Source organism: Aequorivita viscosa, assembly GCF_900106795.1.
Lineage (GTDB): Bacteria > Bacteroidota > Bacteroidia > Flavobacteriales > Flavobacteriaceae > Aequorivita > Aequorivita viscosa.
In genome coordinates this window covers 1-57,671 of the sequence record NZ_FNNS01000022.1, presented here as the reverse complement: position 1 = coordinate 57,671, position 57,671 = coordinate 1, and the positions used below count along the sequence as shown (strand labels likewise).

Genomic DNA, 57,671 nt, shown 5'->3' with positions numbered 1-57,671 from the left:
GAAAATGCCTGAGATATTTCATCAAAATCATATACCGACTTGTCATTCAAATTTTGTTTGTTATCGTAATGATATTTTAAATCCAAGAATAGTTTTTTGGATAATAATGGCAATCGATATGTAGCACTCGCTCCATATTTAGTTTCCTTATTATCAGAATCGGTGTGTTGATTTCTTATCTCTTCGGAAGGCATTTCCCCAAAAATATTTGTTTCACTGTATAGATAATTGTCTCCGGTAATCGTATTCCATTCATTGGTGAAGCTAACTTTCAAAAAACCTCCTGCATCACCGTATTTTTTTGTAACATCTAGTTGATTTTTAAATTTTCGGCTATTTGTTTCATTAAAACTTTCAGAAAGGGCAGTATTTGTCAAGGTTCTATCTTCGTCTAATGAAGAGGATTCATTATATCGCGTGCCTTTTAGCTGCGTGTACGAAATATTAGGTTTGATGTTTATTAAAAAAGTAGAGTCTACTTTTATATCAAAACCCATATTAACAGCGTGGCTATCTGTTTCGCTATTACTAGTATTGTTACTTTCGGTGAAGTAGCGACGGTCGGGCAAAATATTTTCTCTTTGGGTTTTAGAATCGCTGTTGGAATTACTTCCGGAATAAAAATAATCGGCTGAAATATCGGTTTTCTCTTTTATTGCATCTGCGTAATTGGCACCCGCAATTCGGCTGTTTACGATGCCTTCGCCATATCCAAAACTACGGCCATCTATCATAAATGCCCCGGAACTGCTCATGGACATGCTATTCGCATTCCCGAACATTTTTTGGATTTCACCAAAGCTAAAACCAGGGGAATTTATGTTGTTTCCGCCACCTAGCACGCTCAATCTCGTGTCGTTATTAAAATAATTAAAAAGCCCAGCGTATTCAAAGCGTTCGTCGGTTCCTCCTCCTGCTGCTACCCTTCCGAAGATTCCTTTGTTATTTTCCTCTTTAATGGTAAGGTTGATGGTTTTAGATTCTTTATCACCTTCTTCGCCAGTAAAAGCTTCTGACTTTGTTTTGGTATCGACCACCTGCACTTTTTCGATGATTTCCTTGGTCAAATTACGAGTAGCGATGGTTGGATCATTTCCGAAGAAAGGTTTTCCATTTACCAGAATATTGCTTACATCCTTTCCGTTCACTTTTATTTTTCCGTCGGCATCTACTTCGACTCCGGGAAGTTCCTTTAACAGATCTTCTATGGTAGCATCTTTTTTTGTTTTAAAAGAAGCTACATTAAATTCCAAGGTATCTTTTTTTACAGTTACAGGAGCACGAGACCTCACAACTACCTCATCCAGACTTGCAATCGAAAAAGCCAGTGGAATTTTTTCCATATCTTTAACAGCCGTATTTAAATCTACTTCTCTCTGAAAAGATTCATAACCCACAAAACTGATATTCACTCTTGCTTTCTTAACCGAGGTATTGCCTTCCAGTACAAATTTTCCGTTTCTATCGGTAATAGTATAGGTTATTAGTGTACTGTCCCGCAGCGTTTCCATAAACACCGTTGCTGCTTCAAGTGGATTCTGAGTTTCCGCATCTATTAATGTTCCGCTAACTTTAAAGTTTTGTGAGAAAGAATGGGCTGAAATAAAAATAATCAGAAAAAAGGAGAGTAAATGCTTCATTGAATACGGCTGGTATTATTGATTTTCAAAGTAACGAAAAATTCTAGGGATATATTACTGAACACTTTTAAAAAGAAATATTGTATGAATGGGAAAAGAACAGGAATTACAACGCCTAAAGAAAGCATATTTAAAAATTTATTTCATCTTCCAGTCCTGCTATTTTTCGTAGTTTGCGCCTTTAATTTTTCAAAGCTATCAAATGGAAGCTACCACTAAAAAAGGCTGGCGACATAACACAATTCGTTACACTTTTTACTTTACCGGACTGGTTTTTTTCGGACTGGGCGTGGCTGTTTCTGTAAAGGTCAAGTATCTGGGATTGCATCCGTGGGATGTTTTAAACGTAGCGTTATTTGACCATTTTGGATTTAGTATTGGCACGTGGAGTATTGTTGTAGGGCTGCTTTTAATAGGCGTTTCGTTACTAGTAAGCAAGAAATATGTCAATATCGGCACGTTTCTAAACGCCTTGCTTATTGGCCCAATAATGGATTTCTTTCTTTGGATAGATGTTTTACCAGATGCAAGCAACACTTGGACCGACTACCTCCTGCTTCTTTTAGGCATTATAATAATTGGAATGGGCGGCGGATTGTATGTTTCTGGCGGTGTAGGCGCAGGACCGCGAGATGGATTCATGCTCTCTATGTCTGAACGAACGGGATTGTCTGTGAGCAAAGCGCGAATCTTGGTCGAAAGCATCGTGCTGGTTATCGGATACCTTTTAGGAGGCCCCGTTTTTTGGGTGACTTTTATCTATACATTTTTATTGAGTCCCGTGTTTCAGTTTTCGTTGAAATTTTTCCAAAGAGTGCGTTTAAAGATTAGTTAATAATCCAAAAATTAATTACAGTTTTAGGCTTTAGGAGTATGCGACTAGCGCAAATGCATTCTATCCTCTTTATGGATTAAGGTTTTAATTATTTTTCATCTGCTTCCCCATACTTTCGTTGCACTAGCTGTCCGACCCAATACGCTATAAGCGCAGGAAGATATGAAAAGGCAATAAAATCATTGGATGGTAACACTGTAAACATTCCAAGCATAAGGGCTGCCAAACCGAAAAGGAATAGACTATCAACAACTATCTTTTTCATTTTTTTTGATTGAATTTACGAGCAAACCTAATGATTTTTATTAAAAAAAAATTCTACGTTACGTAATCATGCGTTAGGGATTGAAGTGGAAATCCTTTTTGTGAGGCACGAGCAAAAAGATTGTAGCGGAAAGCCCGCCCGTTTGCGAGACACGAAGCAATCGGGAACGCCCAAAACGCTATAACCAATATTTTAATTACTTCTTCCTAAAGTATATCGTAACAGGAACTCCTGAAAAATCAAAATTCTCCCGAACCTTGTTTTCGATAAAACGTTTATAAGGATCCTTTACATACTGTGGTAGATTGCAGAAAAATGCAAAACTCGGATACGGCGTTGGAAGCTGTGTACAGAACTTAATTTTCACGTATTTTCCTTTGTAAGCTGGTGGCGGATAGCTTTCAATAATAGGAAGCATAACATCGTTAAGCTCACTGGTTTTTATTTTTTTGCTTCGGCTTTTATACACCTCAACAGCTGTTTCTATGGCTTTGTAAAGTCGTTGTTTTGTAACGGTAGAGATGAAAACAATGGGGACATCTACAAAAGGTTCGCATTGTTGACGAATATATTTTTCGTAATCCTTTACTGTGCTAGTTTCTTTGTCTTCAACTAAATCCCATTTATTGGCAACAATTACAATTCCTTTATTATTTCGTTGTGCCAACCAAAAGATGTTTTCAACCTGCCCATCGAAGCCCCGTGTAGCGTCAAAAACAAGAATAATAACATCGCAATGTTCTATGGCACGAACACTTCGCATAACGGAATAGAATTCAAGATTTTCCTTCACCTTACTTTTTTTGCGAATACCAGCGGTATCTACAAGGTTGAATTCAAAGCCGAAACGGTTATACTTTGTATCAATACTATCGCGAGTGGTTCCTGCAATGTCGGTAACTATATATCTATCTTCGCCAATTAAGGCATTTATGAAAGAAGATTTTCCCGCATTTGGGCGACCTACCACTGCAAAACGTGGCAATTCGCTATTGTCTTCAGGTTCTTTGTCTGGAAGCGCTTTTACTAAGTCGTCTAGTAAATCGCCAGTTCCACTTCCGCTAATACTTGAAAGTGGATATTGATTTTCAAAACCAAGCGAATAAAACTCTAAAGCGTCGTTCATTCTAGAAGCGGTATCAACCTTGTTGACGGCTAAAAAGACAGGTTTTTTGGAACGTCGTAAAAGTTTGGCTACTTCTTGATCCATTCCGGTAACGCCGCTTTCTACGTCTACCATGAAAATTATTGCGTCAGCTTCATCTATTGCGAGACTCACTTGTTTATCGATTTCAGCTTCAAAAACGTCATCGCTTCCTAGCACATATCCTCCTGTATCAATTAAGGAGAAATCTTTTCCGTTCCAATCGCTTTTTCCATAATGGCGATCTCGGGTAACTCCGCTTACGGAGTCTACAATGGCTTCTCTACGTTGAATTAATCTATTAAAAAAGGTGGATTTTCCTACATTTGGTCTTCCCACAACAGCAACAATGCTCATAATCTTAAATTTAGAACCTATCCATTTGAGATAGGCAACTGCAAAAATAGCTTTTAGTTGTCATAAAAAATAGTATTTTCACGGCTTTTAAAATTCGAACTTATGCAATTATCCAACGAAATAGTCCTTCGTCCAAGATTTCAAATGGAACTTGAAATGCCTTGCCACCAATTGATTGCGCGATTTAAAGAAGAAAAAAAGAAGAATAGCAAATACGGAATTTCCTGCCTAGACGATCACGTGTTTCTGAAACTGCCGAAAAACGAACAGCTTTTTTGGTCGCCTCAGTTACATTTAGAAATCACCGAGGTTTCGGAAAACAAATGCACGCTCCACGGTTTTTTTGGGCCGAATCCTACCGTATGGACGATGTTTATCTTTTTTCACGTAGTAGTTGGAATTCTTTTTATGGCCGATATGATTTGGTTGTACTCCAATTCAAGTTTAGGGAATCCAATTGCGCTACAAATTGGAATTGCAATAGGGCTCGTTGTAGTTTGGATATTGCTTTACATTGCAGGTAGAATTGGCAAGAAAAAAGGTAAGCCTGGAATGCGCGGACTCTACGATTTTATGATGAAAACGATTAGTTGAAACCTTCTTTCTTTCTAGAAAGTGATTTTGGGCTAAAATCCGTTTAAACGAAGAGCGATTCCACAACCCCTGGCTAAACCCACGAGGTTATTCATCCACTCCACACCAAACTTTTAATAAATAACCTCCAGCTTTAGTTGGGGGATAAATGAGCCTGAACAAAAAACGGGCTTTAGCCCAATGCTATACTTCTTTTAACCATCCGTAACTCCATCTCAGTTGGAGAATTGCCCAAAATTTGAAAGGACTAAAATTGGCGTTTTATTTCTAATTGTACCCAAACCTGCGCAATTGCCTTTCGTTGCTACGCCAGTCTTTATTGACTTTTACGTAAAGTTCTAAGTGAATTTGTTTTCCAAAGAATTTCTCCAAATCTTTTCGCGATTCTACTCCTACTCGCTTTAAAGCAGATCCTTTATGGCCAATTATAATTCCTTTTTGTGTTTCGCGTTCCACCATAATAATACTGCGAATGCGGATAATGTTTTCATCTTCAATAAACTCCTCCGTATCGATTTCAACAGAATAGGGGATTTCCTTTTTATAATGTATTAGGATTTTCTCGCGAATGGTTTCATTTACAAAAAAGCGTTCAGGTTTATCGGTTAACTGATCTTTCGGATAAAATGCTGGAGATTCGGGAAGAAGTTCGATTATTCTACTGAAAACTTCAGGTACTCCGAAGTTTTTTAGCGCTGAAATAGCAAAAATTTCCGCATTCGGAACTTTTTCTTGCCATAGTTTGAGTGCTTCGGCGAGCAAGGCTTCATTTCCTTGGTCTATTTTGTTTATCAACAGTAAGACTGGAATTTTTGCATTTTTAATTTTATCAAAAAACTTTTCATCCTTCAGCTCCTTTTCACCCAATTCAACCAAATAAAGAAGAATATCGGCATCTTCAAAAGCAGATTTCACAAAATCCATCATACTTTCTTGCAGTTGATATGCTGGCTTGATAATACCTGGCGTATCACTAAAAAGTACTTGAAAATCATCTCCGTTTACAATTCCGAGAATTCTGTGTCGGGTGGTTTGTGCCTTCGAAGTAATTATGGAAAGTCGCTCCCCTACAAAAGCGTTCATAAGTGTGCTCTTACCCACATTCGGGTTTCCTATAATATTTACGTATCCGGCTTTATGATTTGACATAGCAATTGATTTGTTACAAAATTACGGTTATTTTCAGCGAATTGGTCGTAAATAAATCGCAATCCGCCGAGAATTTGATTTGTTACAATTTACGCACTTTCAATGTTGAAATTCCTATTTTTGTAAAATGCTGTTTCCGAAGAAAAAAATAGAGATAGAAGAAGGAGATTATTACCTCACACCCGAAGGTTATAAATGCTTCACCGAACAATACCACTTAAAACGTGGTTATTGCTGCCAAAGTGGTTGCAGGCATTGTCCGTATGGGTTTGACAGGAAGAAGGGTTAGAGGTTAGAGGTTAGAGATTAGAGATTAGAGATTAGAGATTAGAGATTAGAGATTAGAGATTAGAGATTAGAGAAAATTAAAAAAATAATTTGACAACGCAATAAAGCTTGGCGACTTTGCGGCTTTGCGAGAAAAAACATAAACATGAATTTCAAAGAACAAATACAACAAGGCATTCCTTCAACGCTTCCAGAGAAGAAGGCTTATGATACAACCGTGAATCACGCGCCAAAGCGAAAAGAGATTCTTTCAGAAGATGAGAAAGAACTCGCACTTCGAAATGCACTTCGGTATTTTGAACCAAAGCATCACGCCACACTTCTTCCAGAATTTAAAGAAGAATTAGAAAAATACGGACGCATTTACATGTACCGTTTTCGTCCAGATTATAAAATGTATGCCCGACCCGTAAACGAATATCCAGGCAAAAGCGAGCAGGCAAAAGCAATTATGCTGATGATTCAAAACAATTTGGATTACGCCGTCGCCCAACATCCTCACGAACTCATTACCTATGGTGGAAATGGCGCTGTTTTCCAAAACTGGGCACAGTATCTCCTAACGATGAAATACCTTTCCGAAATGAACGACGAGCAAACCTTGGCAATGTATTCTGGTCATCCAATGGGGTTGTTTCCTTCGCATAAAGACGCCCCACGAGTGGTTGTAACCAATGGTATGATGATTCCGAATTATTCGAGTCAGGATGATTGGGAGAAATTCAATGCGCTAGGCGTTACTCAATACGGCCAAATGACAGCTGGAAGCTATATGTATATTGGCCCACAAGGTATTGTTCACGGAACTACAATTACAGTTTTAAACGGTTTCCGGAAAATTAAAAAGGAACCAAAAGGCGGACTATTTGTAACCTCTGGCCTTGGCGGAATGAGTGGCGCACAACCCAAAGCAGGAAATATTGCTGGATGTGTAACAGTGTGTGCTGAAGTAAATAAAAAAGCTACAAAAACCAGACATTCTCAAGGATGGGTAGATGAAGTAATCTCAGATGTAGACGCCTTGTGTACGCGAGTTAGAGCAGCGGTTTTAAATAGTGAAACAGTTTCAATAGCGTATGACGGAAACATTGTAGATGTATGGGAAAAATTTGCTGACGAAAATATTCAGATTGACCTTGGAAGCGATCAAACTTCGCTCCATAACCCTTGGGCAGGAGGATATTATCCAGCTGGAATGACTTATGAAGAATCTAACAAAATGATGGGTAGCAACCCCGAACTTTTTAAAGAGAAAGTTCAAGAAAGTCTACGCCGACAAGTAAAAGCTATAAACAGACATACTGAAAGAGGCACTTACTTTTTCGACTATGGAAATGCGTTCCTTTTAGAAGCTTCTCGTGCAGGTGCAGATATTCTTTCAGAAGAAAAAAACAAAGAGTTTAAATACCCTTCTTATGTGCAAGACATTATGGGACCAATGTGCTTTGATTTTGGTTTTGGACCATTCCGTTGGGTGTGTGCTTCAGGAAAACCAGAAGATCTTGAAAAAACGGATGAAATTGCAACTGAAGTCCTGGAAAATTTGATGAAAAATTCGCCTAAAGAAATCCAGCAACAGATGCAAGACAATATAACGTGGATAAAAGGTGCTCAGGAAAATAAATTGGTAGTTGGTTCGCAAGCCCGTATTCTATATGCAGATTCCGATGGACGTGTACAAATTGCTTCGGAATTCAACAAAGCTATTTCTGAAGGAAAAATAGGTCCAGTTATTTTAGGGCGAGACCATCACGATGTTTCAGGAACAGATTCGCCCTATCGCGAAACATCAAACATTTATGATGGAAGCCGATTTACCGCAGACATGGCCATTCAAAACGTAATTGGCGATAGCTTCCGTGGCGCAACTTGGGTGAGCATCCACAACGGTGGCGGTGTTGGCTGGGGCGAAGTGATTAACGGAGGTTTCGGAATGGTTCTTGATGGTAGTAAAGACTCACAACAACGTTTGGAAAACATGCTGTTTTGGGATGTAAATAACGGAATTTCACGCCGCAGTTGGGCACGGAATGAAGGTGCTGTTTTTGCAATAAAAAGAGCGATGGAAAACAATCCCCAATTACAAGTTACGCTTCCTAATTATGTTGACGACACATTGTTCAATTAAAAAATAAAACCATGAAAGCATTCAAGTTTTTACCGCTACTACTTCTCTTTGTTTTCACTTCTTGTTCCACCGTTCGTGTGGCTACAGATTTTGACAAGGAAGTAAATTTTAATCAATATAATTCCTTTGCATTTTACAAACCAGGAATTGATAAGGCGAAGATAAACGACTTAGATAAAAAGCGTATCCTTCGTGCAATTGAAAGTGAATTGACGACGAAGGGACTGATAAAATCTGAAATCCCGGATTTGCTCGTTAGCATTTTTACGAAAGAGAGAGAGCGTGTCGATGTGTACAATAACAACTTCGGGTATGGTTGGGGTTGGAATCCATATTGGTACGGCAGTTATAACACTAGTAATGTATCACGTACTGCAGAAGGAACACTGTTTATTGACCTCATTGATGCCAAAACCAATAATTTAGTATGGCAAGGAATGGGAACTGCCGACTTGGTAACTCAAAATATGGAGAAAAAAGAGGAACGAATTCGGGAAATAGTGATGAAGATTTTAGCTGAATATCCTCCAGGAAGTAAGATAAAGTAAAATATCATTGATGTAAAAACTGCTTTGGCTTTAAAGCTATTTCTTTAGCTATTTCCATTCAACGACTCATTTTTATAATATCTAATTTAGGTACAGATGAAATTGATTAAACTACTTCTACTTGCCTTGATCACAAATTTCGGAATGCAAGCCCAAGAACTTGTTGTTGGTCAAGCTACGCTGACTAAATTACAAAAAGGAGTCTACGAAATAAAGAAGAATGATGGGACTGTAAAGACGATTGACATTAGACCTAATGCTGAAGAACATATTCAAGGAACACTTTCGGTACTATTTAATGATTGTGAAAAAACGCGGCAAAGTGTATTTAATTTAACTGAAATAACTGAACGGGCTTTGGTGAAAACAGTAATAGAATACAACAATTGCGACTACACCCCATTTAAACCCACGGACAAAGAAATTAAAAAAGCTGCTGACTTTAAAGGAGATCAATTCAAGCTTTTTGGAAGTGTAGGGGCTTCTGTAAACCGTATTAGCTTCTTTCAGTTAGATAAATTTGAAAACTTAACACAAGCACAACTTAGTTTTGGTCTGGCTGCGACTCCTGGTTTTTTAGGGAGCTTACAAGGAAAATTACATTTTACTATGGAGGTAAGTGCTGCTTTTTCAGGAGATAAAAATTTTAGCAATTCTACTTCTAAGACAAACTTTAATAAAAACACTTACAGGTGGAATCTAGGAGCGGAATATCACTTTAATGAAAATGGAACTATTCATCCTATAGTTGGGATTGCAGCTGGACTGGCCCGTGACCAATACAAAGGAAATTTTAGCACTTATAAAATAGATCGGACTAAAGGCAGTGCTTTTTGGACTCCTAAAATTGGACTGTTATACGATTTAGACGAAAAAAAATCGCTCGGAGTTATTGTGAGTTATATCCCTGAATACGAAAATGACCTTTCTTTTATCAATAACGATGAAGTAATACCATTTGTGGTTAATACACATTTCGTGAATGCTGGGCTTTACTTTTATTTTTAAAGAAGGAAAGTTGACAGCCTACTAATACATCTAAATGAAGAAGCCTTCCCAATACAGGAAGGTTTCTTCATAGTTTGGGGATAAAATCGCTATAACTTTATCAGCTTTGCTCCCTTTTGGAAACCTTTATCTGTTGAAATATTCATAAAATAAATTCCTGAAGTCCAGTTTTGGGTGTTTATTGAAACCGTATTCTGCTGATTGTATTTAGAATTAAATACTTGTTGTCCTAAAACATTAAATACGGAAACCTCTTCAATAGATGCATTACTATTAATAACCATTTCTTCTGGCACAGGGTTGGCAAAAAATACAGTTGCATTAAAAAACTCTTCAACACCCACAGTGTCATCTACTATATTCTGAGCATAAATTTTTAGTCCAGTTCCTTTGTCTTCAGCAAAAACTGCTACATTTTGCATATTTCCTTCTTTTGTAAAATTGACCCGATTTTTACTAGCTGCAAAAGTGGCAACAGGACGTGTTTCTTGTGGCCACATAAAATCGCCATTTTCATCAAGATACACAGCGTTTAACGTGGTTGGAGACACTCCGTTATTATCTCCTTCCTCCATTAGGAAAAGAGGGCTGTCATCTCTTAAACGAAGTTGCCCCGCATGAGATTTATTGGTGCCTATCGGAAATACTACTTTGGCATTATCTGTCAATTCCCGTGCTCCAGATTCTTTATTAAATTTTTGAACATACTCCCCTCGCTCACTTTGGTTGGAATTCATATAGGTAGAAACAGCCCAAACGTATTGAGATCCTTCTTGAAATGCAATCTCGGTTTCCATTTCATAATCTGTTTCATTAATGTCAAAGTCGGAACCATTAATTCCCCACGGTAAAGTTCCGTCAGGGTTAATTCGCTGTAAGTACGAGTCAAAACGTATTCCTTCGGAAGCAAAATATCCCATATATACATTATCGCCATCTTGTAAACCTGTATAAGATCGATTAAAAGAGGTTGCTCTGTCTGAAATTTGAATTGCATTTGTCCAAATAGCATTCCCATCTAAATCATATCGTTGTGCATAAAGATTTGAGTTGATTCCAAATAGCAAGGAATGGAAAACCACAATATAGTCGCCATCTGAAAGTTCAAACAGGTTTCCTGGAACTGTTGTGCTAGAGCCTTGCTGAATTGGTTTATCACTTGGCCATAAGGCAACTCCATTTTCGTCAAACTTCTGCATTAAGCCTCCCGAGGAACCAAGCCAACTCACAACAGCGCCGCCAGAAGACAATGGCAAAACAGTAACAACATTACCACTGCCCACTTGAATTCCGTTTGTACCCCATAAGTGGTTACCATTTGTGTCCATTTTATATACAAAAGCAGGATCTCCGCCTCCAGTACCTGTTACACCAATATAAAAATGATCATTTGCATCTACCACAGCACTCATTGATACGGTATAGCCGCCCATAGGAAGTTGATCACTCACCAAGATTCCATCCTCTCCCAACATTTGGTAGCCATCGGCATCCATAACTTGCAAGCGAAGCTCTACGTTGGTAGGCGCGTCAACAGTTTTCCAATAAACCACGTAGGTCTGGCCATCTGAAGTGCCATGAGCATGAATATCTAATTCTCCTGATTCAGCAACGAACGTATTTTGGTCTGTATCTGTTGTCCATTGCGCAGAAGCTATAAACACGGTTAAAAAACAGATAATTGTAGAAATTGTTTTCAATGTTGTTTGGTTTTAGGTTGATTTTTGCTAGTATTTTCTTCCTTGCCCAATTCTTGGACAATCTCTTTCAAAGCGTTCTTTTGACAGTATTATTTTCAATAATTTATCCTAATCGGATTTGTATTTCAGGACAAAACATTGATTTTAACACATCTCAAAAGCGGATTGTGATTTCACAAAGTTATGATTTTAAACACTATCAACAATATTCTATACAGAAAAAATACGATTAAATGAATATCAGTTACTTAAATAAGAGATATGCATTTCATAAAATCAGTAGTTCAAAACTTCCAAAATCTTCTTCTTCACCTTTTCTGTTGAAGGAATCATGGTTTCCTCCAAAACAGAATTAAGTGGAATTGCTGGCATGTTTTCTGAACCAATTAACATTACAGGCGCATCCAATTGCTGGAAACACTCTTCTTGGATTCTACCTTGTAGACCCCTACTAAATCCGTTTTCTGAAGGTTCTTCAGTTACAACTAAACATTTTCCACACTTTTTTACCGACTTAAATACTGTTTCATAATCTAACGGATGCAATGTTCTAAGGTCAACTACTTCAATTTTATCTTGCATTCCAAGTTCCTCAGAAGCATTCATGGCCCAGTGTACACCCATACCATAAGTGATTATAGAAAGCGTTTCTTCGTCTTCTTGCTTCCAAATTTCTTGTAATACCCAAGCTTTTCCGAAAGGTAAAATATAATCCTCTGCGGGTAAAACAGATGTCGCTCCCTTAGTACCTTTTACTTTACTCCAATAAAGCCCTTTATGTTCAAAAATCACAACCGGATTCGGGTCGTAATAAGCTGCTTTGAGTAGCCCTTTTAAATCAGCACCATTACTCGGGTAGGCTATTTTTAGACCTCGAATATTTGCAACAACACTTTCTACAGAAGATGAGTGGTATGGCCCACCGCTTCCATAAGCACCAATTGGCACACGTAAAACCATTGAAACTGGCCATTTTCCTTCCGAAAGATAACAGCTACGCGAAACTTCCGTGAAAAGTTGATTTAGTCCTGGCCAAATATAATCAGCAAACTGAACCTCTACGAATGGTTTTAAACCAACGGCACTCATTCCAACCGTACTTCCAACAATAAAAGCTTCTTGAATTGGCGTGTTAAACACCCGATTATCACCAAACTTCTCGGCTAATGTAGCAGCTTCACGGAAAACTCCGCCCAATCTACGTCCTACATCCTGACCGTATAAAAGTGATTCCGGGTGCTTATGCATAATTTCTTCAAGTGCAGAAAGTGCACAATCTACCATTACCACTTTCTCTGCGCCAGCTGGACTTCTATCTCCAACTTCTTCAGTAATGGGTGTGGGCGCAAAATCGTGTGTGAATAAATCTTCTGGCTTTGGATCTTCAGCTTTAAGTGCTTTTTCCAATGCGTTTTTAACTTGGATTTTAACTTCAGTTTCAATTTCGTCAAGTTCGTTTTGGTTAAAATCATTATCGAGTAATAATTTAATGATTTTCGGATATGGATCACGGCTTCGTGCTTCCTCCAAATCATCGCGGTAAAACTCCATCCTAACTCCAGAAGTGTGATGATTCAACAATGGAACTTTGGCGTGGACCAAAAACGGCCTGCGCTCGGTTCTTATCTTTGAAATTACATCTTGAAGTGTGTTATAGCTTTCTTCAAAATCGGTACCGTCTATAGTTACAGCTTCCAATCCTTTAAATCCTTGTACGTATTCAAAAGCGTCTTGAGCTCTTGTTTCTTCAGCGTTTGCCGAAATATCCCAACCATTATCCTGAACTAAATAAAGAATTGGTAACTTCTTTAAAACTGCCATCTGAAAAGCTTCGGCAACTTCACCTTCAGTAACGGAAGCATCGCCTAGACTACAAATAACAATTGGTGCATTCCCGCGCAGACGGGAATCTTTAGAATGAACGTACGAATCGTAATCACTTGAAGAATTCTTTGTTTTAGTATTTGCTGCAACACTTGAATTTTGTGCGTCATCAAAGAGATTACCGCTTTCGCGATAATGAAACCCTAAAGCCACACCTGTTGCTGGTATTGCTTGCATTCCCGTAGCTGAACTTTGATGTGGAATTTTTGGTTTATCGTTATCCCGTAAACTAGCGTGCGAATAATAGGTTCGTCCACCTGAAAATGGATCGTCTTTTTTCGCCAAAACCTGAAGCATCAATTCATATGGTGTCATTCCGATAGAAAGTAGAATTGAGTCGTCTCTGTAATATGGAAATACATAATCTTGTGGCAAGAGTTGCATGCCAGCAGCAATTTGTATCACTTCGTGTCCACGAGAGGTAGCGTGAACATATTTTGAAACTGTTTTGAAGTTCTCTTCATAAATATCTGTCATTGCTTTTGCGGTGACGAGAGTTTTGAAGGCTTTTTTAAGGGTTTCTTTGTTTATTTTCTTAACCACGGATTCACGAATTTAAGTTGTTTGGAGACCTCACAGGTCTTTGAGACCTGTGAGGTCTATTTTGTTTTTTACTGTTGCAATTTTGCGTTTTAAATCAAAATAGTATCGACCAAAGACCTCAAAGGTTTTTGGAAACCTTTGGGTTTAAATAACCTTATATTTTTCTATTGGAATCAAACTTCTCCATATAATCAGCAATCCTTCTTAAAAAAGAACCTGCCAAATATCCATCAACGATTCTATGATCGAAAGAGAGTGAAAGATACATCATTTGTCTTATTTCAATGCTATCCCCTTCTTCTCGTTCCATTACCTCAGCACGTTTTTTGATAACTCCCACGGCCAAAATCGCGGCTTCCGGCTGGTTGATAATGGGTGTACCCATTAAGCTGCCAAAAGTACCTACATTACTGATTGTAAATGTGCTGCCCTTTGTGTCGTCAGCTTTTAGTTTGTTGTCACGCGCTTTTCCAGCAAGTTCATTTGTAGCTGCAGCTAATTCTTTTAAATTCTTTTTATCGGCATTTCTTACAACCGGAACAATTAGGTTTCCTGAAGGTAAGGCCGTTGCCATTCCGATATTAATTTCATCTTTTACAATGACATTTTTTCCATCTAAGGATGAATTTATCATTGGAAAATCCTTGATTGCTTTGGCCACAGCTTCCACAAATAAAGGTGTGAATGTTAAACGTTCGCCATACTTCTCTTGAAACGGAATTTTATTCGTATTTCTCCAATTTACCATTTCAGTTAAATCTGCTTCAACATAAGCAGTAACGTGTGGAGAAGTATGTTTGGAAAAAACCATATGATCGGCAATCATTTGCCGCATACGGTCCATTTCGACAATCTTGCCCTTGCCTTTGTCAAATTTTAAATTGGGAACTTGGAACGTGGGATTTTCGCCTTCGTGGGAATTTTGCGCAAATTTAAAGGGGCGTCCGTTTTCTATATATTCTGAAACATCACTCTTGCGCAATCTTCCATCTTTCCCAGTTCCAGGAATTCTAGCAAGCTCTTCGTAACTGATATGGTTTTTACGGGCAATGCTATCAACTAAAGGCGAAATAAAGATATTTTCGTTTACCTTGAAAGATTTTGAAGTTGTACTTGATCTAGGCTCAGTAACCTGGTTTTTTGAAGATGAATTTGTGTTTCGGCTTTGCTCAGTAATCTTATTTTTCTTAGGTGAAGATGACGACTTTCCTATGGCATGATTCGAACTCTTTACGTCTGAAGCTTCTAAAATTGCAATCACCTTCCCGATTGGTACTACATCTCCATTGCTGAATTTGTGTTCAACCATATTCCCAGAGTAAGGTGCAGGCACCTCATTATCCACTTTATCGGTAGCGACTTCAAGTAGTATATCGCCTTCTTCAAAAGAATCACCTTCATTAACATGCCATTCAATGATGGTGCCTTCGGTTATGCTTTCGCCCATTTTGGGCATTTTGAATTCTTGTTTATTCATTAGTTTATGCTGTATTAGACCTCACAAGTTTCAAAAACCTGGAAGAACTCCGTCATTTACTGTTTTTTATATTCTTCCAAGGTTTTATAAAAATCTTCTTGAATTGGTCTGTTTTTAGGTATTTCACGCAAAGGCTCAACTTCCCTTAAACCCTCGTGGCAGTCTGTTGGCAATTGCTGATACAATCTCGTTCCCGCTGTTTTCCACGCTATCATTTCTTCGGAAATATCTTTAATGGCTTTTGCTGGATTGCCAACAATCAACTTTCTCTTTGGAAACTTCTCTTCGGCTTTCACAAAACTCAGTGCGCCAACGATGCATTCATCACCAATTTCGGCATCGTCCATAATTACACTATTCATACCAATCAAGCAATTTCTGCCCAAATTGGCTCCGTGAATTACTGCGCCGTGGCCCACGTGAGCGCCTTCTTTCAGCACAATACTCTTACCTGGGAACATATGTATAGTACAGTTTTCTTGGACGTTTACACCATCTTCCAGAATAATTTCACCCCAATCGCCACGAATTGCCGCACCAGGGCCAATATAACAGTTTTTTCCGATAATTACATTGCCTGTTACAGCCGCCAAAGGGTGAACAAAACTGGATTCGTGGATTATGGGGATGTGGCCTCTAAAGGAATAAATCATGATTAAGTTTTTAGGGAGTAGAGAATAGTGGGTTAGGGACTATTTTTATTATTTAGGTGTTTCATTAAAGCTGCTAGCATCTTATTTATTTCTACCAACAACCCTCTGTTTTTCTCACATTGTTCGAGTGTTATATAATTTCTTACTAATGCTTTAGTAGTTGCCGTTAGGCCTTCTCGTGAGCTATCTCTTGATATTCTAGGATAATTTAAAAAACTTGCATCTGAACTTCCTGAACCTTCAGCTATGTTAAATGATATAGAATTTGCCGCACGAGCGAACTGAGCAGATAGTCTATAATCTTCGATTTTAGGAAAAGCAGCTATTTGCGAATGTACCAATTCTCCAAACTCAATGGCTTTTTGATACACATGCAACTCTTCAAATTTAAAATGATATTGACTTATCATTGTATGCTGCATTCTACCCTCTACAAACTTCTCTCTAAAAACTACTCCTCAAATCTCTTCAGCGTTTCTTTCGTGAAATCACTAAGTACTAATCTTCCTGAAATAACAGCTCTTTCGGCTAAAAGTTCATCCCAATTTTCGGTGCCGCTCCAGAAAACTTTTTTCATTTCTTTCATTGCTTCTGGATTGTAGTTACAAAGCCCTTTTGCGAACTTTTGAACTGCTTCGTCCAATTCTTCTACAGACTCATAAACCTGATTGTACAATCCTTTTTGTTTTGCCCATTCGGCATCGTAAAAAGTATTGGCATCGATGGCTATTTGACTCATTCCACTTAGACCTAGTTTGCGCTCTACAGCTGGACCGACTACAAATGGACCAATACCCACATTCAGTTCACTCAGTTTAATTGCAGCAAACTTGGTTGCCATACAATAATCTGTCGCAGATGCCACTCCTACTCCACCACCAACTGTTTTTCCTTGAATTCTACCAATGATAAATTTAGGGCATTTGCGCATTGCATTAATCACATTTGCAAACCCACTGAAAAATACTTTTCCAGTTTCGGCATCGTTGATGCTTATCAATTCAGTGAAACTGGCGCCTGCACAGAAGGTTCTGTCGCCACCACTTTTTAAAATTATTACTTTTATTTTATCGTCATTTCCAGCTTCGGTAATCGTATTTGCAAGTTTTGCCAACAAATCTCCTGGCAAACTATTGTGTGCAGGGTGAAAAAATTCGATGGTTGCGATTCCGTTTTCGGTATTTTGTTTTACGTATGGTTCTCCGCTCATATTTTATTGTCTTGTAAATGCGGATTTATTCCGCATTCGTTTTAATGATTCTTCAGCTTAGTATTAAACTTCCGTACCGCATACGGTTTAATGCTAGTTCCTAATATTTTTTTACGGATCCGCTCCGCATTCGTTTTATCCTTTGTTCTTCTCAAACTTGGAAAGATCCCACCCATCACTTAAATCTAACCACTTCGGATTATTTTCTGTAATGATGTTTACCTTCCATTCCCGCTTCCATTTTTTTATGGTTTTCTCTCTTCTGATTGCCTCTTGAATCCACTGATGCTATTCAAATTAAACCAATTTTTTAATATTATAAAAACCAACATGGGTTTTATGGGTTGCGTTTTTATGTTCAAAAATCCTTCTTTCAATATTATTTGTTACGCCTACGTAAAAAATGTAATTCCTTTCGTGTGTTAGGATGTAGGTGTAGTATTTATGTTCACGCGGCATAGTTCAATCGACATTTGAGTTGGGTTCAAGTGACTGCGCAACGGGTGCGCAGAAACAGTTTAATTTGCTACAGCAAATTAAACTGCTCAAAATGGTGATTTAGGTGTTTTCTTTCTAACAAATACGATGCATATTTATTCAATTCACCAAACACCATGTTTTTTAATACTGCGTCAGGGTTTTCTTTGAAGAAGGTTTTATATTCCTCTCTGGCTTCAAAAAACTTTTCCTTTGCCGTTGCCAAGTCTGGATGTTTTAAATCTTCCAATTCTCCTTTTTTCATTGTTGGGAAATGTGAGTTTTGAGGAAACTTCTCGTAATTATATAAACTGTTATGAACTTTATCTAAAATCTTTTCTGGAGTTGCAATGTCAAAATCCTGTTTTTCTCCAGAAAGAATTCTGTATCCTTCTTCCAAGTGTTCCACTAAATGCTGAGGTGTCATAATTCCCCATTTTGGTTTGGAATCTTCGGTTAATTTATTCAATAATTCCTGAATCTTTTCATCAGTCATTTCAACAAAAACTTCTTGTTTTTTCTGAACCATTGTTAAGATTGTAGCAACAGCCACCAACTCATCTTCGGCGTCAAAAACCTCAACGAACCATTTTACAATTCCGCTTGGATGTTCTGCGGATGCAACGTCTCGGTCAATCTTTTGTTTACACGTTAATCGCACATAGATGGTGTCGTTGTGATACAGCGGACGTAAAAATCGGCAATCCTCTAAACCATAATTCGCTGCTACAGGTCCTTTATTTGGATAAACAAATAATCCTGCTGCGGCTGCAATAATGAAATAACCATGAGCAGTTCGCTGTTCAAAAATACTTCCATCTAAAGAAGTAATGTCGGTATGCGCATAAAAATGATCCCAAGTAAGATTCGCAAAGCTTATAATATCTGAATCTGTAAGCGTGCGTTTGTGTGTTTTTAGGGACATTCCAGGTTGGATGTCTTCCCAATGATATTTAAACGGATGGTGTTCCGCTTCTTTATATTTTGCGTTTGCTTGATAGATTCCTGTAATTTCGGTTAATGTTGTTGGCGAACCTTGAATGGCTGTGCGCTGCATATAATGCTTTATTCCGCGCATTCCGCCCATTTCCTCGCCCCCTCCAGCACGTCCTGGACCTCCATGGACTAAACTTGGCAATGGTGAGCCGTGACCTGTACTTTCTTTGGCACTTTCGCGGTTTAATACTAAAATTCGACCGTGATGGGAAGCTGCGTTGATTACGTAATCCTTTGCAATTTTATCATCATTTGTCGCGATAGATGAAACTAATGAACCTTTACCCATTTGGGCCAACAGGATTGCTTCATCTAAATCGTTGTACGGCATTATAGTACTCACAGGACCGAAAGCTTCGGTTTCGTGAACGGAAAGATTTTTGAACGGATTGTCTTCACGAAGTAAAATTGGAGCTAAGAAAGCGCCTTTTTTAGCATCGGCACCAATAACATCTATTTTATCTAAATCGCCATAAACAATACTTGCGGTTTTTGACAATTCTTGAACGCGCTCCCTAACTTCCTGAACTTGGTCCATACTCACCAAAGAACCCATTCGCACTTCTTTTAATCGAGGATCTCCAATAGTTACTTTGGAAAGTGCTTTTCCAAGGGCAATTTGAACATCTTCAACCAAGTCTTGTGGAACAATCACACGACGAATTGCAGTACATTTTTGCCCGCACTTTACTGTCATTTCATTTCTAACTTCTTTGATAAAAAGGTCGAATTCTGGAGTTCCTGGAACGGCGTCTTCACCTAAAATCGAAGCATTTAAGCTATCAGCTTCCATTGTGAAAGGCACTGCTTCCTCAATTATTCTTTTATGTGCCTTCAACATTCTACCCGTACTTGCCGACCCAGTAAAAGTTACAACATCTTGTGATTCCACAGTGTCAAGAATACTTCTTGCTGAACCTGTAATTAATTGTAAAGCACCTTCAGGTAAAATTCCTGAAGTTATAATTTCACGAACTACGGCTTCAGTTAAAAAAGAAGTGTTTGTTGCTGGCTTTACAACCGCAGGAACACCTGCCATCCAGTTTACGGCACATTTTTCCAACATTCCCCATACTGGGAAGTTAAAAGCGTTTATATGTACTGCAACTCCGCGTTTGGGCACCATAATATGATGCGCCATAAAACGGCCACCACGGGAAAGATCTATAGGATCTCCTTCAACGTGATAGGATTGATTTGGAAATAACTTTCGAAGGGAAGCATTTGCAAATAAGTTTCCAAAACCACCTTCAATATCTATCCAGCTATCAACTTTCGTTGCGCCGGTTCTATAGCTGATTTCATAAAAATCGGCTTTCTTTTTTACTAGGTGAAGCGCAAGGGATTTTAGCATATTCCCGCGTTCTTGAAAAGTCATCTTGCGAAGTACCTCGCCTCCTTTTGTTCTTCCGTAATGAAGGATTTCGCCAAAATCCAGTCCTTCTGTATCTGAAAGGGCAACGACTTCACCGGTTATGGCGTCGTGCATAGGCACGCCTTCTCCATTCCCTGTTCTCCATTGTCCTGTAACGTAATTATGTAGTTTTTTCATTGATTATCAATATTTTATGATTTTGTCAAGCCCCTCTTTTACAATTTGAAAATCAGACATTGAAATCGCACCCACTTTTTTCAAAAATCGCTCTTTTGACAAAGAACGAATGTGAACTGTCATAACTTCCGATGTTTTTGATAATCCATTGCTAGCTGATGGCTTTAAAATTAAATTACCGTGATAGTTTTTTAGTTTCGACGTTAAGGGACAAGCTATAATCGTATTCAGGTTATTATTTGCCAAATTTCCTGAAATTATTAGAGCTGGACGGCGCCCACTTTGTTCACTCCCCAAAACTGGGTCAAAATAAACATCCCAAATTTCTGCCTGCTTCATTCTTTGTCTAAATCTTCAAGTTGTTTAAAGTAATCTGCCATACCTTCTTCAGCCATTGCAAGCATATCAGGATCATTAGCCATTTTTTTATAAGATTTTAGAAAAGCAGCACGATCTAACTGCTCAAGATAAATTTCAAGTGCTTTTTCAATTATCTTATTCTTTGGCAGTTGAAGATCTTTCGCTGCCTGGGATAGCTGCTCTAAGAGATGGTCTGGTAATGATGATGTAAATGTTGCCATTTTATATTTATTTTTTGTAAATATAGTTCATATTGGTCATTAAACCTACAAGGAGGTTTTCTTTTTTACTATCGTAAAAAGAAAACGACACCTTGCAGGAAAGAGGTTTATTTTAGCTTTGGCCAAAACAAGAACATTCTTCGGCTGGTTTAATATGGCACTTTCAGAATATCTGAAATCTAAAGTTGCTTTCACTCCAGAGATTTCTGCCTACGCAGGAATTCGTTCGATTATTGAAGCATAACCTTGTCCAACGCCAATACACATAGTAACTAACGCATATCTTTTATTCTGTTCTTTTAATTCCAAAGCTGCTGAATATGCGACTCTTGCACCAGTAACTCCAAGTGGATGCCCAATTGCGATTGCACCGCCGTTGGGGTTAAGTCGTGAATCATCATCTGCTAAGCCCCAAGCTCGGGTACAAGCCAAAGCTTGAGCGGCGAATGCTTCATTAAGCTCAATAACATCCATGTCGTCCATAGTTAGACCTGCTATTTTCAAAGCTTTGTTTGCAGCTTCCACGGGACCGATACCCATGATTTTAGGTTCAACACCCACAACCGCAGAACTAACAATTCTCGCTAGTGGTTTTAGATTATACTTCTTTACAGCATCTTCGGAAGCAATAATTGTTGCTGCCGCTCCATCGTTTAAACCAGAAGAATTTCCAGCTGTAACACTACCGCCATCTCTTTTAAAGGCAGGGCGTAATTTCCCTAAAATCCCTAAAGTGGTGCCGGGCTTTACAAATTCATCTTTTGAAAATTTAATAGGATCCTTTTTACGTTGGGGAATTTGAACCGTAACAATTTCTTTTGCCAATCGACCATTTTCTTGTGCTTTGGCAGCTTTCATTTGGCTCCAGTGAGCAAATTTATCTTGATCTTCTCTCGAAATGTTATACTTTTCGACTAGGTTCTCAGCAGTATTTCCCATTCCATCTGTGCCATACATGTCGTGCATTTTAGGATTAACAAATCGCCAGCCGAAGCTAGAATCATACATTTTTGCATCTGTTCCAAAAGCTTTGGATGGCTTTGCTACCACATATGGTCCGCGAGTCATGTGCTCCACACCGCCTGCTATAAACAAATCGCCATCGCCTGCTTTTATAGCACGATTGGCGTGGATAATTGCTGATAGGCCACTACTACAAAGCCTGTTTACTGTTTCGCCTGGAACTGTTACTGGCAATCCTGCTAAAAGGGATGCCATTCTAGCAACGTTTCTATTATCTTCTCCAGCTTGATTAGCACAGCCCAGGATAACATCGTCATAAGCTTCTGTTGGAATGTTTGGATTTCGTTTTACGACTTCTGCAATTACCAAAGCTGCTAAATCGTCTGTTCTAATTGTGCTTAATGAACCTTGATAACTTCCTATTGGCGTTCTTATTCCGTCAATTATATATGCTTCCATTTTGATTTTTGATTTTAGATTAACGATTGACGATTTTTGATTTTCCCTTTCGAATCAAAAATCGTTAAACAACAATCATTAATCTTTTTGTTAATTTATTATTTCTGAAAAGGTGTCGCCTTGTTTTACATCCCCTGTATTATACCCTTTCATAAACCATTTCATACGTTGGTCAGAGGTTCCGTGGGTAAAGCTGTCTGGAATTACATCTCCTCTTGTTCTTTTTTGAATCGCATCGTCTCCAACGGCATTTGCGGCACTTAGGGCTTCTTCAATATCGCCTTCTTCTAAATATTCCCTGTTATAATGCGCCCAAACTCCCGCGTAAAAGTCTGCTTGAAGTTCCAAAGCTACGGAAAGTTTATTGGCTTCGGTTTTGTTAGTTTGTCGTTGGAGTTTACTTACTTTTTGTGATGTTCCGAGAAGTGTTTGCACGTGATGACCTATTTCGTGCGCAGTTACGTAAGCAATTGCAAAATCTCCACCTTTTGCTCCAAAACGAGTCTTTAATTTGTCAAAAAACGCCAAATCCATATATACGTTTTGGTCGGCAGGGCAATAAAAAGGCCCAGAAGCCGAACTGGCATTTCCGCAACCCGTACTAACTGCATCGGTAAGAAGAACCATCGTAGGTTTTTGGTATTGCCCTAGATTATTCTCATTAAAAATTTGACTCCAAATGTCTTCAGTATCTGCTAAGACGGTTCCCATAAAAGCGCCCATTTCTTTTTCTTGCGCAGTGAGTTCTCTTTGTTCGGTTTGCTGAATGGTTTGACTATTTCCAATTTGTTCAACAATAGGCGCTAGGGTTTTGCCTGTTTCACCACCAAAAAACTGTAACGCAATAATAATTAAGGCTATAACACCTCCTCCTGCGGCAAGTTTACCTTTAGAACTCATTCCACGACGATCGTCGAGGTTATCACTTTGTCTCCTTCCTTTCCACTTCATATTTTATTGATTAGTTATAGCTTTTAAATTATTTATATGGAAGTCGATTTCTATTTTGGTTGTTTCCTTAGAATCAAATAACCTAAAAGACCACCAAGTATAGACGCGACGAAAATTCCAATTTTTGCCTGTGTTTTATATTCTTCGTGAGAGAAAGCTAATTGGGTAATAAAAAGCGACATTGTAAATCCGATTGATGCTAAAAGTGCTAAACCAGCGAGGTTTTTAAGATTCATTTCTTTTGGAAACGATGAGATTTTCAATTTAACAGCTAACCAAGAAAAACCTACGATACCAAAAAGCTTTCCTAAAATAAGCCCTAATCCAACTCCGATGGCAACATTGGTGTTAAATAGTGTATCAACATCTATATTAAACACGGTAACCCCGGCATTTGCCAGCGCAAAAATAGGAAGCACAACAAAGTTCACGAAAGGAGTCATTGCATGCTCAAGTTTTTGCAATGGTGGCATAGCCCTCTTGGTATCTTCATTAACTCTTTCTAAAATTTCTAATTGTTCGTGAGTTAGGGTTGGGATATTATCATTTGGATCGGTATGCGTAAAACGAAGTAAGTGTTTTTTAATACGAGCTACATAAATACCTTCTTTAATTCTTACTTCAGCAGGAATCATGAAGGCAGCTAATACTGCGGCAATTGTAGCGTGGATTCCAGATAGTAAAAATGCTGTCCATACCCCTACAATGCCAATTATAGCATAGTAAAAGAGGTTTCTCACACCCAAACGGTTTCCGATAAACATCAACATCAGAAACGCGAAGCCTAACGCCAGATTTAAAAATGAAATATTTGAAGTATAGAAGAATGCGATAACCAAAACAGCTCCAAGGTCATCGACAATTGCTAAAGCCGTTAAAAAAACCTTTAAAACTAATGGTATTCTATTTCCTAAAAGGTAGAGCACACCAAGAGCCAAAGCAATATCGGTAGCCATTGGGATACCCCATCCGCTGTGAACTTCTCCTGTTGGATTCAATAGAAGATAAATTATTGCTGGAACTATCATTCCACCAATTGCAGCCGAAATTGGCAACATTGCCTTTCGAATATTCGATAGTTCCCCTGCCACGATTTCTCTTTTGAGTTCCAACCCAACGACAAAAAAGAACATAGCCATTAACCCATCGTTAATCCATTCGGAAATAGTGTATTCTAAATAGGGTTTTCCATCGAATTGAAAACCAAGCTTGTGTTCAAAAAAGAGATGATATTGTTCGTGCCACGGAGAGTTAGCGAGTGCAAATGCGACAAGAATACTAAATCCTAAAACAAGGGATCCAGACTTCTCCTCTTTCATCATTTTCACAAAAGGTCTTTTTATTCGATCTATAGGGTATATTTTCATTTGCATTTTTCTTATTTGGTTTATAAACAGCTTGGTAAAACTATAGAAAAGTACATTTCTAAAACGTTAAGCTTTACCAAAAATTCTAATCTATCTAGGTGTTAAAAAATCACCTTACCTTCTGTCTTTTAACACTAAAAAGCGATAACAATTACTATGATTTATTGAAAATAATGAAGATATGAAAAAGCAACTGTAAAGCTATCCACACAAATATTTTCTCTTAAATGAAATTTAAAAAAACTATTCAAATTTACATAGGAAGCAAATGAATAATTATGTTCCAAATTTGAAGTATTAGAAAATTATGGGGCCTGTTTATACACCTACTTTTTTTATTCTTCAGTCCAATCTTTCGAGGTTCTATAAACCACTCCTTTAAAAAGGGCTACCAAATCATCGCCTCGTTTTATTTCCACAATATTAAACCCAAGTTTATTGCCTACTTTTTCAATTACAGATTCTGCTATTAAATAATCGCCTTCATTTAGCGCTTCAATATGATTAATTGAAGTTTCAATAGACACTGCATATTTTCCGTGCGTATTTGCAGCAAACCCGAAAGCAGTATCTGCCAACGAATATGAAATGCCGCCATGGGCTTTATTCATACTATTGAGCATTTCTTTCCGAATGCGCATTCCAAGCTTAACCCTGCCTTTTTCGGCTTCCAGAATTTCAATTCCGAGCCACGAGCTAAATGGGTCTAACGAAAGCATTTTAACTGGAATTTCTTCAGGATTGATTTTTACACTTCCTACTTTTGTATTTCCTTCTTTCATATTTGATTGTAAGGTGAAATAAGCTTCATTTCTATCAAAAATAGAATAATATAAATAGATTTCTTCAAAAACTCCAACTTTATAATACTTCAATATTTCCTATGGGTTTCGCTATTCTTTTTTCTTATTTAAAATAACTATACTTTCACCGCTTCAAAAAACTCATTATGACAAACCCAATTGCATTGGCTGTAAAACTGCGAATAGGAGCAGAAAAGATTGTAAAACAAGGACATCCTTGGATTTTTTCTGATAGTATTGAAAAAATTAACAAGGCCGGTAAAGCTGGCGATCTTGCCGTTTTATTTGATCAGCGGAATAACAAAGTGTTTGGCATTGGTTTGTACGATCCCGATTCGCCCATTCGGATAAAAATGATTCATTTAGGGGGTTCAGCAAAAATTGATGAGATGTTTTTTAAGGAAAAAATTTTTGAAGCATTTCAAATTCGAAAGCCGTTATTAGAAACAGACACCAATGCTTATCGCTTGATTTTTGGTGAAAATGATAGCTTGCCAGGTCTTATTGTTGATGTTTATAATAAAGTTGGCGTTGTAAAACTGTATTCTCCCATTTGGCTACCTTACCTGAAAATGATAGTACCGGCAATTGCCGAAATAAGTAACGCAGAAAGTCTAGTGCTTCGCCTGAGCAGGAACCTTCAGAAAATGAATATCCCTTCTAAGGAAGGCGATGTGCTTTTTGGAGATTTCAAAAACTCTATTGTCTCTTTTAAAGAATATGGAGTACAGTTTCAAGCAGATGTATTACTTGGACATAAAACTGGATTTTTCTTAGACCACCGTGCTAACCGATATAAAGTTGGTCAAATTTCAAAAAACAAAACTGTTTTAGACGTGTTTTCATACGCTGGCGGCTTTTCAGTTCACGCATTATCGGGTGGCGCAAAAGAAGTAACGAGCCTAGATTTTAGCAAACAAGCCTTGGAGCTGGCGAAACAAAATACTCAATTAAACGAACATTCAGGACAACACTTAATCTTAGATGGTGACGCTTTTGTACTATTAAAGGAATTGGTTACTAAGAAAAAGCAATATGACATTGTGATAATCGACCCACCATCTTTCGCAAAAAGTAAAAAGGAAATAGATGTAGCTAAAAAAAAGTATGCAGAATTAACAACTTTAGGAATTCAGCTAACGAGGAAAAAAGGAATATTGATTTTGGCTTCCTGTTCGTCAAGAATTTCGGCCAATGAGTTTTTAGAGGTGCATCAAGAAGAATTTGAGCGATTGGGAGTTCCTTTTGAATTGGAAGAATTTACACAACACGACATCGATCATCCTGTAGCTTTTGATGAAGGCGCTTATTTAAAAACGGGATATTACCGAATTACTTAAAATGAATTTAACGCAAAAATATTAGCGTTATTGACATTCTAAGCATCTTAATTCGGTAAATTTTAAGAAATAATTGTAAGTTAGTCCTTTTTTTAATCTGCAAATGGATTGATATACTAATAATTTGACTGTTCCTACAAAAAAGACATGAATACAACAAAAGACACTACTTCAGAAAAAAAGGGATTCGTTACTCGCATTCTAGATTCGGTTGAACGCATTGGAAACAAACTTCCCGATCCCGCGATTTTATTTTTCGGCTTAATGCTGCTAATTTGGGTGTTATCTGCCCTTTTTTCCTCGGTTCAATTTTCGGAAATCGACCCTTCCACAGGGGAAGCCATTCAAATACATAATTTACTAACTAGCGCAGCTTTAGCGAAGTTTTTGTCAGGAATGGTAACCACTTTTACCAGCTTTGCTCCGTTGGGAATCGTGCTTGTTGCAATGCTTGGAGTGGGAGTCGCGGAACATTCAGGATTTATAAATGCTGGACTAAAATCGATGTTGAAAGTAACTCCTAAAAAACTTTTAACTCCAATGTTAGTATTGGTTGCCATTGTTTCTCACACAGCAACTGATGCGGGTTACGTTTTGGTAATTCCGTTGGGCGGAATAATATTTTATGCCGCAGGACGACACCCAATTGCGGGTATAGCAGCCGCTTTTGCTGGAGTTTCTGGCGGCTTTAGTGCTAATTTCGTGCCTTCAGGAATTGACCCTTTACTACAAGGGTTTACACAATCTGCAGCTAGAATTATTGACCCTGCCATTCAATTAAACCCTTTAAACAACTGGTATTTTACTTCGGCATCGACTATTCTAATTGTTTTAATTGGATGGTACGTTACCGACAGAATTGTGGAACCAAGATTGAAAAAAGTTCCCGTAGTTGTTGAAGAAGGAGAAGAGGTAAATATGGGTGCCTTGGATAAAAAAGAAAAAAAGGCATTTTATACGGCCTGTCTAGCAATGATTTTAGGTTTGATAGGACTTTTCTTTTGGGCTTTCCCTGAAGACTCTGCCTTACGTGATGCCGAGGGCGAAATCACCTCTTTTTCTGCGCCTTTAATGCAGTCTATTGTACCGTTGATTTTTATCATTTTCTTAATTCCTGGAGTGGTTTATGGAATGATGTCGAAAACTTTTAAAACAAGTAAAGACATTATTGAAAGTATGACCAAATCTATGAGCGGCATGAGTTACTATATAGTGATGGCTTTTTTCTGTGCGTTGTTTATCGATGCTTTTGCAAAATCGAATCTTGGAGCACTGTTGGCGTTAAAAGGAGCGTCAGGACTACAGGCTTTAAACCTACCTGCCCAAATTACAATTGTAGGAATTATCGTACTTACTGGCTTTGTGAATATTTTTATTGGATCGGCATCTGCAAAATGGGCGCTTATCGCTCCTATAATGGTTCCAATGTTGATGCAATTGGGGATTTCACCCGATCTTACGCAAGCTTCCTATAGAGTTGGAGATTCGGTGTCGAATATTATCACACCACTGATGCCTTATTTCCCGTTGGTAGTGGTTTACTGTCAGAAGTATGTAAAAGGCACGGGAATAGGAACGTTGGTTTCTACAATGGTACCTTATTCTATCGCGTTCTTCGTTTTATGGACAATTTTCCTTTTGGTTTATTGGGCGTTAGGTATTCCTCTAGGATTGCAGGCGAGTTATGAGTATATCGCTCCATAACACAGAACCTTGACTAAACAAAAAAGCCTTTCTGAATAATTTCCGGGAAGGCTTTTTTTGATGTGATAAGTTGCAAAGATGTTTTAATTAATTGCTCTTTTGCTTTGCAGTTTAGTTGCAACTTCTGCTACTTCATCCATAACACGAAGTAAGTTTTCACCCCAAAGTTTTTTAATATCCTCTTCGCTATAACCGCGTTCAACCAACTCTAAAGTTACATTAAACGTCTCTGAAGCATCTCTCCAACCTTCAACTCCGCCACCTCCGTCAAAATCGGAACTGATTCCCACGTGGTCAATGCCGATTAGTTTTACCATATAATCGATATGTTCAACAAAATCCTTTACATCCACGGGTGGCGCAATAGGGTTCACTTCTTTTTCAATACGAGGTTTAGCTTTGGCCTGTAAGGCTCTGTATTTATCGAGATACGCATCGGCTTCAGTTTCGTCCAACTTGCTATACTCTTGCCAAGTGAGTATCTGCATATCCATATCTTTTGCAATTTCTTCAAGAATATTTCGGGATGCTGCTTTATGAATTGAATCTTTTTTAGAGTTTAAGTAACTAGAAAATGCGACGGCTTGAACCACGCCCCTGTTTTGTTTAATAGCCAATAGTTCGTCGTCCCAAAGGTTTCTACTTACATCATTCACAGCTCGTGCTGAAGAGTGTGACGCAATTACGGGTGCTTTTGAAAGTGCTAATGTCTCTTTATTTGAACCTGTTGAAGGATGCGAAACATCGATCATTATTCCCAAACGGTTGAGTTCGGCAACAGCTTCTTTTCCTAGCTTACTCAAGTTGTTTTCATAAAGCCAAACATTGTCCCCCTCTCCTGTATTGGAATCTGCCAATTGGTTATGTCCGTTGTGAGCTAAGGAGATATAGCGAGCGCCAAGGTCGTAAAACTCTTGAAGTTTAGAAATATCCTTACCCATAGGATACCCATTTTCTATACCAATGAGCGCAACTTTTTTACCTGATTTTACAATACTCCGAACATCATCGGCAGTAGTCGCCAATTCAATCTGATCAGGAGCAATTTCTTCAGTTAAGCGGTGAATTGCTTTGAATTTAGCATCTGCATTTTCATAAGCTTTTTTATAACCTTCATCGGTCAATTCGCCCTGCCCTGTATAAACGATTAAAAACACAGCATCCAAACCGCCCGCATTCATTTTAGGTAAATCTACCTGAATAGGAAGTTCTTGGGTGTAGTTTGTTTCTGAAGTGAAATTGCGCACATCAAAATCCACATGAGTATCGATTGTAATGACGTTATCGTGAATTCTTTTTGCTTTTTCTAACACAGTTTCGGCGGTTTCATTGATTTGGGCCTTCTGCTCTTCTTTCTTGTTTCCGCAGGATCCAAAAACAAGCGTTACAGCTAGAATCAAATATGTATATTTTTTCATAATATAATAATTTAGAGAATCTAAATGTTGTAATTAGCTCCTTCCGTTTCTTCTGAAATGGTGGTCACCAATTCCTTGAAATTCTCGAATAGTGATTTATTTTGTTTGGTGTTTTATTGTGTAAGCCTATTACTTTTGGATTCAAATAAATTGAATTAAACATCGAATTTAGACCCTTGTTTTCTCATTTTGCGCAATAAGGGCGAGCAACGATAACGGTCTTCGTGGTATTCATTATAGAGTTCGTCCATTTTTTCGACGCACCAATCAACACCTTTTTCGTTTGCCCACGCCAATAGTCCTTGTGGATAGTTTACACCTTTGGTCATTGCATTATCTATATCTTCTGCCGAAGCGATACCCCAGAAAAGTGCATCGGCAGCTTCGTTGATGAGCATTACAAGTATTCTTTCGAAAACCAGTACTTCAACATTTAATTCTTCTCGAAAATTAGGTTCCGCTTTTACGGCATTTTTGGAATAATTATAATATCCACGACCAGATTTACGACCTAGATAGCCAGCTTCTGCAAAACGTTTTTGAGTAAAAGACGGCTTGTATCTCGGATCGTAGTAGAAAGCTTTAAAAACGGTTTCGGTAACCGTATAATTTACGTCGTTTCCTATAAAATCCATAAGTTCGAATGGCCCCATTTTAAAACCTCCGAAGTTTTTCATTGTCCAATCTATCGTTGCAAAATCCGCAATTCCTTCTTCATAAATTCGAAGTGCTTCACCATAAAACGGACGCGCAACACGGTTTACGATAAACCCAGGAGTATCTTTTGCGACGGCAACCGTTTTTCCCCAGTCCTTGATAGTTTTAACTGAAGTGTTTAAAACCTCTATGGAAGTCTGAATGGCTGGAATAACCTCAACCAATTTCATCAAAGGTGCCGGGTTGAAAAAATGTATCCCGATGCAACGTTCTGGTTTTTCTAATGAAGAAGCTATAGATGCAATAGACAATGACGAAGTGTTTGAAGCGAGGATACAATCGTCACTCACAAATTTTTCCAGCGTTGAGAACACGTTTTTCTTAACGTCCAAATTTTCAACGATTGCTTCAATAGTCATATCAGAATCTTTCAATTCCTTTAAAGTGTTGACGTATTTTATATTGTTTTGGATTCGCTCCTTTTCTTCGGAATCGATTCGTCCTTTTTCGACTAAGCGATCCATTATTCTTTCTAAATCGGCTTTAGAAGTTTCTAAAGCGTCCGTTTTTGTATCGTAAATTTTCACTGTGCATCCAGCTGTGGCAGCTACTTGTGCAATGCCAGCGCCCATTGTTCCTGCGCCGATAATACCAATGTTTTTTAATATCATATTACTACTTTTTTAATATCGAATAAAGAATTTTGAATACTGAATTTTGAAGTAAAAGCTGTATCTAAGTATATTCTTAATTTTAAAATTTAGGATTTATTTTTATTCTGTGAAGTACGAATACTTGAAACAAAAATCGCAATAAGTTCATTGTTTTTTTTTAAAAAGATAATCAAGCCGCGCAATATCTTTAATCAAATCTGCTCCTTTTTGAATTTTCAAATTCACTAATGACTCTCTCAATTCCTTTAAACAGAGTTTCATTTTATGAAGAAAATCTCTTGCGGATTCTGCACTTTGAGCTTCTCCATAATTTAAGGCAGCGGAAGTGGCTGAACGAATTAGCTGTTTGGATAAGTGCTGTGCAGCAAAACTTCCATCCATTTTTCCACAGCAGATAATTACGTCTACGGCAAATTTAATGAGTCGTTCCTCTAAATCGTATTTGTAAGTTGCCATACTTTTAAATTTCAGAATGTTGAATACTATATTTTAGTATCGAATATTGAATTACGAATACTGAATATCGAAGTTTCGTTACTTCATCATTCTGCGGTTCGATGTTCGTTATTCTTACTTCTTACCTCCCTTTAAACTCAGGTTTTCTTTTATTTACAAATGCATCAACTCCTTCTGCGTAATCTTCACTTTGGGCAGCTTCAATTTGAAGTTTGCTCTCTAAAGCCAATTGTTCTTCTAATGAACTTTCTAATGAATTATTCAACAATCGCTTGGTTAAACCGAGCGCTTTTGTAGACATATTCGCCATAGTAGTAGCAATGTTATTCACTTCGTCCATGAAATTTTCGGAAGAAACTACTTTGTATACCATTCCGAGTTTTTCAGCGTCCGCAGCAGAAACCTTATCGCCGAGCATCATCAATGCCGAAGCTTTTTGAAAGCCAATCAAGCGGGGTAAAAAGAAGGTTCCAGCGCTATCGGGAACCAACCCTATTTTGCTAAAAGCTTGGATGAAACTCGCATTTTCCGAAGCGATTACTACATCACAGGCCAAGGCTATATTTGCACCAGCTCCTGCAGCAACTCCGTTAATAGCGGCGATTATCGGTTTTTCAATTTTTCGTATTCGGGAAATAATTGGGTTGTAATGTTCCTCAAGGATTTTCTTAAACCCTGGGTTTAATTCAGGTGAAGTTACTTCTTTTAAATCCTGTCCTGCACAAAAAGCCTTTCCGTTTCCAGTGATTACAATTGCTCGGACTTCAGGATTTTTTTCCGCAGCATCTAATTCGCTTTGGAGCAGCAACGCCATTTCACGATTGAAGCTATTGAAAACTTCAGGACGATTTAGGGTGAGATATGCGATTTTATCGTTAATTTCATTAGTAATTGAAGCCATATAGTTTGTTTAAAAAATGAATTTCTGGTTTAATGCAGCAAGATACTGCTTTGCCGAGGGTGTTTTTACAAAAATAGAAAGAGTTGTGGAAATTTGATGGTTAATTGATATGAAAGAAACTTTTCAATACAGATTGATAAATGAACAATCATCTTTTTTTATTTCAATAAATTCGCAAATGTTAAGATATTTTTCGAACCGTCAAAATTTGTTCGGCATGTCCAAACGGCCCTTCCTCATCGTGAAGCACTGCGGTGGTTAAGCCAATACCGTCCTGTCCATATTGTTGCTCCACTTCCAATCCCAACCACATTCCTGTTGGCAGTCGATAGAGATGGATTTGTAGATCCACGTTCGGAAATATATGTGAAAAAAGGTTATCCTGTCGCACTACAACCCCATTCATCGTATCTACCATTCCCATTAGCTTTACGAAAGAGCTTGTGGTTTCTCCTTTTACCATTTCCAAATCGTTGGTAATCCATACCCTGCCTTTCCCAGGGCGACGTTCCACTACTTTAATATTTCTTGAAACTGACTGGATGTATCCACCGCCCCAGAGGGACATACCTTCCCAATTGGACAATGTTTTATAAGAAGGCATTGGTTTGTCTTCCAAACCTGCAACATCTGTGGTGTCTTCGGTTATCATCCTCCAAGTTCGCGCAACGATACAGGCTCTTCCCTTGGCTTCAAAAACCGATTCAAGTAGTTCAATGGTTTTTCCTGGGCGGATGCAGCGGGTTGTAATTTGAAAATCGTCCAGATGGATCATTCCCAGAATATCGAAGCTCATACGACCAATTCGCATGTTTTCTTTGGGTTGGAACTTCTCTAGCTCAGCACAAATAACTCCCGTGGCAGGTGCCATATGCTGCTCATTTTCATTCCATGCGCCTTGGGTGTTTAGTGTAGGGCGATATTTCGATACTTGGCTTCCCTCTGCATCGGTTTGGCGTTGGAGTAACTCGTAGTAATAATCCATATTTTTTACAACTTATTATTGGGTAGTTTAAATTAATTCTATTTGTTCCTTTAATGATAATTTTTTTCCAAAGCGATCGTAAATATATTTTTCAATATTTTCAATATACTCCATAGAACCCTTTTTATAGATTGATGCGTGCCACCATTTTTCCTCATTTTTCAGTTCGGATGGTATAAAGGTTACTGCTTTGAATTTTTCATCAATAGAATACAGAATTTTAAGAAAAGTCTGATGATCGGAAAATTTTATGAACGATTTTTCATTTTCTATTTCCAAAAGTATTTCTCTACGAATATCCATATGGAATTCCTCGTCCAAATCATCCCCAAACTGCGCAATTTCTACATATTCATTCCAGGCCGTTAATAAATTATGAGGAAAAAATTGAACTTCAGAATAAAGAATATCTGATTTTTGGCAAAATTTATATAATGCAGAAATGTAATCAGCATCTTTAATTTCTGCATTAAAAGCATCCTTTAATTCTTTATCTGGTGAATAAAATTCCATAGTAAATTTCGAAATTATTTTTTTGTCCTATTTTTCACAAATTAGATATATAAGTTTTATGATTGAAGCTATTTTGTTTGAATATACTTCCTATTCCTTCACCTTCAACAAATCCACCAAATCTTGAAAATACTGAGGGCTCCATATTTCTAGCTTTTCATTGTTTCGAATAAATGGCCGTACATCCGCTTTCACTTTGTCAATAGATGTAGTTTTGATTTTATCTCGCAATAAATCAAAAAACTCTTCCCTTGAAATTGTCGGCTTTTGCCAATCATTGGAATCTTGGGCACGCTGAAGAAAATGGGTTAGGTTTAGAGGAACACCTTTGCGGATATACCACTCCATATCAAACCAATCACGACCTTTTACGCGGTTTTGCCATTTCCGAAAAAGAAGGGCGTGCATTTTACCCGCAAATAAACTAGGCAAGTCAAAACATTTCACATAAAAGGAAAATGGCCGAAGCGATAATTTCTCCTCTGTTTGAAAATGCATAGGTGGATTCCGATCCACCTCAATTTTGATTCTTATATTCTTATTTGACCGTATTCCCAGTTGCTCAACTACATCCTCCAGAACCAATTCCTTCCAAAGGGTTTCAGATTTAAGAAATGCAGACTCGATTGGCGTTTTATGGATCTTACTCTTTTGCCGCAGACTTACATTCATCCCCAAACTGTTAAACTCGTCCTGTATGGCTTGAAAATATGGCTCTAAAGAAAACTTCTTATCCACAGAGAGTAAGGAAAAATCCAAGTCTTCTGAATATCGGTCCAATCCATGAAAAATCCTTAGAGCCGTACCTCCATAAAAGGCCGCCTTCTTAAAAAAATCTGTACGTGATAAACCAGCAAGGGCGATTTCCTGCATAATCTCGCGCAAAGCGGAGAGTGCATCTTCCTCATTCGCAGGTTGATACGTGTCCATCCATTCCTTTATCATAAGCCTTGAAGTGTATTGACCAACATTTGCAGACTGGATGCTTTTGGAGCATCTTTTATCCAACTAGAGATGGCATTTAAATCTAAATTCTCTAACGTCTCCTCATCAATACGCAAATCTTCCAATAAAAAAGCTATCGTTTGGGATTGACTACGGAAGGTAATTCCTGATGTGGTGATTATTTTGTCGCAAATAGCTTTTTCGGGAGAGGCCATAAGCGCAAACTGGTTATCACCCAGTTCTACACGTTGCAGACCAAAAGAATAATAAGGCACGTCGAGATGGCGATAGGTGAAGTTACCAATAGGCGTGTTATAAAGATGGGAAGTTTTTAGAGTTATGGAATTGATTTCATAAACCCGTTCCGGAATCATTTCCCAATGCGCAAGTGCCGTTTCTAGGGAAACATAACTTGGGCCTCGAAGGTGATTAGCGATTACAAAAAGATGGGGAAGTGGCAAATCCAACTCTGGTCCTGAAACGTATAATCCTCTTCTTAGGGAAATTAAAAATCCACTCTGCACCAAATCATTGATTTTGTCATTCGGACGCCGATACTCTGCCAACACATCGGAAACAAGCTGATGGGTTAAGGGAGCATCTGCATAATTTTGTATGGATCTTCTAAAGGTCATTTGTATATTCTACAGAACATAATCGGATTATAACCGATTATGCCTCCACAAATATACAGTTTTTTGAAGAAACTCAAATAGATAATCGGATATTTTCCGATTATAGTGTGAATATTTCACATGTTTATCGTTCTCTAGCTTTTTTTGAAGCATTGCTATAAATCTCGACCCATTTAGAAAAGTCGAGATTCCCGCCTTCGCGGGAATTATTTTAAACATTTAAAATAATCAAAGGGCTCGTGACAGTCATCACACTTAAAGAGAGCTTTGCATGGCGTGGAACCGAATTGGCTCACTAAGTGGGTTTGCGTACTGCCGCATTGTGGGCATTTCACTAATTTCTTTCCTCCCAGCAAAACGTCCTTGTCGTGTGATTCAGATAGTGGACGTGCGATCCCATATTCCTCCATTTTCCGCAGTCCTTCTTCCGAAAGCCAATCGGTGGTCCAAGCTGGAGAAAGGATAAGCTCGACCTTGGCAGTTTTACCTTCTCTGGCGAATGCAGCCTTAATGTCATCCGACATCACATCGGTGGCGGGACAACCCGAGTAGGTAGGCGTCATTTTGATATAAACAATTCCATCAATCTCAACTGCGGTGCGAATAACACCAAGATCCAATAAAGAGATCACAGGAATCTCTGGATCTGGAACGGTTTCCAGAATCGAATATAAATGATCTTGTATGTTCGGTTTGTCTAATTGGGTCATTATCTATCTTTTTCAATACCTACAAGGTCTGGAGACCTTGCAGGAAGTTGGTGAAGAGATTCCCTCCTACGCGGGAATTTACCACTCCAAATTTGGATATGTTCTCTGCATATACTGCAATTCCGCAAGCAAAAAACCCATATGCTCGGAATGTATTCCTTGCTTTCCGCCTTTATGAAAGTATTTTGATTCAGGAACTTTCAGTGTAGCTTCTTCTAAAACTTCACTAACGGTATCGTAATATTTTTTCTTCAGGGCAGTAATATCTACTCCAATTCCCTCTTCGGCCATAGCTTTTTCAGCAGAAGTTGGATTGAAAAATTCGTCGGTATAAGCCCATAAATCATCAATTGCAGTTTGCATTTTTTGGTGACTTTCTTCGGTACCATCTCCCAATCTTTTTATCCAATCTGAAGTGAATCGTTCATGATAACTTACTTCTTTTAATGATTTTTTTGCAATGGCTGCTAATGTTAGGTCTTTGCTTTTTTGCAATTCTGTTAGAAAAAGGAAATGAAAAATATCGAATAAAAAGTGACGAGCGATGGTATAGGCAAAGTCTGTATTAGGTTGTTCCACCAATAGTACGTTTACATATTCGCGCTCGGTTCTAAGCATAGCAATATCGTCTTCGGTTCTGCCATCACCAGCGATTTTTGCAGCATATTGGTAATAACTGCGCACTTGCCCCAATAAGTCTAATGAAATATTCGTGCAAGCAATATCTGTTTCCAAGCTTGGCCCATGCCCGCAAAGCTCGCCCATTCGTTGGCCGAGAATTAGTGAGTTATCGGCGATTGTTAGGATGTAGTTGTATAAATTCCCGCGAAGGCGGGAATCTCCCTGTTCATTATTCATAATTTCAGTTTATTTGGGGAAATCCTTTTTGTTTTATAAATCAAATCTATATTGTTCCAATTTAAGCTTAAGTCAAACCAACTTGGATTCATTTCTTCAATCAATTTTATTTTCCATTCACGGTTCCATTTCTTCATTTGCTTTTCACGTTGAGAAGCTTTATGTCCATTATCAAATTCCTCGAAATAAATTAATTTATTACAATTGTATCTCGCCGTAAAGCTCTGTGGATACACTTTGTGTTTATGTTCTTCAACCCGAGAATCAATATCGTCCGTCACTCCGATGTAAAGAACATTATTCGATTTGTTGGTCATAATGTACACATACCATACTTCATTCCCACGTAGGTGGGAATCTTTTCGTGCTCCGCCCATAATCTTAATTTCTATTTCGTCGCATTCAACTAGGATCTTTATTGGTCAAATACCCAATTAATCAAAATAAGCATTGCAATTATCACTCTGGATTCCCGCCTTCGCGGGAAATGGGAATCTCATTCAATTCTCCGTTTACTTCTCGGCTTTAAATTTACCACCCGTTTTTTTGATGAGCCCCAGAGATTCCCGCCTTCGCGGGAAACTACATATGCTTCACCTCATCCGGCAAATCATAAAAAGTAGGATGTCGGTATATTTTATCTTTTGCGGGTTCAAACATTTCGGCGTTGTGCTCGGGGTTTGATGCAGTTATGTTTTTTGATTCTACAACCCAAATACTTACACCTTCGTTTCGACGGGTATACACATCACGGGCATTTTCTAGAGCCATATCGGCATCGGCAGCATGTAAGCTTCCGAAGTGACGATGCTCTAATCCATTTTTACTACGGACAAATATTTCCCAAAGGGGCCAGTTTTTTTTGTTTTCAGACATTAGGTTTCAGATATTAAATGTTAGACTTAAGACCGCTGCGCTATAAGACATAGGATATAAGACTTGGTTGCTTTGGTCATACGTCTTATGTCCTGCCGTCCTACGTCCTTCTTATCAACTTGATTTTGCTATTTTTCTTTGCTCGTTCTTTTCGGCAAAAGCCATTGCAGCATCGCGCACCCATTCGCCACGCTCCCAAGCGCCCACACGAGCTTTCATTCGTTCTTTATTCATTGGGCCGTGACCTTTTACAACTTGCCAAAATTCATCCCAATCTATTTCACCGAAATCATAATGGCCAGTTTCCTCATTCCATTTTAGATCGGGGTCGGGCATTGTAATTCCGAGGATATCGGCTTGAGGCACGGTTTGATCTATAAATTGTTGACGCAGTTCGTCGTTTGATTTTCGTTTCAGTTTCCACTTCATCGATTGCTCGGTGTGAACTGACTCTGCATCGGTTGGCCCCAACATCATTAAAGCTGGCCACCACCAACGGTTCAGTGCATCTTGCGCCATGGCTTTCTGCTTCTCTGTACCTCGACAAAGCGTGAGCATAATCTCAAATCCCTGACGTTGGTGAAAACTTTCTTCTTTACAAACACGCACCATTGCACGGGCATAAGGCCCGAAAGAGGTGTTGCACAACGGTACTTGATTAATGATTGCAGCACCATCCACAAGCCAACCTATTGCGCCAATATCTGCCCAAGTAATAGTAGGATAATTGAATATCGAAGAATATTTCGCTTTTCCGCTGTGAAGTTGTTCATACATTTCGTCTCGGGAAATACCCAAGGTTTCACACGCAGAATAAAGGTATAATCCATGTCCTGCCTCGTCCTGAACTTTTGCCAAGAGCGCAACTTTTCTTCGCAAGGAAGGAGCTCGGGTTATCCAATTTCCTTCTGGCAACATCCCAACAATTTCTGAGTGGGCGTGCTGACTTATTTGCCGAATATGTGTTTGTCTATATTTCTCCGGCATCCAATCTTTTGGCTCTATCTTTTCATCGCGCGCAATGCGGGCTTCGAAAATTTCTTCTAGATTCTTTATTTCTTTTTCGCTCATAATCTTATCTTTTCTCAGACCCCACAGGTTTTTGAAACCTGTGGGGTCTTTCAGTTTCTAAACATCAAAATCTACTTTTACTTTCTTTGTAATCGGCACAGATTGGCAACTTAACACTAAATTTTGTGAAACTTCCTTATCATCTAAAGCATAGTTGATTTTCATTTCGACTTCGCCTTCCATTATTTGACATTTGCAAGTGCTACAAACCCCGCCTTTACACGCAAAAGGTAAATCTGCTCCTGCAGCTAGTGCTGCATCTAGGATGTTGTCAAAGTCTTTAGTCATGGTAAATTGGAATTCCTTTCCGCCATCTACAATGGTCACTTCCACTCCTTCGACATTTTGTTTTGCCAATCTCTCAGATCTTGCAATATCTTCCTCAGAAAGACCTGTAACAAAGAGTTCAAAATGAATCAGTTCTTTTGGTAAACCAGCTTCAATCAAATATTCACTTACATAATTTACCATTTTTTCTGGACCGCACAAAAACACTTCACTCGTATCTGGAATATCAATAAAGTTCTTTGTCAAAATGTCCATTTTCTCATCATCAAAACGACCGTTGAATAATTCAATATCGCGGCGTTCTTTGGTCAGGAAATAATAAATCTCCAAGCGCCCAAAATATTTATTCCGAAGTTGCTCTAAGGCTTCCTTAAAGATAATTGATTTCGCCGTCCTATTCACATAAAACAATTTGCAAGTGGAATTCGGTTCCAAAGCTAAGTGAGTTTTTATCATTGAAAGCACTGGCGTAATTCCACTTCCTGCAGCAAAAAAAAGATAATTCTTGGGTTTATCAGGATTAACATCCACTCCAAAAGTTCCACTCGGAATCATTACATCGAGCATATCGCCAGACTGAAGTTCGGAGTTTACAAAATTGGAAAACTTGCCTTCTGGGATCATTTTCACGGCAACCTGCCATTGGTTATCGACAGGGCTAGAGCACAAACTGTAGGAGCGTCGAATATCTTCACCATCTATTATAGAACGCAAGGTAAGATGTTGTCCTTGACGAAAATGAAAATCATTTGTAAGGTTTTCAGGAACCTCAAAAGTAATGACCGAGCAATCCCGAGTCTCCTTTTGAATGTCTTTAACTTTTAAATTATGAAATTTAGCCACGTGTTTTTGTCGTTTATTAGGAACAAAACTAACAGTTGTTAGTTAGAATTGCAAGTCTGTGTGTAAATTATACGATTCCACCTATCAAAACCGAAACCATATCTTTCTTCAACACATTCACATCTAGTTTTCCGCGTTTTTCCTGCCAAAGGTAAAGCGTGCGTAAGGTGGAAAGAATAGAGAATAAGATTACTTCGGGATGATGGGGTTTTATTTCATTTGTTTCGATTCCTTGTTTTATTATATTTCTGAAATTATCTTCATATCCATCTCTCATTTTTACAAAGGCACTCAGGTTTTCACCTTCCAAATGCATCCAATCATTATTTACAGCGGCAAGTGCTTCTGAGTGATTTAAAGTTATATCAATATGAAGTTCAATTAAGCCTTCGAGCTTTTTAAGGGATGAGGAGTTTTGTGTCATTACACTTTCCATTCCTTCAGTAAATTCCAGAGCCACTTCTAAAATGATGGCGGCGAGTATTTCCTGTTTCCCGCTAATATGATTATACAAGCTAGCGGCCTTCATGTCCATTTCGGCTGCCAAATCGCGCATAGAAATGGCGTTGTATCCTTTTTTCCTAAAAAGCGTGGCAGCAACTTTAATGATTTCTTCTTTTCTAGAAAGCGTTTTCATTACTGCAATATAACAAATAAGAGAGAGAAGGTTTAGAAGAAAATCGTAATTTTACCATTTATAAAAACTTGAACAAAATGGGCTTCTTAGATTTTTTATTCGGAAACAAAAACAAGAAAATTGACGATTTTAAAAACCGAGGTGCAATTATTCTAGACGTACGCAGTAAAGGTGAATACGACGATGGAGCAATTCCTGGATCAAAAAACATCCCGCTTCAAAGTCTGAATTCTAAAATTCCTACTATTAAAAAATGGAATAAACCAGTTATTTGTTGCTGCGCCAGTGGAATGCGTAGCGGTAGTGCTGCTGGTATTCTACGAAGTCAAGGTGTGGAAGCTATCAATGGCGGGGGTTGGTTTAGTTTGAGCAGAAAACTATGATTTCTGTCCTAAAGGAAAGGAAGGGAAATGCTCTTATTTTTTTACCACAGAGGCACTGAGGACGCAGAGAAGGTTGTTAATCTGTAAAAATTCATAGAAGTCATTTGGCTATCCTTACATTTTCGACTTCGACTTCAGCTTCTCAAAGCTTTAACTGCTTTAAATCTTCTTCTTTTTCAATTACCGTTTGATTGTATTCCAAAGTCCAACCCATAGAGTGGGTAAGAATATAAATTTTTGAGAGTTCGGAAATCAGTCTGTTTTCTGCATTGGTTCGCAATTCAGATTTCTCTATTTTTTCCCGCATTAGTTTGGTAACACGTCTTTTAATAGTGTTGTAATCGGAAGCTTGAAATTTATTCAAGTATTCTTGTTGCACATCATAGAATTCGATGTCGGGATAAATATTGAGTTCAGGCTCGGGAATTTTTGTAATAACCACCGTTTTTGTAGCTTCATCTACTTCCATTTCTACCTTGCTTAAATCATAGGCAATAGTTGCTTTTGCGTTTACAACAACCAAGGCCTTTTTTCGCGCGTCGAATAATCCGTACATCAAATCGCGACTAGCACTATAGTTAAATATTTGAGCGTACGTTCCTTCGGTAACAATGAGCTTTCCTACATTTTTAAGTTCTTTCTGAATTAATGCAGTACTAGCTTCCAATTGCTCTCGATCGTCTTTTTTGTGTTCGCAATACCGTAAACCAAAAACGATTACAAAGGCAATTATAATTCCGAGAAAAACATTTCGCATAGTAAAGAGTCTTAAAACCGAATCGTTATAAAAGTTACAACGAAGCCTATAAAAATAAGGAATATTAAAGCAGAATACGTCAGCCTGGTGAACTTTGAGAAAGATTTAAGACGAAAATAGCTTTGAAGCACTAATTTGAAGCAGTTATTAACCTTGAAAGACTTTAGGGAAAACTTATTTCAAAACTTTTTCATAAGCTTTTCGTGGACTGCCTCTAAAATATACTTCGCCACAGTAAACATAACCAGCATTATCAAAAAGTTGGAGCATTGGTTTGTTATCAAAATTTGTATCGGCTTTAATGCTGTTTATTTTATGGCTTCGGGCAAATTTTTCTATTTGAAAAAGTAATTCTTTAGCCTGTCCTTTCCCAAGCCAGTTTTCAGCGATTGCCACCCGATGAAAAACAACGAAATCATCGTTGGTGAGCCATTTCCCTTCAATTTTAGCGTACTCTGGTTCGTCGTTAATGAGAATGGCTACGTACCCGACAATTTCATTATTTTGCGTTAAAACATAGCCTGCACCTTTCTGAATATCCGCTGCAATGACTTCTGGATTTGGATAGCCGTCCTGCCACTGGTTGCTGCCATCGTTTTTTCTGCTTGCAATGGCGAATTGAAGAATCTCCCAAATTGTAGAGGCATCAGAGGGAGTAGCTTTTCTGAAATGATTGTCCATTTTCGATTTATAAATAAGAGGGGAATTTAAAGGTTTTGGATGGAAAATGATTTCAGAAAGAGGAAATTATTTGTTGTGAATATGTTCTAGATAGGTTTCACGCAGATGGCGCGGAGAAGACGCAGAGAACGCAGAGTTGGAGTTTTTCTTTGAGTCCTTTGTGAAAAACTTTGCGGACTTTGCGTGGAATCTTTCGGGATGTGGGTTTCACGCAGAGGGCGCAGAGGAGTCGCAGAGAACGCGGAGTTGGAGTTTTTCTTTGTAGCCCTTTGCGTGGAATTATTTTACAAATCATACTTAACCACAAACATCAAAATTCGAGGCATTACAAAATACTGACTAGTACTATTAAACTGGTCGCTAAAACTATCATTGTTCAACGACTTCGTATTTAATAAATTGGTGGCACGAACCGAAAATTCCCAAGGACTATCCCCTTTTTGATAGTATAAATTCGCATTTAGGAAAGAATATTCATTCTCAATGGTTTTTTTGTCGTTGGTATAATTATAAAAATCCCATTCGCCAGTGAGTTCAAAATCCTTGAGAAAACGGACATTGATATTTACATAAGGTTTATTGGTAAAATAAGTCTGCTCTATTCCGCCATTATCGTAGTCGTTTTTCATAAACTGGTAGCCGACTTCAAAATTTGGAAATTCTTTGAAGTTACTGATTACGCTAGCCATATAATTCTGAGTAAAACTTTGGCTTTCTTGAATTACAGTATTGATCGTGTTATTCGTTTTAGTTAGAAAAAGATTCGCGTTTACTTTAAACTGAATCCGTTTTATCCGTTTGCTAAAACTTCCCATCACCGAAAAGGTTTCGTCTGGAAAATTGCTGTCAAAATTTATCGGTGTACTTACCTGATTAATTCCCGCCAACAATGTATTTGTTTTAATGGCATCAATCTTTCGAGTGTAATTCAAATTTGCGCCAATGTTTGTATAATTAAAAAGATTAAAACTGAAATATGTAAGGTTATAAACGTGTGAAAGCGAACTTTCCAACGCTCTATTTCCACGGAAAAGACGGTTGTAATTATTAAAAACATAGGCTTGAGCATAATTGTTCACATCGCTATATTCTGAAGAAACGGCGTAGTTAAAGCGAAGATTTTCACTTTTCTTTAGTTCAAAAATCACGTTTAAATCAGGAAGTGCGCGCCAATCGGTATTTGTAGAAGTGCTGCCCAGTTGTTCATTTCGCAAGTTGTAATTGTGAAGTGTAATACCAGGTGTTATGGTAAACTTCCCTGTTTTTAATTTATAGTGAAGCCCAAGAAATACATCTGAAAAAGTATAAGAAACGTCATTATTGAAATCGTCCCCCTCAAAAGTATTTCGGTTGCCATTGTCCAGAATCTGGAATATTCCAGAGTTAAATCGTTGGTTGCTAAACGTAGTTCCCAAGGTGAAATTCAGGTTACTTACGTTATTAAGCACATAGTAATAATCTACTTTCCCGTCTACTTTGTTTGTTTTTACGGTTTTGTCTTGGTTGATGTTGTATCTGTCTGCTGGTTGCAGCGGGTCAAACGTATCAGCATTGCCATTGAAAGGATTTGAGGGGTCTAACTGTGTAAAAACTCCACGAAAAGGAATAGAATCCTGCACCGCTTGATAAAACGGATCTTCATTTTGATACAAATGTTGTAGTTGTGCTGCAAAAATATTTTTATCGTTTAAAGTGAAATAAGCATTTGCATTTTGATTTATGGAAAAAGGCTGGTTTTCCTTAGTTTCTGAAATATCGTTCTGACTGCCACCAACTATTGAAATCGTTGCGTCATCCTGACTTTGTTTTGAAGTTTTCACCAAGGCGTCATAATCCAGTTGAAAATTAGAGTTAGGCTTATAGGTGCTACTCAGCTTCAGCATTGCCAATTGGTTTCGCTGATTGTTTTCAGAATTCGTGTTTTCGGTAATTCCCGATTGGATATATTGGCGAATACTGTTGTTTACGATATCGGTTTTATTGTCGCTCAAAATTGCGAAACCACTTAAGTCTAGCTTTTCATTAACTGCATAACTGAAGTTTCCAGCAACAAATTTAGCTTCAATAGCCTTGGCTCGATCGTTTTGCGCTATGGCAAAACCTAAATCACTTTCGCGAATACTAAAGTTGGTGCCACCACCGCGATTGAAGTTTCTAAATCCTCCCGTAAACTTGAAATAATCCCTAAAAGTAAAGGGCACTTCGCCAATATTGTTGAAATCGGTAATGATGTTGATGCTGTATTTCGGACTGTAATAAAAGAGTTTGGGATGGGCTAAATAGCGACCATTTTCATCATTGCCAGCAGCAACTCCAGCTCCCGCCGTGACTTCTCCAAACCAAAAGTTCTTTTTTCCTTCCTTTAGTTTAATGTTGATTGCTACGTTATCTTGATCGTTTCCGAGGCCGCGCATTTGGTTTACTTCATTATAATTCCGAAGTACTTCCACTTTATCCACCGCATCCGCAGGAATGTTTTTGGTGGCGAGCTTGCTATCGCCATCAAAGAAATCCTTACCATCTACCATTACTTTCTGAACGGTTTTTCCTTCTACTTGTATTTCTCCTTCGTCATTAACCTCAACGCCTGGGAGCTTTTTCATTACGTCGCCAAGTTTTCGTTCATCGCCATTTGTGAAGCTATCGGCATTATAAACAATGGTATCGCCTTTTATGGTCACGGGCATTTCATAGACTAGCTCTACATCATCCAACTGATTTTCTTGTTCTTTCAAGACGAAATCAATTTGCATGTTTTGAGCATCAGTTGGTACTTCTATGGTCTTTTCTGAATTTTGAAATCCTAAAAAACTAGCTCTTAAAACATACGAATTCCCCTTTGGAAGATCTAGCTGAAAACGTCCTTCGTGGTTGGTGATGCCATACGATTCTGTTTCGCCAGAAGATTTAATGCTGGCGATTACATTGGCAAATTCTAAGGGATTTCCGATGGTATCTTTTATAGTTCCTCGCACTTTAATGCTCTGGGCAGAAAGTGAAAATGAGAAAATCAATAAGAGAAAGAGTAGGGTTTTATTCATTGAAGATGTTTTTTTTTACCACAGGGGCTGATTGAAAAAGAGTGAAGAATAGAGGGTAGAGAGTAGAGAGTAGAGAGTAGAGAGTAGAGAGTAGAGAGTAGAGAAAGTTCTTATTTTTTGCGACTTTGCGTCTTTGCGCGAATTAATTCTCGCAAAGTCGCAAAAAATTTCTTAGAATCCTCCACCTCGCCTACCACCACTATTTCTAAAGTTATCGCGCAGCTCTTCGGTTTTTTCTTTCACTATTTTAATGTACTCTTCGCGGGTAACTTCTTTTCCTTTTGTTGGGGCTTCAATTTTTTCGGCAGACTTTGGGTTCATTACAATTTTGGAACATAAAAGTGTAGTTCTGTGTACGTTTAATTCCAAGATTAATCCTGGAAGACCAGCATACTCCCCTGGACCGTTGCTTACCGGGATTTGTGGTGTGAACCAAGCGGTAACTTCAATTTCCTCTGGAATTTCAATCATATCCATAGGGTCTTCGATTTTTGTGGAGTCGGTTTTTACTTCGGCATTTTCCTTTTCTTCGTTTTTTCTATCCCGATTCCGATTTGGCCGTGCCATACTGAAATCGTTTGGATCAACTTTTTTAATTGCAGTCGCCTTAAAAGCAACATACTGACCAATTTGTTTAGACTCTTTACCCATTTTCCAATCTAAGTTTTTAATTGTATCTGTAACCAAGAATTGCTTTCCGAAGAATTCATTTTCCTCTACCATTTCTCCAGTTTTAAGGTTTTTATACTGAGGACCGGGCGTAAAACTTCCCATCATCATTCCAAATCTACCTCCGGCAGGATTGGCATCTAGTTTGACTTCTTCTTTATAAATGGATTCCTCCTTGTTAAAAGTGAGGATGTAGGTCTTTTCGAGCATGCTTTTCATTCGCTCGGCAATCATCTTTTTCATATCGTCGGTCATCTCCCGGTTATTGCCAAAAGCATCGAGATCGACAGTCGTTTTGGATTCGTAATAAGCTTGTCCGCTGATATTCTGAGCGAAACTTTGTAAGGAAAAAACTAGTAAGAATACTTGTAGGAATATTTTCATCTATTTATTATTTGAGTTTGTAGGAGTTAAAGACTATTTCCAGTTATTAAGACTTTTTAAAAGGCAAAAGGATTAATGGAATAAGACTAAAGAATGATATTTCAATCTAAATAAGGTCGTTGCTTTTTATTAAGACGACTGAACCCATAAATTGTTACTATTGAAAATCCAAATCAATTCCGACGCTTTGGAGTTTGAAAAGATTCCATTATTTCCTCATTCTTTTTTTCTAAAATAGCGGTAAATTCCTTTTGACTTACTTTCTTGCCTTTTGTAGGTTTTGTGATTACAACGGCTTCATCTGGATTTAGAACAATTTTGGTACAGAGAAATATCAAATTTCCATCTTGTACTTCAAGAATTAATCCTGGTAAACCATCATAATTCTTCGGGCCGTTTTTTATAGGAATTTGAGGTGTGTACCAAGCAATGATTTCTTTTTTATTTGAATCCTTATCCGATTCCTCATCACTGTTAGGCTTTGGAAGATAAGTAGCCTTAAAGCAAATATATTCGCCAATGGTTTTGCTTTCTTTGCTAAGTTGCCAATCTCGTGTCTCCAACTCATCTTGGATTAAAAATTGCTTTCCATACAATTCGGTTTCATCGATCAATTTGTTCTCCTTTATGTTTTTATAGAGAATTTCATCGTCGCCCACCACAGACATAGATACTGAAATCCCCCCCGTTTTAGGAGCAGGCTTATCGAGTTTGGCAAGTTTCTTAAATATAGATTCTTCTTGAGAAAAGTCCAGTTGGTATTGGTCTTGAAACCCACTTTTAAGCTGTTCCGCCAGCGCTTGTGTTCGTGGATCCTGAAGTTGTTCTTCATTAAAATCTGGATCATCAAATTTATACATGGAAGTATAAAATGCCCGACCTGTGATGTTTTGTGCTGAAATGGATGAGGAAAAAATACCGACAAACAGGGATAGCAAAAGAATACGCATATTAGTTATATTTTTAACGTGAACTCAAAAATAGACAAATTCTTAATTCATTATGACTTCCGATTGTAATTAAACTTCTTAATGAATTCAAAACTGAAATTAAATTTGAATCTTAAATTCAACCAAAACATTCCGCTACTTATTTCGTTTAAGGTATCTTCGCTTTAGCTACTTTTTCGCAGTTATGAGATTCATTTATTCCTTACTTTTCGTTTTTATCTTCCAAATTGGCTTTGGGCAGAGCGTTTCGCTTAAAAGTACGAAGCCTATTGCTATGGATCGTTTTGTAGGAATTGACAACTTCAAGAACGCCTACTTTCTAAAAGATCGAGTGCTTCACAAACAAGGTGAAGACGGTAATTTTGTCTATAACGCACTGCAATTAGGACGCATTACCACTGTCGATATTATCAACCCGTTAAAAGTGGTGATTTTCTTTCAAGACACCAACACCGTGGTTTTACTCGACAACAAACTCAACGAAATTGAGCGAATCAACTTCAATAATTTACCTCAGTTTTTGAATGTGAGCTCTGCTACAAATGCGGGCAGCAACAGTTTGTGGATTTTTAATATGGACACCCAGCAGTTGGAGCTTTACAATTATAGAGCGAAAATGCAAACAGTGGTTTCTCAGCCTTTTCCAGGAAAGCTGATGTCTCAGGCAAGCAATTTCAACTATTGTTTTACGCTTACGGAAAAGAAATTACGCGCTTTTAATGTATACGGAAGTCTTTTAAACGAAACAAAAAATGATGGGTACGAAAACATAGTTCAACTAAATGAAAACTTGGTAGCACTCAAAGAAAATTCGGTTTATTATATTCCAGATTTTGCAAAACGAAATGACGAAGAATTCAGGGAAACAGTAAAACTCGAACTTCCTGAGATGCCAATAAAGGACTTGCAGCTTACAAATGATTTCCTTTATATTTATGACGGCAAAAATTTGCACACTTTTACACTAACCCTCCCTAAGAAAGAATAATATGCACGTTGCGATTGCAGGAAACATTGGTTCCGGAAAAACTACCCTTACTCGTTTATTAGCAAAACATTACAAATGGCAACCTCATTTTGAAGAGGTGGACGACAATCCGTATCTAGACGATTTTTACAACCAAATGGAGCGGTGGTCTTTCAACCTTCAAATCTACTTTTTAAACAGTCGCTTTCGTCAAATATTAGATATTCGTGAAAAAGGGAAGAGTGTAATTCAAGATAGAACCATCTATGAAGACGCCTATATTTTTGCGCCCAACCTACACGCGATGGGCTTAATGACCAATCGCGATTTTGAAAATTACCGCTCGCTTTTTGAATTGATGGAAAGCGTAACCGAAGGCCCCGATTTACTCATTTACCTTCGCAGTAGTATTCCGAATTTGGTTAGTCAAATACACAAACGCGGTCGTGATTACGAAAACTCAATAAGCATTGAATACCTCAGCCGCTTGAACGAGCGCTATGAAGCATGGATTCACGGGTACGACAAAGGAAACTTGATTATTCTCGATGTGGACAACTTAGACTTCGTTGAAAACCAAGAGCATTTAGGCGAAGTAATCAACAAGATTGATGCGGAGTTGCATGGGTTGTTTTAGAGGAGACATTAGACTTCTAGACTTAAGACGTAGGACTTGGGATATTTAATCTACTAAAAGACTTGTCTTTTTCGAACTCCCGTTGGTAAAGTGATTGGTGTTTTTGTTGGATTCTAAACTTCCTTTTTAAAATTGGGAGTGAGTTCAACTTTATAACTCATCTATAAAATCTTTAGCAGAAGTGGTTTTTAATTTTCCTTTTTTGTATTTCTGAAGTTCTTCAAATCCTTCTCTCACATTCGCTTCGATTTCCTCCTTTGAATCTACTTCATAATCTTGTATTTGAACAAAATCCAAATTTTTAATGAGTTCCAAGAAAAACTGGAGCTTATCTTCTTCTACTTTCAAAAAAACTTTTTTCACTTTGAATAGTTTAATTATGTCAAAGACAAGTAATTATCAAGCTCATTTATCAAAACCTTCCTTGAAATGAACTTGTTAGTTCTAATTTGATTTTGCTGACAGACTCAATGAATTTCAATGTTTTTAGAACGAAAGTCTAAGGTTTTTGAAACCTTTGAGGTCTTTTCTTTTGATATATGCGACATACTTAAACCTTAACATTTCCAAAACAGACCGTTTCAACTTAAATCGTTTTCTTTGAATGATTAGGATTCTGAATTAAAAAGATACCCGCTTTCACGGGCAATTATGGCATCACTCTACAACACTAAATTTTACCACCGCGACCTTTCTTGGTTGCGATTCAATCATCGGGTTTTACAGGAAGCAGCCGACGAGCGAAATCCTTTATATGAACGCATCAAATTCCTGGCAATATTCTCTTCCAATCTCGATGAGTTTTTTCGAGTGCGGGTTTCGGATATTCGTCAGATAAAACATCTGGACAAAACCTTACGAAAAAGGCTTATTACAAAGCCCAATAGGGTTTTAAAAGAAATAAAGAAGCAAGTAGATATTCAACAGCAGGAATTCGGAAAAATCTTCAACAGCAAGATAATTCCAGAACTAGCAACTGAAGGAATTCATTTAATTCGGCAGAAAGATTTTTCAGCGAAACAAAAGGAAATCGCTGCTGATTATTATCAGAAAACGTTAAAAAACATCATTCAAGTAAATCACTTCTCTGCTAATGAGAAGCATGAGGTTTTTGTAAAAAATGAAACCTTATATCTAGCGGCGCAATTCACAGAAAATGAATTTGCAATGATAGAAATCCCAGATTCTGAACCGAGGTTTTTTGTGTTTCCTTCTGAAGATGATAAAACCTTTCACAGTACGTTTATCGACGATATTTTAAAATATAATCTCGAGAAAGAATTTTCAGAAACTGGAAAAATCTCATTGTATTCAATAAAAATATCCCGAGATGCGGAGCTTTATATTGAAGATGAATTTTCTGGAAATTTAATGGAAAAGATAAAAGCTGCTTTACCAAAAAGGGATACTGGCCAAGCAACTCGAATACTTATCGATCCTGAAATGCCTGAGGTTTTTCAAAAAATATTGAAACAGGTGCTGGATGTATCGCATATAGATGTAATAATTGGGGGGAGATATCACAACTTTAAAGATTTTATATCTTTCCCGAACCCGACAAAAAAAAATCTTTCAGCTGAAAAATTACCGCCTTTACCTCACCCTGTTTTAAAAGATTGTGATTCAATTTTTAAGGCAATAGAAAAGAAAGATCAGTTATTACATTTTCCGTATCAACGCTTTGACCCTGTTATCCAATTAATGGAGGAAGCAGCAACCGACCCAAGTGTGACAACCATACAAATGACTATTTACCGGACAGCTTCGGAATCGGCTCTTAACAAAGCGATTACTTTGGCTGCCAAAAATGGAAAGGATGTCACAATCTTTATGGAAGTAAAAGCCCGTTTTGACGAAGACAACAACCTTAAATGGGGTGCTATTTTCAAAAAACATGGCGTGAAGGTAATTTATAGTTATCCCGACATAAAAGTCCATTCTAAAATTCTTTATATTGAAAAGGAAATAGATGGAAAGGAAAGGCGATATGCATACATAGGCACTGGGAATTTCAACGAAAACACAGCCACGCTCTACACCGATTTTGGCTTGATGACGGCTCATAAAAAGATAACCAAAGACATTAAAAAAGTGTTTATGGTTTTGGAAGGAAAGATGATTGTGCCCAAAACAAAGGAAGTAATAGTTTCCCCTTTTTCATCCCGTCTACGATTTACAGAGATGGTTGAAAGAGAAATCGCCCTTGTAAACGCAGAAAAAAAAGGCTCTATAGCCCTGAAAATGAATAGCCTTGAAGACAAAGGAATGATAAAAGAGCTCTATAAAGCCAGCAATGCAGGAGTTAAAATTGAATTGTTAATTCGCGGTATGTGTTCTTTAGTTCCAGGCATTAAAGGGCAGAGTGAGAATATTCACATAACTAGTATTGTGGATAGATTTTTGGAACACGGACGTATTTACATTTTCGGAAATGATGGTAATACCGAGGTTTTTATCGGCTCTGCAGATTGGATGACGAGAAACCTAACCCACCGAATTGAAGTTATAACGCCTGTTCTAGACGAAGACCACAAAAAAACAGTCTTAGATGTAATAAATATCGAATTAGAGGATAATGTAAAAGCAAGAATCATAGATGCAGATCAGAAGAATGAATACGTGAGAAATTCAAAAAAAGAGGTCCGCTCACAATTGGCCATTTATCGATATTTTGAAAGCATGATTTGAAACACGACTAAAGAGAATCAGGAAACAAGACGGTTTGAATCATTTCGATTTGAAGCACGATTCAAGAGGTCCGCGACGCTAATAAAACCCTAAACAAAACCGTGGTGTATCGTGGGTTATTTAAGAAACCCCATTTGTCTTGCGTGCTTAATAGCTTCGGTGCTATTTTCTACGAGTAATACAGGTACGGTTTCAAACTTTTTAAAAAGTCCTTCTACGCGTATCATTTTCTTCCTATGGTTCACGCTTCGCATATAGATAGCCAGAATACGTTCGGGATGTGCTTCGGCTATTTCAATATAAATATCAGGGTCGTGTTCGCCGCTATCACCAATTAAAATAAAAGGTAATTTGGGATAGGTCTTCAGAATATTTTGGATTTCACGTTGTTTCTCGGGCTTCTCCCCTTTTTCTTTTGGCTGAAATATCGACGTAAAAGGATTGGCAAAATCCCGTAATAAAATCGGTCCTTTTGGAAAGTTATTCACACTTAAAAACAGCTCTAAGTAATTATATAAATTCCACGGGCTATGGCTTACATAAAATAGAGGATTGCAATTTTTCCCTAATTTCCCTTGGTGAAGTTTGGTATAAAAATCGGCTGCTCCTTCAAACGGAATTCGGTTTTCAGCACTTTTAAAAATGGTATTTTTCACCACTGCCCATTTAAATCGAGAAGTAAGTCCGGTGTGAAGAATAGTGTCGTCAATATCACTTATCACTCCGAAATTAGCTTCTTCTGAAGGAATCAAAACTTCACCCAAAAAGTTGTTGTTCTCTTGTATTTCCCTCCTTCCTATCTTATCATTAAATGAAATAATATATTGAAGCCAACCCTCATCATTCGTTAAAGGAAGTAGATTTTCAATCATTTCATCGATTAAAAAATATCCTTGTGAATCTGTAATTGTTTCAATAGTTCTATCGTCAGTAAGGGTAAGTGTGAGTTTGGCGTTTTTCACTTTATCAGTTTCAAAACGCTTCCAACTATTTCGCAACAAACTGAAAAAACCTGTTTTATTTAAATCTATTCCTTCGTCTTCAATAGCTCTGCCTTTCACATATAAATGGTTTGAGGTGCCATAACTGTGAAAAGTGATAATTTGTATTGGGTCTCGTTTAAACATAAGCGATTAAAAGTGCCAAGTATCGGGCCATAGCCACATTATTGTTAAACCAAAAGCAATAGTGATTCCAAATGAAATTCCTATCCATTTAGCCAATTGCCGTGTACCGAGAACGGCTGCCATTATACCTTTAAAAAGCAGGTTAGAAAGTGATGCCAATAAAATAAGTCGCCACCCTGTTGTTGTATTTAAGCCTCCCGTTTTCATCATTTGCGAAAGTGAAAGTGTTATCGCGTCAACATCGGTTAGGCCGCTAATAATAGCCACTACATAAAGCGCTTCATTGCCAAACTCTTGCTTGGTGAAAGCGACTGCCATGAGAATAGCGCCATAAAGCAATCCGAAGATTAAAGCACTTTTAAACTGCGCTGGATTTTCGGGTTCGGGCATTTTTTCATCCCCGCCATTTTTACTGATAATATAGAACAACCCCACACAAATTAACGCCATAATTGCAAAAACCGAGATAAGCGGCAAGATAATTTGCGATAGTTTTTCGGGAATTACGACTCCAACTTCAACCATAACCCGAACCATTGCAACTGCCGAAGCTGCTGTTATTACAAAGGCAGCTAATTTGTTGATGGCCTTTGATTCTTTTGTTTTTCGAGCGTAGCTAACAGTTGTTGCGGTACTGCTAATAAGTCCGCCTAGAATTCCGTTAGAAATTATCCCAACCTTCTTACCAACAAATTTGTAAATGAAGTACCCTATAACACTAATACCCACGATCAGGGTAACCATAAGCCAAATGTTTCTCGGATTTAATACATCGAGTGGCCCAAAGGTTTTATCGGGTAAAAGTGGTAGGATTACTAAAGAAATTCCAGCAAAAGTCATTATAGCTGCAAGATCTTTTTCTTCTAATTTATCAATAAAATTATGCAGGTGTTCCTTTAAATAGAGTAAAATAGCAACAGAACCACCAACTATTACAGCAATAACACGATCGCCCATAACTAAGTATGCACCAACGGCGAACATGAGCAGAGCGGCGACTTCGGTAGTTTGACCTATATCGGTATCGTTAAGTTTTTTGAGTTTTATAATATTGGCAGTAACTAACAACGCAGTAAGGCAGATACCGAGAACGGGAAGTATAAACGGGTTCTCAAAATCGCGCGCTAAAAAAGCCGAAAGCACTCCCATTATTGAAATAAGGGTGAAAGTTCGGACGCCCGCCATTTCGTGATCGCTTTTTTGGCGTTGAAGACCTACAAGCATCCCTAAACCGAGAGCAATAGCTAAAGTTATTATATCGTAGTAGTTCATGATAGTACTAAAATAGTGAAAAATTGACTTCGATAGATTTTGAAAACATCGATGATTTCCTTTTAGATTGACATAAAAGTAGTGCTTTCAAAACACTTAGCAGTCTTAGGTATGGGGTTTGTTGGGTTATTTGGTTAATCAAAAACACACATTTGACAATAAAAATCAGCAAGATTCAAATAGTTAAATTATAAAAGCCTGCAAGACTTCTAGATTCTTGCAGGCTTTTGATTTTTTGTCAACGACACTTTTACTGTGTTGAGACGTTGGTTTAAAATTATACTTAATTAGTTGTTTTAATTTTGAGGCGTTTCCGCATCTTTAAGTTGTGCACGAACTTCTGTTTCGTTTAAACTTTTTAGCGAAGAGGTTTCGGCGATAGTTGTGCTTTTTACGATGTTTTTAATTTGTTTTTCGGCAACAACCACAGTGTTTGCTTCACTATTTAAAATGTAAACTTCTTCAGTAGTGTCTTCGCTAGTTGTCGCTTCTATATCATGACCTCCAAGAATTGGTGCAATTACAAGTCCGATTAAACAAGTAAGTTTAATCAAGATGTTCATTGAAGGACCAGAAGTGTCTTTAAATGGGTCTCCAACGGTATCACCCGTTACGGCTGCTTTGTGAGCATCACTTCCTTTGTAGGTCATTTTACCATCAATCATTACACCTGCTTCGAAAGATTTTTTTGCATTATCCCAAGCACCACCAGCGTTGTTTTGGAAAATAGCCCAAAGCACACCGCTCACGGTAACCCCAGCCATATAACCACCTAACATTTCGGCAATAGCCATATTATTCATTCCAAAGAGCATCGGAACAAACGCAATAACAATTGGGAAACCAATAGTCATAATTCCTGGTAATAACATTTCCCTCAATGCGGCTTTAGTAGAAATATCGACACACTTGGCATATTCTGGTGTACCCGTTCCTTCCATTATACCAGGAATATCACGAAATTGTCGTCTCACTTCATTTACCATTTCCATCGCAGCTTTCCCTACGGCATTCATCGCCAAGGCAGAGAATACAACGGGAATCATACCGCCCACGAAAAGCATGGCTAACACAGGCGCTTTAAAAATGTTAATTCCGTCTATTCCTGTGAAAGTTACATAAGCAGCAAAAAGTGCTAATGAAGTCAATGCAGCAGAAGCAATTGCAAAACCTTTACCAGTTGCAGCAGTAGTATTTCCAACAGCATCTAATATATCTGTACGTTCGCGCACAATTGGTTCTTGCTCGCTCATTTCGGCAATACCACCTGCGTTGTCGCATATTGGACCAAAAGCATCAATTGCAAGCTGCATGGCTGTTGTTGCCATCATAGCAGAAGCTGCGAGTGCAACTCCATAAAAACCTGCAAAAGCGTACGACGCCCAAATAGCACCTGCAAAAAGTAATACTGAAGGGAATGTAGAAATCATTCCTGTTGCCAAACCTGCAATAACATTAGTTCCTGCACCAGTTGATGATTGTTGAACTATTTTAAGAATTGGTTTTTTACCCAAACCAGTGTAGTATTCAGTAATGGAAGAAATTACAGCGCCCACGACCAAACCAACTAGTGTAGCATAAAATACGCGCATGGATGAAATTTCTTGAAGTCCTTCCCCAAAGAAATCCATTTTCATAGTTTTAGGAAGCATCCATATTACTAGCACATAACACGAAATAGCCACTAGGATAATCGAAACCCAGTTACCAACATTTAATGCGCCCATTACTTGAGGTTCTTTTGCATCATTGCTTTTTATTTTCACCAACATGGTTCCAATAACCGAAATTATAATTCCTGCTCCAGCAATAGCCATTGGCAATAAGATTGGACCTATACCGCCAAAAGCATCTGTAATGGCACCGCCCATATCCTTAATTACATAGTTTCCTAAAACCATTGCGGCAAGCACGGTTGCTACATAACTACCAAATAAGTCGGCACCCATACCTGCAACATCACCTACGTTATCACCCACGTTATCGGCGATAGTTGCTGGGTTACGCGGATCGTCTTCTGGAATACCAGCTTCTACTTTCCCTACAAGGTCTGCCCCTACGTCGGCAGCTTTTGTGTATATACCACCTCCTACTCTCGCAAACAAGGCGATAGACTCGGCTCCAAGAGAGAATCCTGCTAATGTTTCAAGAACAATAGTCATGTCCATTGTGTTTGTCCATTCGCCGCCCATAAAAAAGTGGAAAAAGAAGATAAAAAATGCGGTTAATCCTAAAACTGCAAGCCCTGCAACTCCAAGCCCCATTACAGTACCACCGCCAAAAGATATTTTTAGTGCATTAGGCAAACTTGTTTTCGCCGCTTGGGTAGTACGCACGTTTGTTTTAGTAGCTATTTTCATTCCCATATTTCCTGCCAATGCAGAAAAAACAGCTCCAAAAACAAAAGCTACAACTATAAGTATATGTGTGGTAGGCACTACGAATGAAACAACTGCTAACGCGATACTAACGATAACAACGAATACAGCTAGCAGCTTGTATTCGGCATTTAGAAAGGCTAAAGCTCCCTCATAAATATAGTCGCTTATCTCTTTCATTTTACCATCTCCTGAGTTTTGTTTCATTACCCAAGAGCGTTTAACGGCCATAAAAATAAGGCCTAATACCGCCATTACAATTGGCGCATAAATCATCATTGATTCCATAAAGTTTTTAATTTAGGGTGGTTGTTTAAATTTTCACTTCCAAAAATAGAGAAATGCTTCGGAATACGAAATAGGAAAATGTAAGGATGTATTGGGAGGGCTAGAGGTTAGAGGTTAGAGGTTAGAGGTTAGAGGTTAGAGGTTAGAGGTTAGAGGTTAGAGGTTAGAAAGATAAAAGATTAGGCTTCACGGCAACGGAAAATTAGTTAAAAAAAAGGACGTAAGGCCGAACTGGAAATGAGTTCAAGGTCTTACGTCCTTTAAGTTTGAGTTCGGGACTATCTCATAAAGTGTGTTAGTTAAAAAAATAGCGGGGGCCGGCCCCCGCTATTTTTTTAACTAATTTTAAATTTTTACACATTATGA

Annotated in this window: 54 protein-coding genes (1 of these 54 running past the window's edge); 12 read left to right on the top strand and 42 right to left on the bottom strand. The window is 38.1% G+C overall.

The window, feature by feature from the left end; genetic code table 11:
- Positions 1-1,640, bottom strand: the 5' portion of a protein-coding gene (locus BLW28_RS12430; RefSeq protein ID WP_073220423.1) for an outer membrane beta-barrel protein. The gene continues 1,135 nt to the left of window position 1, outside the view; only the first 1,640 of its 2,775 coding nucleotides appear in the window; its start codon is at positions 1,638-1,640; its stop codon lies off the left edge, out of view.
- 202 nt (positions 1,641-1,842) lie between these two features.
- Here BLW28_RS12430 and BLW28_RS12425 point away from each other — a divergent pair, with 202 nt between their 5' ends.
- The gene (locus BLW28_RS12425; protein ID WP_073220425.1) at positions 1,843-2,475 is read left to right on the top strand and encodes a YczE/YyaS/YitT family protein; all 633 of its coding nucleotides are present in this window, start codon (positions 1,843-1,845) and stop codon (positions 2,473-2,475) included.
- 88 nt (positions 2,476-2,563) lie between these two features.
- On the opposite strand, the gene BLW28_RS15785 is transcribed toward BLW28_RS12425, so the two are convergent.
- Together BLW28_RS15785 and der are read right to left on the bottom strand one after the other, a co-directional pair.
- Entirely contained in the window at positions 2,564-2,740 is a 177-nt protein-coding gene (locus tag BLW28_RS15785; RefSeq protein WP_159431777.1) for a hypothetical protein, read from the bottom strand.
- Between the two features lie 196 nt (positions 2,741-2,936).
- Entirely contained in the window at positions 2,937-4,244 is a 1,308-nt protein-coding gene (gene der, locus BLW28_RS12420) for a ribosome biogenesis GTPase Der (RefSeq protein WP_073220429.1), read from the bottom strand.
- A gap of 99 nt (positions 4,245-4,343) precedes the next feature.
- Here der and BLW28_RS12415 point away from each other — a divergent pair, with 99 nt between their 5' ends.
- Positions 4,344-4,835, top strand: coding sequence for a GTP-binding protein (locus tag BLW28_RS12415; protein ID WP_073220431.1), 492 nt, complete (start codon positions 4,344-4,346; stop codon positions 4,833-4,835).
- Positions 4,836-5,102: 267 nt separating this feature from the next.
- Here BLW28_RS12415 and era read toward each other — a convergent pair whose 3' ends face one another.
- Positions 5,103-5,984 (bottom strand): GTPase Era, encoded by an 882-nt coding sequence (gene era, locus BLW28_RS12410; protein WP_073220433.1) that lies wholly within the window; start codon positions 5,982-5,984, stop codon positions 5,103-5,105.
- Positions 5,985-6,111: 127 nt separating this feature from the next.
- Here era and BLW28_RS15780 point away from each other — a divergent pair, with 127 nt between their 5' ends.
- The 4 genes from BLW28_RS15780 (at position 6,112) to BLW28_RS12395 (ending at position 9,956) form a co-directional block, all read left to right on the top strand.
- On the top strand, positions 6,112-6,273 hold the full coding sequence (locus tag BLW28_RS15780) for a C1orf53 family protein (protein ID WP_159431778.1): 162 nt from the start codon (positions 6,112-6,114) through the stop codon (positions 6,271-6,273).
- A gap of 144 nt (positions 6,274-6,417) precedes the next feature.
- A complete protein-coding gene (locus BLW28_RS12405; RefSeq protein ID WP_073220435.1) occupies positions 6,418-8,400 on the top strand; it encodes a urocanate hydratase in 1,983 nt (660 codons plus the stop codon).
- Between the two features lie 11 nt (positions 8,401-8,411).
- Positions 8,412-8,948: a DUF4136 domain-containing protein gene (locus tag BLW28_RS12400; protein ID WP_073220438.1), complete on the top strand. Its 537-nt coding sequence runs from the start codon at positions 8,412-8,414 to the stop codon at positions 8,946-8,948.
- A 96-nt stretch (positions 8,949-9,044) separates the two neighbouring features.
- Positions 9,045-9,956, top strand: coding sequence for a hypothetical protein (locus BLW28_RS12395; RefSeq protein ID WP_073220441.1), 912 nt, complete (start codon positions 9,045-9,047; stop codon positions 9,954-9,956).
- 89 nt (positions 9,957-10,045) lie between these two features.
- On the opposite strand, the gene BLW28_RS12390 is transcribed toward BLW28_RS12395, so the two are convergent.
- The 14 genes from BLW28_RS12390 to BLW28_RS12320 form a co-directional block, all read right to left on the bottom strand.
- Positions 10,046-11,656, bottom strand: coding sequence for a T9SS type A sorting domain-containing protein (locus BLW28_RS12390; RefSeq protein ID WP_143036876.1), 1,611 nt, complete (start codon positions 11,654-11,656; stop codon positions 10,046-10,048).
- A 276-nt stretch (positions 11,657-11,932) separates the two neighbouring features.
- Positions 11,933-14,017: an alpha-ketoacid dehydrogenase subunit alpha/beta gene (locus tag BLW28_RS12380; protein WP_073220557.1), complete on the bottom strand. Its 2,085-nt coding sequence runs from the start codon at positions 14,015-14,017 to the stop codon at positions 11,933-11,935.
- A gap of 220 nt (positions 14,018-14,237) precedes the next feature.
- Positions 14,238-15,560, bottom strand: coding sequence for a dihydrolipoamide acetyltransferase family protein (locus BLW28_RS12375; protein WP_073220451.1), 1,323 nt, complete (start codon positions 15,558-15,560; stop codon positions 14,238-14,240).
- Positions 15,561-15,616: 56 nt separating this feature from the next.
- The gene (locus tag BLW28_RS12370) at positions 15,617-16,213 is read right to left on the bottom strand and encodes an acyltransferase (protein WP_073220455.1); all 597 of its coding nucleotides are present in this window, start codon (positions 16,211-16,213) and stop codon (positions 15,617-15,619) included.
- A gap of 32 nt (positions 16,214-16,245) precedes the next feature.
- The gene (locus BLW28_RS12365) at positions 16,246-16,623 is read right to left on the bottom strand and encodes a four helix bundle protein (RefSeq protein ID WP_073220562.1); all 378 of its coding nucleotides are present in this window, start codon (positions 16,621-16,623) and stop codon (positions 16,246-16,248) included.
- A 41-nt stretch (positions 16,624-16,664) separates the two neighbouring features.
- Positions 16,665-17,423, bottom strand: coding sequence for an enoyl-CoA hydratase/isomerase family protein (locus BLW28_RS12360; protein ID WP_073220458.1), 759 nt, complete (start codon positions 17,421-17,423; stop codon positions 16,665-16,667).
- A gap of 297 nt (positions 17,424-17,720) precedes the next feature.
- The gene (locus tag BLW28_RS16010) at positions 17,721-17,882 is read right to left on the bottom strand and encodes a GIY-YIG nuclease family protein (RefSeq protein WP_244885847.1); all 162 of its coding nucleotides are present in this window, start codon (positions 17,880-17,882) and stop codon (positions 17,721-17,723) included.
- Positions 17,883-17,949: 67 nt separating this feature from the next.
- Entirely contained in the window at positions 17,950-20,448 is a 2,499-nt protein-coding gene (paaZ, locus tag BLW28_RS12350; protein WP_073220461.1) for a phenylacetic acid degradation bifunctional protein PaaZ, read from the bottom strand.
- A 6-nt stretch (positions 20,449-20,454) separates the two neighbouring features.
- Positions 20,455-20,787, bottom strand: a complete 333-nt coding sequence (locus BLW28_RS12345; protein WP_073220463.1) for a type II toxin-antitoxin system PemK/MazF family toxin — start codon at positions 20,785-20,787, stop codon at positions 20,455-20,457.
- Positions 20,784-21,029: a ribbon-helix-helix domain-containing protein gene (locus BLW28_RS12340; protein ID WP_073220466.1), complete on the bottom strand. Its 246-nt coding sequence runs from the start codon at positions 21,027-21,029 to the stop codon at positions 20,784-20,786. Before BLW28_RS12340 ends, BLW28_RS12345 begins: the two co-directional genes overlap by 4 nt.
- A gap of 210 nt (positions 21,030-21,239) precedes the next feature.
- Positions 21,240-22,451, bottom strand: a complete 1,212-nt coding sequence (gene pcaF, locus BLW28_RS12335) for a 3-oxoadipyl-CoA thiolase (protein ID WP_073220469.1) — start codon at positions 22,449-22,451, stop codon at positions 21,240-21,242.
- A 90-nt stretch (positions 22,452-22,541) separates the two neighbouring features.
- Positions 22,542-23,402, bottom strand: a complete 861-nt coding sequence (gene ypfJ, locus BLW28_RS12330; RefSeq protein WP_073220471.1) for a KPN_02809 family neutral zinc metallopeptidase — start codon at positions 23,400-23,402, stop codon at positions 22,542-22,544.
- Between the two features lie 50 nt (positions 23,403-23,452).
- Positions 23,453-24,769, bottom strand: a complete 1,317-nt coding sequence (nhaA, locus tag BLW28_RS12325) for a Na+/H+ antiporter NhaA (protein ID WP_317042289.1) — start codon at positions 24,767-24,769, stop codon at positions 23,453-23,455.
- A 335-nt stretch (positions 24,770-25,104) separates the two neighbouring features.
- Positions 25,105-25,551: a PaaI family thioesterase gene (locus BLW28_RS12320; RefSeq protein WP_177165891.1), complete on the bottom strand. Its 447-nt coding sequence runs from the start codon at positions 25,549-25,551 to the stop codon at positions 25,105-25,107.
- A gap of 167 nt (positions 25,552-25,718) precedes the next feature.
- Here BLW28_RS12320 and BLW28_RS12315 point away from each other — a divergent pair, with 167 nt between their 5' ends.
- Complete coding sequence (locus tag BLW28_RS12315; protein ID WP_073220477.1) at positions 25,719-26,912, top strand: class I SAM-dependent rRNA methyltransferase; 1,194 nt, start codon at positions 25,719-25,721, stop codon at positions 26,910-26,912.
- Positions 26,913-27,059: 147 nt separating this feature from the next.
- Positions 27,060-28,616, top strand: coding sequence for an AbgT family transporter (locus BLW28_RS12310; RefSeq protein ID WP_073220480.1), 1,557 nt, complete (start codon positions 27,060-27,062; stop codon positions 28,614-28,616).
- Between the two features lie 83 nt (positions 28,617-28,699).
- On the opposite strand, the gene BLW28_RS12305 is transcribed toward BLW28_RS12310, so the two are convergent.
- The 15 genes from BLW28_RS12305 to BLW28_RS12230 form a co-directional block, all read right to left on the bottom strand.
- The gene (locus tag BLW28_RS12305) at positions 28,700-30,034 is read right to left on the bottom strand and encodes a dipeptidase (RefSeq protein WP_073220483.1); all 1,335 of its coding nucleotides are present in this window, start codon (positions 30,032-30,034) and stop codon (positions 28,700-28,702) included.
- Positions 30,035-30,189: 155 nt separating this feature from the next.
- Positions 30,190-31,362 (bottom strand): 3-hydroxyacyl-CoA dehydrogenase NAD-binding domain-containing protein, encoded by a 1,173-nt coding sequence (locus BLW28_RS12300; RefSeq protein WP_073220486.1) that lies wholly within the window; start codon positions 31,360-31,362, stop codon positions 30,190-30,192.
- 147 nt (positions 31,363-31,509) lie between these two features.
- Positions 31,510-31,821, bottom strand: coding sequence for a four helix bundle protein (locus BLW28_RS12295; RefSeq protein WP_234946497.1), 312 nt, complete (start codon positions 31,819-31,821; stop codon positions 31,510-31,512).
- A 121-nt stretch (positions 31,822-31,942) separates the two neighbouring features.
- A complete protein-coding gene (locus BLW28_RS12290; protein WP_073220489.1) occupies positions 31,943-32,722 on the bottom strand; it encodes an enoyl-CoA hydratase-related protein in 780 nt (259 codons plus the stop codon).
- Between the two features lie 181 nt (positions 32,723-32,903).
- Positions 32,904-33,707, bottom strand: a complete 804-nt coding sequence (locus BLW28_RS12285; RefSeq protein ID WP_073220491.1) for a thioesterase family protein — start codon at positions 33,705-33,707, stop codon at positions 32,904-32,906.
- Positions 33,708-33,734: 27 nt separating this feature from the next.
- Positions 33,735-34,220 carry a hypothetical protein gene (locus tag BLW28_RS12280; protein ID WP_073220494.1) on the bottom strand — a complete coding sequence of 162 codons (486 nt, stop codon included), beginning with the start codon at positions 34,218-34,220 and terminating at the stop codon, positions 33,735-33,737.
- A 90-nt stretch (positions 34,221-34,310) separates the two neighbouring features.
- Positions 34,311-35,165 (bottom strand): nucleotidyl transferase AbiEii/AbiGii toxin family protein, encoded by an 855-nt coding sequence (locus tag BLW28_RS12275; protein ID WP_073220497.1) that lies wholly within the window; start codon positions 35,163-35,165, stop codon positions 34,311-34,313.
- Positions 35,162-35,800: a type IV toxin-antitoxin system AbiEi family antitoxin domain-containing protein gene (locus BLW28_RS12270; RefSeq protein ID WP_073220499.1), complete on the bottom strand. Its 639-nt coding sequence runs from the start codon at positions 35,798-35,800 to the stop codon at positions 35,162-35,164. The genes BLW28_RS12275 and BLW28_RS12270 overlap by 4 nt, the downstream gene beginning before the upstream one ends.
- Positions 35,801-36,006: 206 nt before the next feature.
- Positions 36,007-36,510, bottom strand: a complete 504-nt coding sequence (paaD, locus tag BLW28_RS12260; RefSeq protein ID WP_073220502.1) for a 1,2-phenylacetyl-CoA epoxidase subunit PaaD — start codon at positions 36,508-36,510, stop codon at positions 36,007-36,009.
- 78 nt (positions 36,511-36,588) lie between these two features.
- Positions 36,589-37,368 carry a 1,2-phenylacetyl-CoA epoxidase subunit PaaC gene (paaC, locus tag BLW28_RS12255; protein WP_073220504.1) on the bottom strand — a complete coding sequence of 260 codons (780 nt, stop codon included), beginning with the start codon at positions 37,366-37,368 and terminating at the stop codon, positions 36,589-36,591.
- Positions 37,365-37,745, bottom strand: coding sequence for a GIY-YIG nuclease family protein (locus BLW28_RS12250; RefSeq protein ID WP_262481116.1), 381 nt, complete (start codon positions 37,743-37,745; stop codon positions 37,365-37,367). The genes paaC and BLW28_RS12250 overlap by 4 nt, the downstream gene beginning before the upstream one ends.
- A gap of 205 nt (positions 37,746-37,950) precedes the next feature.
- Entirely contained in the window at positions 37,951-38,244 is a 294-nt protein-coding gene (paaB, locus tag BLW28_RS12245; protein WP_073220505.1) for a 1,2-phenylacetyl-CoA epoxidase subunit PaaB, read from the bottom strand.
- Positions 38,245-38,358: 114 nt separating this feature from the next.
- Complete coding sequence (paaA, locus tag BLW28_RS12240; protein WP_073220508.1) at positions 38,359-39,315, bottom strand: 1,2-phenylacetyl-CoA epoxidase subunit PaaA; 957 nt, start codon at positions 39,313-39,315, stop codon at positions 38,359-38,361.
- 57 nt (positions 39,316-39,372) lie between these two features.
- The gene (locus tag BLW28_RS12235) at positions 39,373-40,446 is read right to left on the bottom strand and encodes a 2Fe-2S iron-sulfur cluster-binding protein (RefSeq protein WP_073220511.1); all 1,074 of its coding nucleotides are present in this window, start codon (positions 40,444-40,446) and stop codon (positions 39,373-39,375) included.
- A 67-nt stretch (positions 40,447-40,513) separates the two neighbouring features.
- Positions 40,514-41,083: a TetR/AcrR family transcriptional regulator gene (locus BLW28_RS12230; RefSeq protein ID WP_073220514.1), complete on the bottom strand. Its 570-nt coding sequence runs from the start codon at positions 41,081-41,083 to the stop codon at positions 40,514-40,516.
- 77 nt (positions 41,084-41,160) lie between these two features.
- Between BLW28_RS12230 and BLW28_RS12225 the strand changes: the two genes are divergently transcribed.
- Positions 41,161-41,466, top strand: coding sequence for a rhodanese-like domain-containing protein (locus tag BLW28_RS12225; RefSeq protein ID WP_073220517.1), 306 nt, complete (start codon positions 41,161-41,163; stop codon positions 41,464-41,466).
- A gap of 142 nt (positions 41,467-41,608) precedes the next feature.
- Here the strand turns inward: BLW28_RS12225 and BLW28_RS12220 are convergent, their stop codons facing one another.
- The 5 genes from BLW28_RS12220 to BLW28_RS12200 all read right to left on the bottom strand — a co-directional run bounded on the left by BLW28_RS12220 (position 41,609) and on the right by BLW28_RS12200 (position 47,948).
- Positions 41,609-42,223: a DUF4230 domain-containing protein gene (locus BLW28_RS12220; RefSeq protein WP_073220520.1), complete on the bottom strand. Its 615-nt coding sequence runs from the start codon at positions 42,221-42,223 to the stop codon at positions 41,609-41,611.
- A 174-nt stretch (positions 42,224-42,397) separates the two neighbouring features.
- A complete protein-coding gene (locus BLW28_RS12215) occupies positions 42,398-42,904 on the bottom strand; it encodes a GNAT family N-acetyltransferase (RefSeq protein ID WP_073220523.1) in 507 nt (168 codons plus the stop codon).
- A gap of 284 nt (positions 42,905-43,188) precedes the next feature.
- The gene (locus BLW28_RS12210) at positions 43,189-45,945 is read right to left on the bottom strand and encodes a carboxypeptidase-like regulatory domain-containing protein (protein ID WP_073220526.1); all 2,757 of its coding nucleotides are present in this window, start codon (positions 45,943-45,945) and stop codon (positions 43,189-43,191) included.
- A 171-nt stretch (positions 45,946-46,116) separates the two neighbouring features.
- On the bottom strand, positions 46,117-46,998 hold the full coding sequence (locus tag BLW28_RS12205) for a GLPGLI family protein (RefSeq protein ID WP_073220529.1): 882 nt from the start codon (positions 46,996-46,998) through the stop codon (positions 46,117-46,119).
- Positions 46,999-47,171: 173 nt separating this feature from the next.
- Complete coding sequence (locus BLW28_RS12200) at positions 47,172-47,948, bottom strand: GLPGLI family protein (protein ID WP_073220531.1); 777 nt, start codon at positions 47,946-47,948, stop codon at positions 47,172-47,174.
- A gap of 184 nt (positions 47,949-48,132) precedes the next feature.
- Here BLW28_RS12200 and BLW28_RS12195 point away from each other — a divergent pair, with 184 nt between their 5' ends.
- Both BLW28_RS12195 and BLW28_RS12190 read left to right on the top strand, forming a co-directional pair.
- Entirely contained in the window at positions 48,133-48,936 is an 804-nt protein-coding gene (locus tag BLW28_RS12195) for a hypothetical protein (RefSeq protein ID WP_073220534.1), read from the top strand.
- A gap of 1 nt (position 48,937) precedes the next feature.
- The gene (locus tag BLW28_RS12190; RefSeq protein ID WP_073220537.1) at positions 48,938-49,552 is read left to right on the top strand and encodes a deoxynucleoside kinase; all 615 of its coding nucleotides are present in this window, start codon (positions 48,938-48,940) and stop codon (positions 49,550-49,552) included.
- 150 nt (positions 49,553-49,702) lie between these two features.
- Here the strand turns inward: BLW28_RS12190 and BLW28_RS12185 are convergent, their stop codons facing one another.
- Positions 49,703-49,915 carry a hypothetical protein gene (locus tag BLW28_RS12185; protein ID WP_073220541.1) on the bottom strand — a complete coding sequence of 71 codons (213 nt, stop codon included), beginning with the start codon at positions 49,913-49,915 and terminating at the stop codon, positions 49,703-49,705.
- 288 nt (positions 49,916-50,203) lie between these two features.
- Between BLW28_RS12185 and ppk1 the strand changes: the two genes are divergently transcribed.
- Positions 50,204-52,240 carry a polyphosphate kinase 1 gene (gene ppk1 / locus BLW28_RS12180; protein WP_073220546.1) on the top strand — a complete coding sequence of 679 codons (2,037 nt, stop codon included), beginning with the start codon at positions 50,204-50,206 and terminating at the stop codon, positions 52,238-52,240.
- A gap of 116 nt (positions 52,241-52,356) precedes the next feature.
- Here ppk1 and BLW28_RS12175 read toward each other — a convergent pair whose 3' ends face one another.
- The 3 genes from BLW28_RS12175 to BLW28_RS12165 form a co-directional block, all read right to left on the bottom strand.
- Positions 52,357-53,367, bottom strand: coding sequence for an App1 family protein (locus BLW28_RS12175; protein WP_073220549.1), 1,011 nt, complete (start codon positions 53,365-53,367; stop codon positions 52,357-52,359).
- Positions 53,368-53,373: 6 nt separating this feature from the next.
- A complete protein-coding gene (locus BLW28_RS12170) occupies positions 53,374-54,639 on the bottom strand; it encodes an MgtC/SapB family protein (RefSeq protein WP_073220551.1) in 1,266 nt (421 codons plus the stop codon).
- 296 nt (positions 54,640-54,935) lie between these two features.
- Positions 54,936-57,305, bottom strand: a complete 2,370-nt coding sequence (locus BLW28_RS12165; protein ID WP_073220554.1) for a sodium-translocating pyrophosphatase — start codon at positions 57,303-57,305, stop codon at positions 54,936-54,938.
- Positions 57,306-57,671: the final 366 nt, after the last annotated feature.

Bases quoted from the DNA above. Each gene is read 5' to 3' on its own strand.
- BLW28_RS12425 (WP_073220425.1), top strand. From the start codon at position 1,843: ATGGAAGCTACCACTAAAAAAGGCTGGCGACATAACACAATTCGTTAC.
- BLW28_RS15785 (WP_159431777.1), bottom strand. From the start codon at position 2,740: ATGAAAAAGATAGTTGTTGATAGTCTATTCCTTTTCGGTTTGGCAGCC.
- BLW28_RS12415 (WP_073220431.1), top strand. From the start codon at position 4,344: ATGCAATTATCCAACGAAATAGTCCTTCGTCCAAGATTTCAAATGGAA.
- era (WP_073220433.1), bottom strand. From the start codon at position 5,984: ATGTCAAATCATAAAGCCGGATACGTAAATATTATAGGAAACCCGAAT.
- BLW28_RS15780 (WP_159431778.1), top strand. From the start codon at position 6,112: ATGCTGTTTCCGAAGAAAAAAATAGAGATAGAAGAAGGAGATTATTAC.
- BLW28_RS12405 (WP_073220435.1), top strand. From the start codon at position 6,418: ATGAATTTCAAAGAACAAATACAACAAGGCATTCCTTCAACGCTTCCA.
- BLW28_RS12400 (WP_073220438.1), top strand. From the start codon at position 8,412: ATGAAAGCATTCAAGTTTTTACCGCTACTACTTCTCTTTGTTTTCACT.
- BLW28_RS12395 (WP_073220441.1), top strand. From the start codon at position 9,045: ATGAAATTGATTAAACTACTTCTACTTGCCTTGATCACAAATTTCGGA.
- BLW28_RS12380 (WP_073220557.1), bottom strand. From the start codon at position 14,017: ATGACAGATATTTATGAAGAGAACTTCAAAACAGTTTCAAAATATGTT.
- BLW28_RS12375 (WP_073220451.1), bottom strand. From the start codon at position 15,560: ATGAATAAACAAGAATTCAAAATGCCCAAAATGGGCGAAAGCATAACC.
- BLW28_RS12370 (WP_073220455.1), bottom strand. From the start codon at position 16,213: ATGATTTATTCCTTTAGAGGCCACATCCCCATAATCCACGAATCCAGT.
- BLW28_RS12365 (WP_073220562.1), bottom strand. From the start codon at position 16,623: ATGATAAGTCAATATCATTTTAAATTTGAAGAGTTGCATGTGTATCAA.
- BLW28_RS12360 (WP_073220458.1), bottom strand. From the start codon at position 17,423: ATGAGCGGAGAACCATACGTAAAACAAAATACCGAAAACGGAATCGCA.
- BLW28_RS16010 (WP_244885847.1), bottom strand. From the start codon at position 17,882: ATGCCGCGTGAACATAAATACTACACCTACATCCTAACACACGAAAGG.
- paaZ (WP_073220461.1), bottom strand. From the start codon at position 20,448: ATGAAAAAACTACATAATTACGTTACAGGACAATGGAGAACAGGGAAT.
- BLW28_RS12345 (WP_073220463.1), bottom strand. From the start codon at position 20,787: ATGAAGCAGGCAGAAATTTGGGATGTTTATTTTGACCCAGTTTTGGGG.
- BLW28_RS12340 (WP_073220466.1), bottom strand. From the start codon at position 21,029: ATGGCAACATTTACATCATCATTACCAGACCATCTCTTAGAGCAGCTA.
- pcaF (WP_073220469.1), bottom strand. From the start codon at position 22,451: ATGGAAGCATATATAATTGACGGAATAAGAACGCCAATAGGAAGTTAT.
- ypfJ (WP_073220471.1), bottom strand. From the start codon at position 23,402: ATGAAGTGGAAAGGAAGGAGACAAAGTGATAACCTCGACGATCGTCGT.
- nhaA (WP_317042289.1), bottom strand. From the start codon at position 24,769: ATGAAAATATACCCTATAGATCGAATAAAAAGACCTTTTGTGAAAATG.
- BLW28_RS12320 (WP_177165891.1), bottom strand. From the start codon at position 25,551: ATGAAAGAAGGAAATACAAAAGTAGGAAGTGTAAAAATCAATCCTGAA.
- BLW28_RS12315 (WP_073220477.1), top strand. From the start codon at position 25,719: ATGACAAACCCAATTGCATTGGCTGTAAAACTGCGAATAGGAGCAGAA.
- BLW28_RS12310 (WP_073220480.1), top strand. From the start codon at position 27,060: ATGAATACAACAAAAGACACTACTTCAGAAAAAAAGGGATTCGTTACT.
- BLW28_RS12305 (WP_073220483.1), bottom strand. From the start codon at position 30,034: ATGAAAAAATATACATATTTGATTCTAGCTGTAACGCTTGTTTTTGGA.
- BLW28_RS12300 (WP_073220486.1), bottom strand. From the start codon at position 31,362: ATGATATTAAAAAACATTGGTATTATCGGCGCAGGAACAATGGGCGCT.
- BLW28_RS12295 (WP_234946497.1), bottom strand. From the start codon at position 31,821: ATGGCAACTTACAAATACGATTTAGAGGAACGACTCATTAAATTTGCC.
- BLW28_RS12290 (WP_073220489.1), bottom strand. From the start codon at position 32,722: ATGGCTTCAATTACTAATGAAATTAACGATAAAATCGCATATCTCACC.
- BLW28_RS12285 (WP_073220491.1), bottom strand. From the start codon at position 33,707: ATGGATTATTACTACGAGTTACTCCAACGCCAAACCGATGCAGAGGGA.
- BLW28_RS12280 (WP_073220494.1), bottom strand. From the start codon at position 34,220: ATGGAATTTTATTCACCAGATAAAGAATTAAAGGATGCTTTTAATGCA.
- BLW28_RS12275 (WP_073220497.1), bottom strand. From the start codon at position 35,165: ATGATAAAGGAATGGATGGACACGTATCAACCTGCGAATGAGGAAGAT.
- BLW28_RS12270 (WP_073220499.1), bottom strand. From the start codon at position 35,800: ATGACCTTTAGAAGATCCATACAAAATTATGCAGATGCTCCCTTAACC.
- paaD (WP_073220502.1), bottom strand. From the start codon at position 36,510: ATGACCCAATTAGACAAACCGAACATACAAGATCATTTATATTCGATT.
- paaC (WP_073220504.1), bottom strand. From the start codon at position 37,368: ATGAATAATGAACAGGGAGATTCCCGCCTTCGCGGGAATTTATACAAC.
- BLW28_RS12250 (WP_262481116.1), bottom strand. From the start codon at position 37,745: ATGGGCGGAGCACGAAAAGATTCCCACCTACGTGGGAATGAAGTATGG.
- paaB (WP_073220505.1), bottom strand. From the start codon at position 38,244: ATGTCTGAAAACAAAAAAAACTGGCCCCTTTGGGAAATATTTGTCCGT.
- paaA (WP_073220508.1), bottom strand. From the start codon at position 39,315: ATGAGCGAAAAAGAAATAAAGAATCTAGAAGAAATTTTCGAAGCCCGC.
- BLW28_RS12230 (WP_073220514.1), bottom strand. From the start codon at position 41,083: ATGAAAACGCTTTCTAGAAAAGAAGAAATCATTAAAGTTGCTGCCACG.
- BLW28_RS12225 (WP_073220517.1), top strand. From the start codon at position 41,161: ATGGGCTTCTTAGATTTTTTATTCGGAAACAAAAACAAGAAAATTGAC.
- BLW28_RS12220 (WP_073220520.1), bottom strand. From the start codon at position 42,223: ATGCGAAATGTTTTTCTCGGAATTATAATTGCCTTTGTAATCGTTTTT.
- BLW28_RS12215 (WP_073220523.1), bottom strand. From the start codon at position 42,904: ATGGACAATCATTTCAGAAAAGCTACTCCCTCTGATGCCTCTACAATT.
- BLW28_RS12210 (WP_073220526.1), bottom strand. From the start codon at position 45,945: ATGAATAAAACCCTACTCTTTCTCTTATTGATTTTCTCATTTTCACTT.
- BLW28_RS12205 (WP_073220529.1), bottom strand. From the start codon at position 46,998: ATGAAAATATTCCTACAAGTATTCTTACTAGTTTTTTCCTTACAAAGT.
- BLW28_RS12200 (WP_073220531.1), bottom strand. From the start codon at position 47,948: ATGCGTATTCTTTTGCTATCCCTGTTTGTCGGTATTTTTTCCTCATCC.
- BLW28_RS12195 (WP_073220534.1), top strand. From the start codon at position 48,133: ATGAGATTCATTTATTCCTTACTTTTCGTTTTTATCTTCCAAATTGGC.
- BLW28_RS12190 (WP_073220537.1), top strand. From the start codon at position 48,938: ATGCACGTTGCGATTGCAGGAAACATTGGTTCCGGAAAAACTACCCTT.
- ppk1 (WP_073220546.1), top strand. From the start codon at position 50,204: ATGGCATCACTCTACAACACTAAATTTTACCACCGCGACCTTTCTTGG.
- BLW28_RS12175 (WP_073220549.1), bottom strand. From the start codon at position 53,367: ATGTTTAAACGAGACCCAATACAAATTATCACTTTTCACAGTTATGGC.
- BLW28_RS12170 (WP_073220551.1), bottom strand. From the start codon at position 54,639: ATGAACTACTACGATATAATAACTTTAGCTATTGCTCTCGGTTTAGGG.
- BLW28_RS12165 (WP_073220554.1), bottom strand. From the start codon at position 57,305: ATGGAATCAATGATGATTTATGCGCCAATTGTAATGGCGGTATTAGGC.